A 55645-nucleotide genomic window follows, 5' to 3' on the forward strand; every position below is an offset into this window, starting at 1 on the left:
ATTCCCGACCAAGGGGCCGCGGGTGATCTGCGGGCCGGGCGAGAACGCCGGGGTCATCGACATCGACGACGGCGACGCCTGCATCTTCAAGATGGAGAGCCACAACCACCCCTCCTACATCGAGCCCTACCAGGGCGCGGCCACGGGCGTCGGCGGCATCATGCGCGACGTCTTCACCATGGGCGCGCGGCCGGTGGCCCTGCTCAACGCCCTGCGCTTCGGCGACCCGTCGCACGAGAAGACGAAGCGGCTGGTCAAGGGCGTGGTCTCGGGCATCGGCGGCTACGGCAACTGCGTCGGCGTGCCGACGGTCGGCGGCGAGACCAATTTCCACGCCGGCTACAACGGCAACATCCTGGTCAACGCCATGTGCGTAGGCGTGGCCAAGGCCGACAGCATCTTCTATTCGGCCGCGCCTTCGGCGGGCCTGTCGGTGGTCTATTTCGGCTCCAAGACCGGCCGCGACGGCATCCATGGCGCCACGATGGCCTCGGCCGAGTTCGACGAGGACTCCGATGAGAAGCGCCCGACCGTGCAGGTCGGCGACCCGTTCGCCGAAAAACTGCTGATCGAGGCCACGCTGGAGCTGATGGCCTCGGGCGCGGTCGCCGCCATCCAGGACATGGGTGCGGCGGGCCTGACCTCCTCATCGGTCGAAATGGCCGGCAAGGGCGAGGTCGGCATCGAGCTGAACATGGACGCCGTGCCCCAGCGCGAGGAGGGCATGACGGCCTATGAGATGATGCTGTCGGAAAGCCAGGAGCGGATGCTGGCGGTGCTGAAGCCGGGCCGCGAGGAAGACGGCTACCGCATCTTCAGGAAATGGGGCCTCGACGCCGCCGTCATCGGCATGACCACCGACACCGGGCGACTGGTGCTGAAGCATCACGGCGAGACGGTGTGCGACGTGCCGCTGGCCCCGCTGTTCGACGACGCGCCCCTGTACGACCGGCCGTGGGTCCAGCCGGCGCTGCAACCGCGCCTCGATCCGAAGGCGGTGCCCGCGCCGGACAGCTGGGTCGACGCGGTGATCAAGGTCCTCACCTGCCCCGACATGGCGTCCAAGCGCTGGATCTGGGAGCAGTACGACCGCCACGTGATGGCCGACACCCTGCAGGACTCGGCCACGGCGGCCGACGCCGGCGTCGTACGGGTTCACGGCACCGACAAGGGTCTGGCCATGACCTCGGACTGCACTCCGCGCTATGTGCAGGCCGACCCCTATGAGGGGGGCAAGCAGGCTGTCGCCGAGGCGTGGCGCAACCTGACGGCCGTAGGCTCGCGGCCGATCGCCATTACCGACAACCTCAACTTCGGCAACCCGCAGCGGCCCGAGATCATGGGCCAGATCGTCCGCGCCATCGACGGCATGGCCGAGGCCTGCCGCGTGCTGGATTTCCCGGTCGTGAGCGGCAACGTCAGCCTCTACAACGAGACCAATGGCGCGGCCATTCCGCCGACCCCGACGGTCGGCGCGGTCGGACTGCTGACCAACTACGACGTGGTCACCGGCTTCGGCGGCATGAATGAGGGCGACGTGCTGGTGCTGATCGGCGACACGGTCGGCGAGCTGGGCTCGTCGATCTATCTGCGCGAGGTGCTGGGCCGCGAGGACGGCGCGCCGCCGCCGGTCGACCTGATGCTGGAACGCAAGACCGGCGACTTCGTGCGCGGCCAGATCGAGGCGGGCGCCCTGACCGTGGTGCACGACCTGTCGGACGGCGGCCTGATCGGGGCGGCGGCGGACCTGGCGCTGGCCTCGGACGTCGGCGTCGAGCTGGACGCGAGCTCGGCGACCCACGCCCACATCCTGCTCTTCGGCGAAGACCAGGCCCGGTACCTGGTGGCCGTACCGGAAGCGACGGGCATCATCGCGGCGGCGCAGGCGGCGGGCATCCACGCCAGCGTCGTGGGCCGGGCCAAGGGGCGCGATTTCGCTTCGGGCGGGCCGGACGGAGACCTGTTCCGCCTGCCGCTCGAGCATCTCCGCGAGATGCACGAGAACTGGCTGCCGAGCTGGATCGAAGGCGTTCACGGGTGAAGCGGCTCGCCATCGCCGTCGCCCTTCTGACTATCGGGGCCTGCTCCGAGGGCGGCGACCCGGTGCAGATGGCGCTGCGGGACGCTACGGCCGCGAGGCAGGCCGCAGCCGTCAAGGAGGGGACGACCAGCGCTCCGGCGGCGCGCGCCGTTACGGCGCAGGCTGCGGGGAAGACGGCGGACGCGACCTATGTGGCTGGCATGATCGAGCACCACCGGACCGCCGTGACCATGGCCGTGGACGCGCTGGCCCGTTCGAGAGACCCGGAAATCCGTCGGATGGCGCAGGCCGAGATCGATTCCCGGACCCGTCAGATCGCGGAGCTCCAGGCGTGGAAGCCCGCCGACCAGCCAGCCGCACCCGCCGGGTGACGAGCGTCACATTTCCGGGCTAGGTCGAGGCGTCCAGAGCAGGAGCGCCGCATGAGTCCCTTCGAAACCCTGTCCCGTCGGGGGCTGTTGCTGGGGCTGGGCGCGGGCGGCGCGATCGTCGGCTCGGGGCGTCAGGCCCTCGCCGACCCGGTGTTCGCGGAATATCCGTTCCAGCTGGGCATTGCCGCGGGCGACCCCACGCCGGACGGCTTCGTCATCTGGACCCGGCTGGCGCCCCGCCCGCTCGAGATCGGTCACGGCATGCCGTCGGCCCCCGTGCCGGTGACGTGGGAGGTGGCGACCGATCGCGGCTTCTCGACCGTCGTGCGGAAGGGCGAGGCGGTCGCCCGGCCGGAGATGGGGCACGCCGTCCATGTCGAGATCACAGGGCTGGAGCCGGGCCGACCCTGGTTCTACCGCTTCGCCGCCGGGGCCGAACGCACCGCCGTCGGCCGCGCGAAGACCGCGCCGGCGCCGGGCGCGCGGGTGACGCAGGCGCGGTTCGGCGTGGTGGGCTGCCAGGCCTATGAGCAGGGCTTCTACACCGCGCACCGCAAGGCCTCGGAGGAGGATCTGGACTTCGTCTACTGCTACGGCGACTACATCTACGAGGGGCGCGGCAGCCGGACCTATACGGGCTCGGGCGGGACGATGGAGAATCCGCGCCAGCATTTCGGCGGCGAGATCTATTCGCTGGACGACTACCGGCGCCGGTACGCGCAGTACAAGATGGATACGGACCTGCAGGCCAGCCACGCGGCGGCGGCATGGTTCGTGACCTGGGACGATCACGAGATCGCCAACAACTGGGTCTCGGATTTCGACGACGGCGTGCCGCCGGAGGTGTTCCTGCTCAGGCGGCAGGCGGCGGCCCAGGCCTTCTACGAGCACATGCCGCTACGCCGGTCTGCGTTTCCGCGCGGGGCGGAGATGCAGCTGTACCGCCATGCGACGTGGGGCGACCTGCTGGATCTGAACTTCCTCGACACGCGGTCGTTCCGGTCGAACCAGCCGTGCGACGACGCCTGGGCCACGACCTGCGCGGGCGTGTCGGACCCCGCCGCGCAGATCCTCGGCGAGGCGCAGGAGGCGTGGCTGTACCGCAATCTCGACCAGTCCCGCGCCCACTGGAAGGTGCTGGCGCAGCAGATCATGGTCATGGACCTGGAGCGCAGGGAGGGGCCGGAGCCGGGTTTCAACCTCGACACCTGGGCCGGCTATCGCGTCCCGCGCCAGCGGCTGCTGAGCCGGCTGCGGGACCGGCGCATCGGCAATACGATCGTCCTGACCGGGGACGAGCACCAGAATTACGCCGGCGAGCTGTACCTCGACAGCCGCAACCCGGAGGGCGCGCCCCTGGCGACGGAGTTCGTCACCACCTCGATCAGTTCGTCCGGCGACGGACAGGACCAGCGGGCCGACGGGCGGCGCTATCTCGCCGACAATCCGTTCCTGAAGTTCAACAACGCCCAGCGCGGCTATGTCGTCTGCGACGTCACGCCGGAGCGCTGGCAGACGGAATTCAAGGTGCTCGACAAGGTGTCGGAGCGGGGCGGGACGCTGACGACGCGGGCGAAGCTGGCGGTGGCGAGCGGGGATGCACGGGTCGTGGCCGGTTAGACCCGCGTCGCCTACTCCGCCGGAAGATAGTCGTCCGGCTCGACCAGACGGAAGCCGGGGGTCACCTGGACCATCTCGCGCAGCCAGGAGGCGTGACCCGCGCCGTAGACCACCACGATGCGGTCTCCGGGTTCGGCGACCTGCATCAAACGGGCGAAGATCTCGGCATTGCGCGTGAACCAGCGGCCGTTCAGCACGGCGCCCGGCTGGGCGTCGCCCGCGCCGAACTGCATCAGCGCGTAGTGGAAAGCCTTGTCTTCCGCGGCGGGTGCGGGACCGTTCATGAAGGCGAGAACCGACCCGACGTCCCGGGTCCGTTGCCGCTGCTCGAGATGGGCTACTTTGGCGGCGATGATCGCGTGCATGGCCGTCAGGTCCCCAGCGCGGCCGTTGGCCTGGGCCCAGGTGTGGACGGCCTCGAACGGGAAATAGGTCGGCTCGCCGTCCCCCTCCTGCTCATCGATCGCATAGACGCGGGTCAGTCCCATCCGATGGGCGAGGCGGTAGCCGATCTGGCACCGTTCGTCGGGATTGGTCAGCAGATCGGCGGGGGTGAAGGCCGGGTAGCGGTGGTCCAGCATGGTCGCCGGGTCGGCAGCGACCCGCTCGACGGCGATGGCGGTGGGTCGGAAACGGGCCAGTCCTTCGACGACGGCCTCGAGCTGGGCCTGTTTCCCGGGCGTGAGGACGGAGTCGATGCGGGGGTTGTGCAGATCCTGGCCCGGGTTGCCGAAATGGTAGGTCCCCAGGATCATCACCTCGATCGGCTCGGGCTCCGGCGCCTGGGCCAGGGCGGCGGTCGGCAGGGCGAGGACTGCAAGGGCGGCGAGGATCTTCAGCATTGACGGGGCTCCGCGAGGGTGTTCGCGGAGAGAGGCGGCGGCGGGCGTCGGCGGATGCAGACGCGGCCATTAACTCTTCGACAGGATCAGACCGCCGGAATCGTCTGGCTCAGCCGTCCTCCGACCCGGATCGGCTCGACCCGCGTCGCCAGCCCGGTCTTGTCGTCCGTCTCGACATAGACGCCGCAGACCGTGGCGGGGCCGTGGGCGGGCGTGTAGCGGCCGCCGGAGAGGCGGGTGGTGAAGCGCCGCAGGGGCTCTTCCTTCTCGTTGCCGATAACCGAGTCGTAGTCGGCGCAGGCGCCGGCGTCGGTCTGGTAGGCGGTGCCGCCGGTCAGGATCTGGCAGTCGGCGGTGGGGACGTGGGTGTGGGTGCCGACCACGAGGCTGGCCCTGCCGTCGCAGAAATGGCCCATGGCCATCTTCTCGGAGGTGGCCTCGCAATGGATGTCGACGATGATCGCGTCGGCGGCCATGCCCAGCGGACAGGCGGCCAGTTCCTTCTCGACCGCGCCGAACGGGTCGTCGACGGCGTCCATATGGATGCGGCCGAGCACGTTCATGACCAGCACGGTCTTGCCGGAATGGGTCTCGAACAGATTGGCCCCGGCGCCGGGCGCGTCCATCAGGCGCGGATAGTTGAGCGGGCGGATCAGGCGCGGCTCGCGCACGATATAGGTCAGGGCCTCGCGCTGGTCCCAGCTGTGGTTGCCCAGGGTCAGGCAGTCGGCCCCGGCCATGAACAGCTCGCGGGCGGTGTTCTCGGTGATGCCGAAGCCGCCGGCGGCGTTCTCGGCGTTGACCACGACGAAGTCGAGCTTCAGGTCGCGCTTCAGCGCGGGCAGGTGGTCGCTGAGCCCGTCGCGGCCGGACTTGCCCACCACGTCGCCGAAAAACGCCAGTCTCATACGCTCTGCCTCATGCGGCGCCTCTATAGCCCCTCTCGGTCAGAACGCCATGCAGGCGGATGTCGTGCAGCTCGACCGGCAGATTTTCCACCTCCTGACCCGCATAGGCAAAGCCGACGCGGACGGCGTCGGGCAGGGCCGCGAAGGTCCGGTCATAGTAACCGCCCCCCTGCCCCAGCCGCCCGCCGGCGGCGTCGAAGGCCAGCAAGGGCGTTATGATCAGGTCGGGCGTGACGGTCGCGGCCAGCGGGAAGGGGGCCGGGACGCCGGCCTCATCGAGCTCGAGCGGCTCGCCGGGCGACCAGCGGCGGAAGATCATCGGAGCGTGCCGCTCGATCACCACCGGCAGGCAGAGTTGGCGGCCCTGGCGGCTGAGGGCCAGGGACAGGGCGTCGGCGTCGATCTCCGACCCGATGGCCCGATAGACGGCGACCACATCGCCCGGTGGAAGATCTCCGGCGTGCTCCGCCGCGCGCAGCGACGCTTCGGGATCGAGACCGGCCAGCCGCTTGCGCGTCGCCCGCATGGCCGCCCGGAGTTCGTGCTTGTCGATCATTGAGGAGAGGTAGCGCATCGGCCGCCCCCTCCACCATCCTTCGGATGGTCCCCCTCCCCCTGCGCGGGAGGATTGCGCTCAAGCAGCGAGGCTCCGCGAGCCGAGCGATAGCGCACAAGGGGAGAAAGGGTGGCGGCGCCGCAAGAACCGTGAAGGACGTTTAAATCCTCTCGACCTGGGTAGCCAGGTGGGCGCCGTGTGCCCAGGCCCACGGGCCTGATCAGGGACAGCTCCCTTCGAGTGAATTAAGGTCGCGAGGAAATGTTGCCTTCGACGAGGGCCGCAGCAGGACCCGCCGTCGGGCAAGATAGTCGCTCACGCCTGTTCGCGCCAGTGGCCCGGCGCGGTCGGGCGCCGACGATCTCGTGAAGGGCGCCGTCGAGGTCGGGATGGCGGAAGCGGAACCCGGTCGCCAGCGCCTTCGCCGGCAGGATCCGCTGGCCGCCCAGCAGCAGTTCCTCCGCGAACGCCCCGAAAGCCAGACGCAGCGGGGCGGCGGGGGCGGCCAGCAGGGCCGGCCGGTTCAGCGCCTGGCCCAGGGCGCGAGACAGGTCCGCGTTGGTCACCGGATTCGGCGCCACGGCATTCAAGGGCCCGCTGAGTCGGGGCTCGGCCACCGCGTGCAGGATCAGACGCACGCAGTCGTCCAGCGCAATCCACGACATCCACTGCCGTCCCGATCCCATCGGACCGCCGAGGCCGAACTCGAACGGCGTCAGCAGGCGGGACAGCATGCCGCCCCCCGAACCCAGCACCAGACCGATGCGTACGGTGACCACGCGCACGCCCAACACCTCCGTTCGGCGGGCGGCCTGCTCCCAGGCATGGCAGAGGCGATGGCTGAAACAGGGATTGGAGGGGCCGGCTTCGTCGAGCGGCTCGTCGCCATGCAGGCCGTACCAGCCGATCGCCGAGCCGCTGACCAGCACCTGCGGGCGCGTCTCCAGCCGGGCGATCAGGCGGCGGATGTCGCGGGTGATCCGGAGGCGCGATCGCAGGATCCGGCGACGCTTGCCCATGGTCCACAGGCCGTCGCTGATCGGCTCCCCCGCCAGGTTGATCACGGCGTCGATACGCCAATCGTCGGCGATCTGGGCGAGGCTCGTGACGATCGTGATCGGAGCCGGGAGATCGGCCGTCTTCGGGTTTCGGACGAGGGCGACCACCTCATGTCCCGCGCCGGTCAGCGCGGCGACCAGGCGCCGGCCGATGAACCCGGTCGCGCCGGTGATGAGAACACGACGGCGGCCCGGCAACTCCCGGCCGATGGGCGCGGCCTCGGGTGCGACCAACCGGTCGGAGCGTCCCGCGGCGGCCAGATCACGCAGGCCGAAGACGAATACGCCGGCCGCGGCGGCGGCGGCCATCCAGCTCCACAGACCGTGCGAGACGGCGACGAGCCCGGCCGGCTCGCCCGACCAGCTCAGCAGCAGCGGCGCGAGCAGGGTCAGGATGGCGCCGTAGTTGAGGGCCAGCAGGGTGTGGGTGATCCGCTCCGACGCCGGCAGCCGGCGCGTCCGGTCTTCCTCGACGAAGTCGGCCAGGGTGATGACCACCTCGATGGCCAGCAAGACGAGTATGGCGGCGGCCAGCCATCCCCTCGGCTCGGACCAGCCGATCAGCAGGAAGAGCGCGGCGTACATCAGGTTACGGCCCCCATGGAGGCGCAGTTCCCGTTTCTGGGAGGGCTTCCACGCCAGCCGCTCGGTCAGCTCATGGTGGAACAGGGTGTCGAAGGCGCCCATGGCGATCTGAAGCGCCACCAGGGTCCAGAGCAGGTCCGTCATCTCAAGCCTCTTTCCCGGGGGCGTCCCGGAAGATCGCGTCCTGGCCGATCAGGCGACCGAACAGGGGATGATCCAGGGCGAGGGTGAAGGCGAACCGGCCCTCGCCGAGATCGTTGTGGACGATGGTCAGGGCCCCGGGCTCAAGCCAGCGCGGCAGGCGGAGGCGCACGCCGGCCAAGGTGACGAAATAGAAGGCGCTGCGGAACACCAGGGCCCCGCCCTCGGCCGCCACGGTCAGCGCCATGCCGACGCCGCCGCCCACGTGCTCCTCCAGACCGGTGGGACCGGCAAAGCGTTTGGCGCTGTGGATGACCTGCGGAAAACCATTCTTGCGGACGTAGATGCGGGTCCACACCTGACCCCGCCCGACCGCGTCCTCGGTGACGGTGACGACGCTCGCGCCCGGTTCGAAGACCAGCGGCAGCGGCGCGCCGATCAGGCGGGCGGCCTGAGCGAGAAGGCGGCCGGCGCGACGGCCTTCGATCGCGACCACTTCGCCGCGGTAAGCGACGGTGGCTCCGCCCTCCATCCGTTTGGTGAAGCGGCGCTGCGCGGCTACGGGCAGGGCGTTCCAGTCGGCCGCCGGAAGCAGGGCCCGGAAGCGGAGATCGAGCAGTTCGCCGTCGGCCGAAGGGGTCAGCGCCTGTTTCCTGATCGCGACCGCGGCCCCCATGATCCCCTCCCCCGACTATTTGCCGCCGGGAATGAGCGCCGCGATGCGGGCGCCCAGTTTCAGCAGCGCCATCAGCTTGGGCCGGGCCACCGTGGTGATCTGGCCGTACCAGCGGTCGATCGTCTCGGTGAACTCCAGCATTTCCTTCAGCCGTTTCAACGCCACGGGGTGGACCGTCGGATCGGCCTCGGCGTCAGCGACGCAAGCCCTGAGGGTTTCGAGGGCCGGGTCGATCTCCTTGGCCTTGCGGCCGGCGGCGATCCGGGAGGCGACCTCCCAGACGTCGGTCTCGGCCTCAAAATGATCGCGGCGGTCGCCCCGGATCGGCACCCGCCGGATCAGGTTCCAGTTCTGGAGCTCCTTCAGCGAGGTCGAGACGTTGGACCGAGCCATCTCCAGCGCCACGGCGATCTCCTCGGCCGTCATCGGCTTTTCCGCCGTCAGCAGGAGAGCCTGGATCTGGGCCACCGACCGGTTCACGCCCCAGAAACCGCCCATCTCGCCCCAGTGAAGGACGAAGCGCTCGATGGCCGCTGGCAGTTTCGTAATTTCTGTCATGACAGAAATATCAGATCAAAACGTCAGGGAGTCAAGGGTCGTTCGCAGGTCTGCGGGACGTCAGAGCCCCTGCGCGATCTTTTCAAGCCGGGCGGCGACGGCGTTGAGGGCTTCGGCGACGCCGTCTGTCGTGGCGGCGGCGGGCTCCGCGGCGGGGTTGGCCAGCCGGGCCTCGTGCAGTTCATCGGCGAGCAGCAGGCCGGCCATCAGGAACAGGCGGATGTCGCCGACGTGGCCGACCTCGCCCGCGACCTGTCGGACATGGCCGTCGAACTGTTTGGCGAGGATGCGGACGCGCTCCTCCTGGCCGTCCGCGCAACCGACGGCATAGGGGCGGCCGTTGATCTCGACGGTCACCGTCGCCATCAGCGGGCCTCCTGTTCGGCCAGGCTGTCGCGGATGGCGTCGGCGGCGCGGGCCAGGACCTCGGCGGCGTCGCGGCCGGCGGACTCGAGGTCGTGGATGCGGGCGCGGTCGGTCTCGCTGGACGGCTGGGGCGCGAACAGGTCGTCGTCCGGGGCGCGGCGGGAGGCGACGGCGCGGCTCTTCAGGTCGAGCAGGCGGCGTTCGAGCAGCGCCAGCGCGCGGTCGACACGGTCCTTGGCGGCCGATGCAGCGTCCATACAGGTCACATCCTCCAGAATCCGTATAGAACCCGCTCGCGCGTCGGGGTAAAGCGGCGCGCCTCCCTTTTTCCGCCTTCCGACGAAAGGTCCTCCCGTGACCGACGCCAAAACCGTATCCGAAAAAGCCTCGCCGAAGCAGATGGCGGACGCCATCCGCGTCCTGGCCATGGACGGGGTCGAGAAGGCGAAGAGCGGCCACCCCGGCATGCCGATGGGCATGGCCGACGTGGCGACGGTGCTGTTCTCGCAATATCTGAAGTTCGATGCGAGCCAGCCTGACTGGGCCGATCGGGACCGGTTCATCCTGTCGGCGGGCCACGGCTCGATGCTGATCTACGCCCTGCTGCACCTGACCGGATACAAGGCGGCGACGAAGGAAGAGCTCTCGAACTTCCGCCAGTGGGGTTCGAAGACCGCCGGTCACCCCGAGTTCGGCCATATGCCGGGCGTCGAGACGACCACCGGGCCGCTGGGACAGGGTCTGGCCAACTCGGTCGGCTTTGCCATGGCCGAGCGGCATCTGGCGGCGAAGTACGGATCCGGCCTGGTCGATCACCGGACCTGGGTCATCGCCGGCGACGGCTGTCTGATGGAGGGCGTGTCGCAGGAGGCCATCACCCTGGCCGGCCGCTATCGGCTGAACAAGCTGACGGTGCTGTGGGACGACAACGAGATCACCATCGACGGCAAGGTGTCGCTGTCGGACGCGACCGACCAGAAGGGGCGTTTCAAGGCGGCGGGCTGGGCCGTCAAGGCCATCGACGGTCATGACATGGGACAGATCAAGGCGGCGCTGAAGTGGGCGACGCGGCAGGACAAGCCTACCCTGATCGCCTGCAAGACCAAGATCGGCCGCGGCGCGGCGACCATGGAAGGCAGCCACAAGACCCACGGCGCGGCGCTGGGCGCGGCCGAGGTCGCGGCGACCAGGCTGGGCCTGTCGTGGCAGCACGAGCCGTTCGAACTGCCCGAAGCCGTCGACCGGGCCTGGAAGAAGGTCGGCAAGCGCGGCGCCAGGGACCGCAAGGCCTGGGAGGCCCGTCTGGCGGCCTCGTCGCAGGCGGCCGATTTCACCCGCGCCATGAAGGGCGACCTGCCCGAGGGCGCGTTCGCCGGGCTGGACGCGAAGATCGCGGAACTGGTGGAGACCAAGCCGGCCCAGGCCACGCGCCAATCCTCCGGCGCCGCCCTGGACGAGCTGTTCGCCGCCGTGCCGGAACTGATCGGCGGCTCGGCCGACCTGACGGGCTCGAACAACACCTTCGTCAAGGACACGCCAATCCTCGACGCGCCGACCTATGAGGGGCGCTACGTCAACTGGGGCATCCGCGAGCACGGCATGGCCGCAGCGATGAACGGGATGGCGCTGCATGGCGGGGTCATCCCGTATGGCGGCACCTTCATGGTGTTCTCGGACTACAGCCGGCCGTCGATCCGGCTGGCGGCCCTGATGGGCATCCGGGTCATCCACGTGCTGACCCACGATTCGATCGGGCTCGGCGAGGACGGGCCGACGCACCAGCCCGTCGAGCATCTGGCGGCGCTGCGGGCCATCCCGAACCTGCTGGTGTTCCGTCCGGCCGACACGGTCGAGGCCATGGAGTGCTGGCGGCTGGCGCTGGAGCACAGGGACGCGCCGTCGGCGCTGGCCCTGTCGCGGCAGAAGACGGCGGCGGTGCGCACGGTGGCGGCCGGCGAGAATCTGTCGGCGCGCGGCGCATACGAACTGAGGGCGGCGAACGGCGAGGCGAAGGCGACCCTGTTCGCCACGGGCACGGAGGTGCCGCTGGCGCTCAAGGCGGCGGAGACCCTGGAGGCGGAAGGCACGCCGACCCGCGTAGTCTCGGTCCCGTGTTTCGAGCTGTTCTTCCGACAGGACGCGGCCTACCAGGCCTCGGTGCTGGGCCGGGGCACGGTGCGGGTCGCGGTCGAGGCCGCCATCCAGCAGGGCTGGGAGCGGTTCATCGGCGAGGACGGCGCCTTCGTCGGCATGACCGGCTTCGGCGCCAGCGCCCCGGCCGAAGTGCTGTACGAGAAGTTCGGGATCACGGCCGAGGCGGTCGTGGCGGCGGTGAAGGCGCGGCTTTGATGTGGAGGCACCTGACCGTCATTTCCCTGTTGGTGATGACGGTCGGTTGCAAACCTGAGACTGAAACAGCGGCGTCTGCGGAGGTCGCTCCGGTGCGCGAGACCGCCGACGCGCCCTCGCCCCGCGCCCCGGTTCCGGGCGCGGATGGCCTGACGGTTCTCCCGGCCGTGGCCAAGGGCATCGCCGCACTGCCCCGACTGGCGGGGGACACCGCGGCGACAAGGGTGATCAACGCCGATCTCGAGCGCATGGACGCGGCGGTGCGCCAGGCTGTTCGCGAATGCCTCACGGATGGGGGCGAGTACGCCGACTGGTATCGCAGCGTCGATGCCCCGATGACCGGTCCTCGTTTCCTCAGCCTGACGGTGCTCGACGAGCTATATTGCGGCGGGCCGCATCCGGACAACGTCCGCATGGCGGTGACCTACGACAATCGATCGGGCAAGCGGGTCAACTGGGCGGATCTGATGCCGGCGCCCTTCGTCCAGCCGCTTGAGCCCATGACCGACGTGTTCGGAACGGAGTTCAGCGTCTCCAAGTCCCCCGCCCTGCTCGCCTGGGTCCGTGAGCGAGTGTCGGCCGTGTCCGCTGAGGACCCCGAATGGTGGGCGGATTGCGAAGACCAATACCGGTATCACGACATCGGCGGCGTTCGGTTCATGCTCCACATCGACGCCGAGCACGAGGCGCTGGCCGTCGAAACGGTCGGCCTGCCCCGGGTGGTGATGGCCTGCGGCACGATGGAGTACATGTCCGTCGCCGAGCTCGAGCGGATCGGGGCCGCGCCCGAACTGATCGAAGCGATACGAACCGCGCACCGAGCCGGCGCCTGGCGGAACAACCTCGGCGGAAAGCGCTGATCAGTGCGCCTCGCCGCTGTCTCCCTGCTGGTGCGCGACTATGACGAGGCGATCGCCTTCTACGTCGGCAAGCTGGGCTTCGCGCTGAGCGAGAACACGGACATGGGCGGCGGCAAACGCTGGGTGACGGTGACGCCGAAAGGCGGTCAAACGTCGCTGCTGCTGGCACGCGCCACGAGCGACGAACAGCGTACCGCCGTCGGTAAGCAGGCTGGCGATCGGGTCTGGCTGTTCCTTGAGACCGACGATTTCGGCCGGGACTACACCGCCTTCACCGCGGCTGGCGTCCGGTTCCGCGAGGCGCCCCGGCACGAGCCGTACGGTATGGTGGCGGTGTTCGAGGATCTGTACGGCAACGCCTGGGACCTGATCGAACCCGCCCGGACCGGAGACTGACCCATGCGTATCGGAACGCCGCTATCCGCGAACGCCACCCGCGTCATGCTGCTGGGCGCGGGAGAGCTCGGCAAGGAGGTGGCCATCGAGCTGCAGAGGCTCGGCGTCGAGGTGATAGCGGTCGACCGCTATCCCAACGCGCCGGCCATGCAGGTGGCGCACCGGAGCCACGTCATCCCGATGACCGACCCTCAGGTGCTGGCCGGGGTCATCGCCGCCGAGCATCCGCACATCATCGTGCCGGAAATCGAGGCCATCGCCACGGATGTGCTGGCCGAGATCGAGGCGGCGGGGCACGCGGTGGTCATTCCGACGGCGCGGGCGACGCAGCTGACCATGAACCGCGAAGGCATCCGGCGGCTGGCGGCGGAGGAACTGGGCCTGCCGACCTCGCCCTACGCCTTCGCCGCCAGCGCGGCGGAACTGGCGGAGGCGGCGCAGCGGATCGGCCTGCCGGTCTTCATCAAGCCGGTGATGTCGTCCTCGGGCAAGGGCCAGTCGATGATCGAGGCGATCGAGGACGCCCCGAACGCCTGGGCCTACGCCCAGTCCGGCGGGCGGGTCGAGACGGCGACGGTGATCGTCGAGGGGCGGATCGACTTCGATTTCGAGATCACCCTGCTGACGGTGCGATCGATGCGTGACGGAACGGTGCGGACCGACTTCTGCGCGCCGATCGGACATCGGCAGGTCAAGGGCGACTATGTCGAGAGCTGGCAACCCCAGGCGATGACGCCAGCGGCGCTGGCGGCGGCCCATGAGATCGCCGGAAAAGTCACCGATGCGCTGGGCGGGCTGGGCGTGTTCGGGGTCGAGCTGTTCGTGAAGGGCGACCAGGTGTGGTTCTCGGAGGTGTCGCCGCGACCGCACGACACCGGGCTGGTGACGCTGGCGACCCAGACGATGAGCGAGTTCGCCCTGCATGCCCGGGCCATCCTGGGCCTGCCGGTCGACGTCAGCCAGCGCGACATCGGCGCCAGCGCCGTGATCTACGGCCGCATGGAGGCGACCGGGATCGCCTTCGAGGGCGTGGCGGAGGCGCTGGCGGTTCCGACGGCGGACCTGCGGCTGTTCGGCAAGCCGGAGTCGTTCGAGCGACGGCGCATGGGAGTGGCGACGGCGCGGGGCGACACGGTCGAGCAGGCGCGGGAGCGCGCCCGGGAGGCCGCCTCGAAGGTCAGGCCGGTCGCGGGCTAGAGCGGGGCGGCGTCCGCGGCCCGGACCTGCTGGGCGGCCGACCCGGCGAGCGCGGCGATGGCGAGGTCGAGCGCGGGGTCGTGGCCGGCCGCATCCTCTTCCGCAGAGGGCGCGGGCAGATCGGGGGTGACGCCGCGCTTTTCCAGCCGGACGCCGCCAGCGGTGACGAAATCCGAGCGGCTCAGGCTGAGGCGGCCGCCGTCCGGCAGGCGGGTGTCCTGCGAGATCAGCACGGCGCCGGCGGTCGGCTCGCCGACGACCACCGCCCGGCCGGCCTCCTGAAGAGCGGCGGGGGTCAGTTCGGCGGCGCTGCGGCTGCCGCCGTCGACCAGGACAGCGACGTCGTTGACCGCCGGGGTCTCGCGGTCGCCGCAGCCGCCGGCGGTCTTGAGCACGATGGCGCGTCCCGAGCGGGTGGTCCGGGTGGCCCAGACGCGGTCGCGCGGCAGGAAGCAGCTCAACACGGCGTCAGCCTCAAGAAGCTGGCCGCCGGGATTGCCGCGCAGGTCGAGGACGATATCGGTTTCGGGCGGCAGATCGGCGAGTTGCTGGCCCATCCAGTCGCCGAGACCAGACTCGAAGGCGTCGACGCGCAGAACCGCCACGCCTGGCCGTGACCGGTCCGCGACGAAGACCGGAGGCGGCTCCATAACCCGGGGAGTCAGCGTCATTGTCCGCTGGACGCCGTCCAGACCGATAAGGACCAGGTTCACGGCTGCGCCTTCGACGACGTCAAGTTCGGGGAACCAGACCCCGGCGGCGGTGGTGTCCAGATGCCAGCCGGAGGCGACGCCCGCTTCCTCGGCGGGCGAGCCCTCGCGAACCCTTTCGATCGTATAGAAGCCCGGCCTGCCGGGATCGGGGCGCAGGGTGACGCCGACCAGCGCGCGCGGTTGCCGTCTCGTATCGAGCCTGCGCGCCACGGCCGGCGCCGAAACCCCGGCGTGGTCGTCATCCAGCAGGTCCAGCATCTGACCCAGCACTCGGTACAGCGCGCGGTCGTCGGGCGCCGCCAGGGCCTGGGGCCGGTAGGTGCGCCGCGCTCCATTCCAGTCGACGCCGTGCAGACGGGGGTCGTAATACTGATCGCGGACCTCGGTCCAGACGCGGTCGAACACGCGCTGGTTCATCCGCGCCCGCTCGCGGGCAGGCTGGGCCGAAGCAGTCGCGGCGGCCGTGGTCCCGGCGCCGTCGCGGGGGTCACGCGCCAGCGCCGGCGCCGCGACCAGCACAAGGCTCATCGCGGCTGACCCGGCCAGGCGGAGGAGGAGGCGGCGGAGGTTCATCGACACCACGATAGAGCGGCGGACCTCCGTTCTTCAAATCACGAAAGCGCCGGGTTCGATCAATCCTCGCCGCCCTCACGCGTCTCAACGCGGTGGGTGAAGACCTGGACATCGTGGCCCCGTCCGCGCTCGCCCTCCTCGATAAAACCGGAGCGGTCGGCGTCCATGCGGATGAAGGCCTCGCGCAGCGGACCGGTGAACTCCGCCTCGCTGATCTTGCCGTCGCCGTCCTTGTCCATCTGCGCATGATGGCCGGGACCGCCCATGTCATGGATCTCGACGCGGGGCCCGCCGCCGGGTCCATGATGGCGGGGCCCGTGAATCATGAGCGGCATGCCGTGTCCGCCCGGCCCATGGACGACGATCTCGCGTTCCCCGTGTGCGCCGGATCCCGCCGCGCCGCCGGGGTGCAAACGGCGCACGCCCGGCGCTCCATCCGGTCCAGCCCGAAGAAACATCACATCGCCCTCTCCCGAGGGGCCATGACCGGCCGACAGCTCTTCGGTCGACAACCGGCCGTCGCCATTCTTGTCCATCTTGCCGAAATGGTCGTTCATCGGCGCGGCGAACTCCTCGCGTGAAACCTGGCCGTCACCGTCCCTGTCCAGCGATCCCGGGCCATCGGGGCCCATGATCATCATCCGGGTACGGATTTCCGGCGGGGCGGGTGGGGCCGGCGGGTCCTGCAGGAGCAGGGCGGAAAGCGCGATGAGGGTCAGCATGAGCGGTGGCTCCCGTTGAATACGCCTCTGTTCGACCACGGCGGCCTTGCGCCAGTGTTTCACGGTCCGGCTGAATTATTTCAGCCCTGAAATGACGGCGCGACCGCGGTTCGTCACAATGCGCCCATGCAAGACGAAGCCGCCCAGCGCATCCTTGTCGTCGACGACGACCCCGGCATCCGCGAGGTGTTGACCGAATACCTGCGCCAGCACGGCTACATGGCCGAGGGCGCGGCGACAGCGGCCGAGATGGACCGCGCCATCGCGGCCCGCGCGCCCGACCTGATCGTGCTGGACCTCATGATGCCGGGCGAGGATGGGTTGTCGGTATGCCGGCGCATGTCCGGCAAGGGCCCGCCCATCGTCATGCTGTCGGCCATGGGCGAGGACACCGACCGGATCATAGGGCTCGAACTGGGCGCCGATGACTATCTGGCCAAGCCGTGCAACCCGCGGGAGTTGCTGGCGCGGGTGAGGGCGGTGCTGCGCCGGCCGCGCGAGGCCGCGGAGTCAGACGGGCCGTGCCTGACGTTCGCCGGGTGGCGGCTGGACCTGATGCGGCGGGAGCTGACGCGGCCGGACGGGCGGACGGTGACCCTGTCGGCCGGCGAGTTCGCCCTGCTCCGCGCCTTCGCCGAGCGTCCGGGCCGGATCATGACCCGCGACCAGTTGCTGGAGCGGGCGCGTGGCGCGGACAGCGACGTCTTCGACCGCGCCATGGACGTGCAGATCAGCCGGCTACGGAAGAAGCTGGACGACGGCTCCGGTCTGGAGATGATCCAGACCCTGCGCGGCGAGGGTTATATGTTCGACGTCCGGGTCGAGCGTCACAACGGCGCCGGCCGGAGCGGATTGTGAGACGACCCTCCTCCCTGCCCGTCCTGGTCCAGGTAGCTGCGCTGGCGGCGCTGGCCGTGGTCATGTCGCAGGCCGTGGCCTTCGCGGTGGTGGTGCTGGCGCCCGAACCCCGGCCGACGGGGTTCAGCATCGAGGCGGCGGCGAACGCGCTGAAGGGCGAACCGGCCGAAACCTCCGATGGCCGCGCCCTGAAGCGGCGGATCACAGACCAGCCGGTCTCGCCCGCCGGCATCGACCGGATCGACCCGATGGCGCTGGCCATCTCGTCGGGGCTGGCCCAGCGGCTGGGGGTCGAACCCGGCATGGTTCGGGTGGCCGTAGACCGGGGACGGGGCCGCCACCCCCGCCCGCCCCCGCACGGGGACGCGAGTCGGATGAATTTCCTGTTCGTGCAGCCCGACGGCAAGGGCTCGCCCGCCGGGGCCCCAGGCAAGGCGCCTCGTCCCTGGGTCGCGGGGCTGACGCGCGAACAGGCTGAAGCGGCGGCGCAGTTGCACATGCGGCACCTGGCGCCGCGCGGGGACGACGGGGCGATCGTAATCAACTCGACGACGCGCGAGTTCACGGTGCTGGCGCACCGCCTGACCTTCGCGCCGTTCTCGGCGTCAGTGCGACAGCCAGACGGCCGGTGGGCCACGGTGGAGCCGCCGCGCGGCCTGCTGTCGCCGTGGCAACAGCGGATGCTGCTGGCTCTGGGCATTTCGATGCTGCTGCTGGCGCCGCTGGTCTGGTGGCTGGCCCGGCGGCTGACCCGTCCCATCCGGGTGTTCGCCGAGGCCGCCGAGCGGCTGGGCGCCGATCCTGACGCCGAACCGCTGGCCCCGTCCGGCCCCAGCGAGGTGCGCACCGCCATCCACGCCTTCAACGACATGCAGGCCTCGCTGCGCAACCACATGCGCCAGCGCACCCAGACCATCGCCGCCATCGCGCACGACCTGCGCACGCCGCTGACCCGGTTGCGCTTCAGGGCCGAGCAGGCGCCGGCGGCGGTGCGCGACAGGATGGCGTCCGACATCGAGGAGATGGACGCCCTGATCGCCCAGGCCATGGCCTTCGTGCGCGGCGAGACCACGCCGGAGCGGCGCGAGCGGCTGGATCTCGACGCGCTCGCCGCGGACTGCGCCAACGGCTTCGCGGAGACTGGAGCTGCGGTGAGCTTCGAACGGGCCGGAGCCCTGCCGGTCGAAGGCGATGCGGCGGGTTTGCGCCGGGCGCTTGCGAACCTGATCTCGAACGCCGTCAAATACGGCGGCGGTGCGCGGGTGAAGGCCTTCGTCGAGGCCAACCGCGCCGTGATCGAGGTCGAGGATGACGGACCGGGCCTTGAAGACGGCGAACTGGAGGCGGTGTTCGAACCCTTCCACCGCGGCGAGCGGTCGCGCAGCCGCGAGACCGGCGGGGCGGGTCTCGGCCTGACCGTCGCCCGGCAGGCGGCACGGGCCCACGGCGGCGACGTCGTTCTGATCCGGCGGCTCGAAGGAGGGCTGACCGCCCGTCTCGACCTGCCGCTGGCTTCCACTGTTTCGGAGACACGCTGATGCGCACCCTGATATTCGCCGCGATGTTGACCGGAGCCGCAATCGGCCCCGCCTTCGCGCAGAGCCCGGCGGCATCGGCCACCCAGGCGACAGCTGAAGCCAGGGCGCCGGCGCCGCGCGAGACGGTGGCCGCCATCGCCGGGCGTATCCGCGAGCTCTATTTCGATCCGGCGCGGGCGGAGGAGATCGCCGCCGCCCTCGAGGCCGAAAGCGCGGCCGGCGCCTTCGACGCCCTGACTGATCCCCGCGACCTCGCCGCCGCCCTGAGCACGCGGCTGCGCCCGATCGACGCCCACTTCAACGTCGTCCACGACCCCCGGATGCCGGAGGCGCCCCCTCCGGCCGCGGCGCCGCAGGCCGGCCCCGGAGGACCAGCCGCCGTTCGCCGACCCCGCGGGCCCAACCCGGCCGAGGCGCGCAGCCACTACGGCTTCCGCAAGGTCGAGATCCTGCCCGGCAACGTCGGCTACATTGAGCTGCGCGGCTTCTCGAACATCGATTTCGACGACCCCGCCGATCCGGCGCGCAGGGCGGCCGACGCGGCTCTGACTTTCGTGGCGGGGACAGACGCGGTGATCTTCGACCTGCGCGACAACGGCGGCGGAGCGCCTTCGATGGTCGGCTATCTGACCAGCGCCTTCACCCCTCCGGATGCGCCGATCTACAACATCTTCCACAGCCGTGAGGGGACCGAAAGCGAGGCCCCGGCCGTGTTCCACCCGACGCCCCGGCTGGAGGTCCCCGTCTATGTCCTGATCAGCGGCCGCACGGGCTCCGCGGGCGAGGCCTTCCCCTACACGCTGCAGGGCGCGAAACGGGCGACGATCGTGGGCGAGGCCAGCGGCGGGGCGGCCAACCCGGGCGGCATGGTTCCGGTGGGCGGCGGGTTCGCCGTGTTCATCTCCCAGGGATCGCCGAAGAACCCGAACACCGGCGGCAACTGGGAAGGCACGGGCGTCATCCCGGACGTCGCCGTCCGCTGGGACGAGGCCCTGACGCGAGCGCACGCTCTGGCCCTGGAAGGTATCGTGGCGGCCGATGCGGGCCGCACCGACGCCGCCTGGGCGCTGGAGGCGTTGACCTCGACCGCCGCCGCCGGCGATCTTTCGCCCTACGCCGGGACCTATGGGGAGCAGGCGGTGACGGTCGCGGGCGACCGGCTCCACGTGATCCGGGGCCGCCGCCCGCCCGTCGTGCTGGCGCGTCTGGACGACGACCTGTTCACCGTCGTCGGCGATCCGACGCGGCGGACGCGGTTCACGCGCGACGAGGCCGGCCGGGTCGTCGCCATGGAGACGTTCGGCGTGGGCGGCCCCGGTGGGCGGGCCCGCCGCTCGGACTAGCGTTACAGTTCATCATGGCTTGTGACGGCCCCGGGGTTGAAACCCCGCGCCGCCGGTTCCATTGAAGCGCCAACGCAACCCGCTTCTTTCGGAGACCGCCCCATGACCGTCCGCGTCGCCATCAACGGTTTCGGCCGCATCGGCCGTCTCGTCCTGCGCTCGATCGTCGAGCATGGCCGCAAGGACATCGAGGTGGTGGCGATCAACGATCTCGGCCCGGTCGAGACCAATGCCCACCTGCTGCGCTACGACAGCGTGCACGGCCGGTTCCCCGGCACGGTGACCTCGGGCGAGGACTGGATCGATGTCGGCCTCGGCAAGATCAAGGTGACGGCCGAGCGCGATCCGTCGAAGCTGCCGCACAAGGACCTGAACGTCGACATCGCCTTCGAGTGCACCGGCCTGTTCACCTCGAAGGACAAGGCCTCGGCGCACCTGACCGCGGGCGCCAAGCGGGTGCTGGTCTCGGCCCCGGCCGACGGCGCCGACAAGACCATCGTCTACAAGGTCAACCACGAGACCCTGACCGCCGAGGACATCGTGGTCTCGAACGGCTCGTGCACCACCAACGCCCTGGCCCCGGTGGCCAAGGTGCTGAACGACCTGTTCGGCATCGAGCGCGGCTACATGACCACGATCCACAGCTACACCGGCGACCAGCCGACCCTGGATACGATGCACAAGGACCTGTACCGCGCCCGCGCCGCCGGCCTGAGCATGATCCCGACCTCGACCGGCGCGGCCAAGGCGCTGGGGCTGGTGCTGCCGGAGCTGAAGGGCAAGCTGGACGGCTCGTCGATCCGGGTGCCGACGCCGAACGTCTCGGTCGTCGACCTGAAGGTCGTGGCCGGCCGCGAGGTCACCGTGGACGAGATCAACGCCGCGCTGCAGGCCGCCGCTGACGGGCCGATGAAGGGGGTGCTGTTCACCACCGCCGATCCGCTGGTGTCGAGCGACCTGAACCACGTGGCGGCGTCCTCGACCGCCGCCCTGCCCCAGACCCAGGTGGTCGACGGCAAGCTGGCCCGGGTGCTGAGCTGGTACGACAACGAATGGGGCTTCGCGACGCGGATGGCGGATACGGCGCTGGTGATGGCGAAGCTGATCTGAGCCAGAAAGAATCGCCCGATATGGCTTGGTACAGATGTGTGATCGAGGGCGAGAACTTTCCTGGAAGTCTGATCCAGAGTGGCGGACTCGTCGGCTTCTTCGCTACACGGTTCGTCGAAGCATCTTCTTCCGAAGCTGCTGAACGGTGCGCGCTCGACGAATTACGCCTTGACCCCGCTTTTGCGCTTGGGGATCAGCCGAGACCAAAGAACGCCCGTGTCTATTTCACCGACGTCATCGAGGTTGATGGTCCGACGACACCGAATGCTGGTGCGACTTGGTTCCTGATGGACTCGCAAGACGAGCAGGACGCCGATCAATGACCTTCCGCACCCTCGACGACGCTCCCTCCCTCGCCGGCAAGACCGCGCTGGTCCGCGTGGACTTCAACGTGCCGATGGAAGGTGGGAAGGTGACGGAGGACACCCGGCTGCGCGTGGCCATTCCGACCATCGAGAAGCTGCGCGACGCGGGCGCCAGGGTGGCGCTGCTGGCGCATTTCGACCGGCCGAAGGGGCAGCGCGTGCCCTCGATGAGCCTGCGGCCGGTGGTGGATGATCTGGAGATGCTGCTGGGCGCGCCGGTGCGGTTCGCCGAGGACTGCGTGGGGGACGAGGCGAAGGCGGTGCTGGCCGATCTCGACGCGGGCGGGGTGGTGCTGCTGGAGAACGTCCGCTTCCACCCCGGCGAGGAGAAGAACGATCCGGCCTTCGCGAAACAGCTGGCGGAGCTGGGCGATCTCTACGTCAATGACGCCTTCTCGGCCGCGCACCGGGCCCACGCCTCGACCGAGGGGCTGGCGCGGCTGCTGCCGGCCTACGCCGGCGAGTCGATGCGGCGTGAACTCGATGCGCTGGACGCGGCGCTGGGCAATCCGCAGAAGCCGGTGCTGGGCATCGTCGGCGGGGCCAAGGTGTCGACCAAGCTGGACCTGCTGAAGAATCTGGTCGGCAAGCTGGACCGGCTGGCCATCGGCGGCGGCATGGCCAACACCTTCCTGTTCGCGCAGGGCGTCGATATCGGCGGCTCGCTGGCCGAGAAGGACATGGCCGACACGGCCCGCGAAATCCTGGCCGAGGCCAAGGCCAGGGGTTGCGAGATTCTGCTGCCGCTGGACCTTGTGATCGCCACCGAGGTGAAGCCCGGTGCGGCGGCCCGGACGGTCGCGGCCGGCGAAGCCCTGTCCGCCGACGACAAGATCCTGGACGCCGGACCGGCCTCGGTCGCCCGCCTGACCGAAGCGGTCGACGCCTCGAAAACCCTGATCTGGAACGGACCGCTCGGGGTGTTCGAGGTTCCGCCGTTCGACGCAGCCACGGTCGCGGTCGCGCGCCACGTCGCCGCCCGGACGAAGGCCGGAGCGCTGACCGCCGTCGGCGGCGGCGGCGACACGGTCGCGGCCCTTCATCACGCGGGCGTGGCGGACGACATGACCTTCGTCTCGACCGCCGGCGGAGCCTTTCTGGAGTGGATGGAAGGCAAGCCGCTGCCCGGGGTCGAGGCCCTGAGCGTCTGACGTGTCCCGTTAAGGCTCCATTGCGAGGTCCCCCCTAGAATACGGCCGCGAACAGGAGCACCGGCCATGAAGGGCGTCGTCTTCAATCTCCTCGAGGAAACCGTGACCCGGGCGTTTGGTCCGGACACCTGGGACGCACTGCTCGACGCCTCGGACGTCACGGGCGCCTACACGTCGCTCGGCAACTACCCGGACAGCGAAATGGAGGCGCTGGTCGCCGCCGCCGGCCAGGCCCTGTCGCTGGACCGCGACGCGGTGCTGCGATGGTTCGGCGTCCAGGCCATACCCGTGCTGGCCGAGTTGTACCCCGCCTTCTTCGGCGGCGCGCCCGACGCCCGGGCTTTCATCGAGGGGGTCAACACCATCATCCACGCCGAGGTGCGCAAGCTGTATCCGGGCGCCGAATGCCCGCACTTCCGCATGCACGACGAGGCGGGCGACCTGGTGATGCACTACGTTTCCAGCCGCAACATGTGCGCCCTGGCCCAGGGCTTCGTGGAAGGAACCGCGGCCTGGTACGGCGGCTCGGTCGATTTCCAGCATGTCGCCTGCACCGCCCGCGGCGACGCCCGCTGCATCTTCAAGGTCGCCTGGCCGATCAGCACCGCCGAGGCCGCGTGACGTCCAGCCCTCCCTCGACCAGTCCCGCCGAACAGGTCGCGCGCCTGGAGCGCCGGCTTGAGCGCGAACGCGCCGCCCGCCTCGCCGCCGAGGCCATCGCCGAACAGGGCATGCGGGACCTCTACCGGCAGCAGCAGCGCATCGCCCTGGTCGAGACCATCGCGACGGCCGCCAACCTCAGCGACAACCCGGAATCCGCCTTTCGCCTGGCGCTTGAAGCCATCTGCGACTTCACCGGCTGGACCACAGGCCAAGCCTATATGTTCGCCGACGATTCCGGCGAGGGCGAACTGGTCTGGTCCGGAATCTGGAAGGGCGGCGAGCACGACGGGCTGGCCGCATTCAGGGAGCTTTCGGCGACCCTGACCTTCCCGCGCGGCGTAGGTCTTCCGGGCCGGGTCTGGGAATCGGGGCGGGCTTGCTGGATCGAGGATCTCCAGGGCGAGCCGAACTTCCCCCGGGGCCCCGTCGCCCTGGCTTGCGGGCTCCGCGCGGCCTTCGCCTTCCCCGCCCTGATGGGAGAAGAAGTCGGCGCCGTCCTGGAGTTTTTCCTGCAGCGCCCGGCTGCGCCGGACGAGGAACTGCTTCACACCCTCGACCAGATCGGGGCCCAGCTGGGCCGCGTGGTCGAGCGATATCGCAACGCCCGCCGCAGCGCCGCGGACCATGCGGCGCTCGAGGCCCTCTACGCCGAGGCCGAAACCCAGCGCGTAGCGGCGGAACAGGCCAGCCGGGCCAAGTCGGCCTTCCTGGCCGTCACCAGCCATGAGATTCGCACCCCGCTCAACGCCGTGCTGGGCCTCGCCGAGGCGCTACGCCGCGAGCCGCTCACGGCCGCCCAGCACGAGTTGAACGACGGGGTGCTGGCGTCCGGCGCCATGCTGCTGCGCCTGCTCAACGCCGTGCTCGACATGTCGCGCATCGAGGCGGACCAGGCGACGGCGCAGTTCGAGACCTTCGACCTTGAGGCCAAGCTGCGCAGCATCATCTCGATCTGGAAGCCCCGGGCCGGCGAGATCGGCGTCGCTCTCGACCTCCACCTGGATGGCGTCGGCGATGGCGTGACGATCCGTTCCGACGTGGGCCGCATCGAGCAGACCCTGGTCAACCTGATCTCGAACGCCGTCAAATTCAGCCCGCCTGGCGGGCGCGTGACCGTCCGGGCGCACCTGGCTGCGGATCACCTGCGCCTCGAGGTCCTCGACGACGGCCCCGGTGTCGCCGAGCCGGACCGGGAAGGCATCTTCGCCCCGTTCGAGCAAACCGCCGCCGGGCGCGAGGCGGGCGGAGCCGGCCTGGGCCTGGCCATCAGCGCGGGCAATCTGCGCCTGCTCGGCGGCAATATCGGCGTCGATCGCGACGACGAGGGCCGCAACCGGTTCTGGCTGGAATGCCCGGTCGAGGTTTCCGCGCTCCGCGTCGCCCCCGAGGCCCTGCCGCCCGCCGTCGGCGGCGAGACGACCGGCCTGCGCGTGCTGGCCGCCGAAGACAATCCGGCCAACCGGCGGGTGCTCCAGGTGTTGCTCGCTCCGGCCCAGGTCGAACTCAGCTTCGCGGAGAACGGCGTCGAGGCGGTCGAGGCCGTCGCCTTGCGGCCCTTCGACGTGGTGCTGATGGATGTGAACATGCCGCGCATGGACGGGGTCGAGGCGTTGCGCCAGATCCGCGCCAGCGGGGTTCCCGCCGCCACGACCCCGATCTACATGCTGACCGCCAACGCCTTCGCCGAAGACGTCGATCGCTACCTGGCGGCGGGCGCGGACGGAGTCCTGACCAAGCCGATTCAGCTGCCCGAGCTTTTCGCGGTCCTCAGCAGGTGTGGCGATCGCGCCGCGGCCCTGGCCAGCGACGCCGCCTGAGGCCGGTCCGCCTGTAACACTGCGTGACTTCCGGCTCCGGCGGAGCTAGATCACCGCGAAACCAAGGCTCAGGAGGGACTCATGGATTTGGCGGCGCTCAACGCAGTGGCCCAGGCGATGGTTACGCCCGGCAAGGGCATTCTGGCGGCCGACGAGTCCACGGGAACGATCAAGAAGCGCTTCGACGCCATTGGTGTCGAGAACACCGAAGAGAATCGCCGCGATTATCGCGAGTGCCTGTTCCGCGCCGAGCAGACCATGCGCGAGCATATCTCGGGCGTGATCCTGTTCGAGGAGACGCTCTACCAGGACGCCAGGGACGGCACGCCGCTGGTCGAGATCATCAAGGCGGCCGGCTCGATTCCCGGCATCAAGGTCGACAAGGGCGCGACCAAGATGGCCGGTTTCCCCGGCGAGACCGTGACCAAGGGTCTGGACGGCCTGTCCAAGCGACTGCGCGCCCACTACGAGCGCGGCGCCCGGTTCGCCAAATGGCGCGCGGTGATCGACATCGCCGACGGCATCCCGACCTGGGGCTGCGTCAAGGCCAATGCCCACGCCCTGGCCCGCTACGCCCGCATCTGCCAGCAGGAGCAGATCGTGCCGATCGTCGAGCCCGAGGTGCTGATGGACGGCTCGCATGACATCGCCCGCTGCGACGAAGTCACGCGTCAGGTGCTGCAGACGGTGTTCCAGGAGCTGTACGAACAGCGCGTGGCGCTGGAAGGCATGATCCTGAAGCCGAACATGGTCATCTCGGGCAAGGGCAGCGTGCGCCAGGCCAAGGTGCATGAGGTCGCCGAGCGCACCATCGCGGCGCTGAAGGCGACGGTGCCGTCGGCCGTGCCGGGGATCGCCTATCTGTCCGGCGGTCAGACCGACGAGCAGGCCACCGCCCACCTCGACGCCATGAACCGCATCGGCGGCTTCCCGTGGAGGATGACCTTCTCGTACGGGCGCGCGCTGCAGGCGTCGCCGCAGCGGGTCTGGTCGGGCAAGGCCGAGAACGCGGTCGCCTGCCAGGCGGCCTTCCACCACCGGGCCCGGATGAACGGCCTGGCGTCGCTGGGCCAGTGGGAAAAGAAGCTGGAGAAGAAGGCGGCGTAACGCCCGACAGCCGGCGTGCGCGCCGGCTGGCCGCTCACCAGCTGCCGTACTGATCGCGGAAGCGCCAGCGGACGTCGCGAACATCGCGTTCGGCGTCGTCGATCTCGTCCTGGGCCCGGCGCCACTCGCGTTCGGTGTCGGCGCGTTCGCGACGGATTTCCTGGATGCGATTGCGGACCTGCTCGCGCTGCTCGTCGGTCAGGCCGTCGGCGCGGGCCTCGGCCTGTTTGGCGGTGATCTTGTCGTCGAGCTCCTCGAGCCGGGCGCCGAGGCTGTCGACCCGGCCGCGGGCGTTGGCCAGGGCCGCCTCGACCTCATGGACAATCTGCCCGTCGCGGTAGGCCGGAATGAAGTCCGCTTCCAGTTCGGACGGACAGACTCCGGCGTAGCCCGAACCGGTGCGCCCGACCTCAAAGCCCTTCCAGGGCGTACAGTAATGCACCAGACCCTGCCGGCGACCGGCCGCGTAGGCCGTCGCGTCGGGCGAGACGCCGTGTTTGGCGCAGGCCTCGGCGTGTTCATCCAGCCGGCTCATCGTCAGGCCGGACTGACCGTCGGCATAGCCCTGACCCGACCAGTCTCCGGCCATGCACTGCTCGGCGCTCATGGTCGCGCAACTCCCGAGGGCCAGAGCCGCGCCCCCGGCGGCGGCCGCGATGATCAGAAATCTCATTGCCCAATCCCCTCAGACACCCCCGTTCACCATGACCGAAATCCGGACAACAGCCAAGCTTGCGACTTGCCCGTGCGCGCGTGGCGCGTGCTAGATCGATGACCGCCTGGTCCTGGCGGCGGAGCGCGCGGTGTCCGACGAACCCCTGATCGAAGACGACGACGCCACAGTGCTGGAGGCCCGGCTCGAGACCGGCGGGGCGCGGCTGGACAAGGCGCTCGCCGACATCTTTCCCACCCTGTCTCGGGCCCGCCTGCAGGCGTTGCTGACGGAAGGGGTGGTCAGCCGCGACGGCCAGGCCGTCTCCAGCGGGTCGGCCAAGGCGCTGCCGGGACAGTACAGGGTCATAGTCCCGCCCGTCGTTTCCGCAACGCCCGCCCCGGAGGCGATCCCGCTGACGGTGCTGTTCGAGGACGCCGATCTGATCGTGGTCGACAAGGCCGCCGGCATCGCCGCGCACCCGGCGCCGGGATGCGAGACCGGCACCCTGGTCAACGCCCTGCTGGCCCACTGCGGGGCTTCGCTGTCGGGGATCGGCGGCGTCGCGCGGCCGGGGATCGTGCACCGGCTGGACAAGGATACCTCCGGGGTGATGGTCGCCGCCAAGTCCGACCGGGCCCACGCCGGGCTCTCGGCCCTGTTCGCGGCCCACGACATCGAACGCACCTACATCGCGCTGACCCGGGGAGCGCCCAGCCCCGCGAAAGGCCGGATCGAGACGCTGATTGGCCGATCCTCCTCCGACCGGAAGAAGATGGCGGTGCTCAGGAGCGGCGGCCGCACCGCGGTCACCGACTATGTCGTCCAGAAGGTTTTCGGGGTTCCGGCCAGGGCGGGCGGCGCGCCGATGGCCGCGCGGGTCGCCTGCACACTGCACACCGGCCGGACCCATCAGATCCGGGTGCACCTGGCGTCAAAGGGCGCCCCGATCCTCGGCGATGCGACCTATGGCTCGGGGAGCCCGGCGGCGACGGTCCGCGCCGCCATCGCGGAGGCCGGCCTGGCGCGCCAGGCGCTGCACGCGGCGGTGCTGGGGTTCGTCCATCCGGTCACTGGTGGGGCGCTGCGCTTCGAGACCGCGCCGCCGCGAGATATGGGCGATCTTGAACGCGCGCTGGAGGCGCTATGAGACGCGTCGCCCTGCTGACCGTGGTCCTCGTGCTCGCCGGATGCCGGCAGGCCGTGCGGGCGGTGGTCTGGAGCGGCGAGCCTGGCTCCCTCGAGCCCAACGCCGCAGGTCTGGTGTCCCTGCCTTGCGACGGCTCCACGCCGCTTGCGCCGACCAAGGCATACTATTGCCGCGAAGATCGCCATTTCGTGCGGCCCGGCGTGCGTGATCGGCTCATCGACGCCGGCCGGAAGGTGGCGGAGCGGTACCCCGGCGAGGTCGTGCGCTTCATGGACGCTTCGGGGGCGGACGGGATCAAGCCCTTTCCCCCGCATTTCAGTCACGGGGATGGCCGCCAGATCGATCTCGGCCTCTACTATACGGACCGCGCCGGCCAGCCGACGGCTTCGTTTCCGGACACATCGCGCCATGGCGGACTGTGGCCTGCGGAACCGCCCCGTCCGGGCGAGCAGATCGCCTGTCCGGGCGGGCGGAACGGTATAGCGTTCAAGCCCGACCCGCCTGCCGACCGACCGTGGCGCCTCGATGAACGTCGAACCGGGGCGCTGGTCCGGATCCTCATCGCAGACCCCGCCGTTCGGCGGGTGTCGATCGAACCCCACCTTGAGCGACGTCTCGGCCTTTGGGGCCACCCCAAACTGCGCTTCGCGGGTTGTCACGCCGCCCGGCATGATGACCATATCCATGTCGATTTCTATTGAGCGGAGCTTGCCGAATGGATCCCGAGATCCGCAACGACGAAGAGGCCCACCGCTACGAACTCCCCGTCGGTGGCGAGGTGGCGGTGGTGACCTACAATCTCTCGGGCCAGAACCTGATGATCACCGAAACCCTCGTCCCCGAGGCGTTGGAGGGCCAGGGCATCGCCAGTCGACTGGCCCGGCATGTCATCGCCGACGCGCGGGAGCGGAACCTGCTGATCCTGCCGGTCTGTCCCTTCTTCTCCGGCTATCTGCAGAAGCATCCGGAGCATGCCGATGTGGTCCATCCGACCTATCGCATCGTCCTTGGTCTGTAGGGCGCCGTGATGAATCGTTTCCTCTTTTGTATGCTGGCCGTTCTCTGCGTGGCCGCCTGCGCCGGTAGCCCTTCCGTCCAGGAGCGGCCCTTGCGCGTCCTCTATCTGTCCCAGTCGGTCGGGTGGGTGCATGAGACCGTGCGCCGACCGCCGGACGGGCTGTCGTCATCGGAGATCGCGCTACAGGACATGGCGCGCGACAGCGGCGCCTTCACGGTCGAGCTGACCCAGGACGCCCGTGAACTGACCGCTGACCGCCTGAACGACATCGACATCCTCGTCTTCAGCACGACCGGAGCCCTGCCCATCGACCGGGAGACCTGGGCGGCGATCGTCGCCTGGATCGAAAGCGGCCGGGGCGGATTCGTCGGCATCCACAGCGCCGGAGATACGGCGCTCGATTTCGAGGGCGGAGAGGAGGCCTACACCGCCTTCCTCGGCGGCCGTTTTGACGGCCATCCATGGAACCAGGGGACGCCGATCCGCCTGTCGAATCTGGAGCCGTCGCACCCGCTCGCCGCCATGTGGCCGAACGGAACGGACTACGCGGAGGAGATCTACCAATACGTCGGCTTCGATCCGGAGCGGGTCCGCGTGCTACAGGCGCTCGACATGTCCGCGGGTCCGCTGCGCCGCCCCTACCCCGTGCCCGTGACCTGGGTCCGTCAGGTCGGCCGAGGCCGCCTGTTCTACACCAACCTCGGCCATACCCCGTCGACGTGGGCCGATCCCCGCTTCCGCGACCAGATTGTCCGCGGGATCCGCTGGACTGGTCATCGGCTGGACGCGCCCGCCTCGCCGAACCAGGCGATCCAGGACGCCGCCGCCATCACCGCCTTCCTTTCGGCCGAAGGGCTCGACGCACCGGCAAGCGGCAGCATTCCGGCCGGCGTCCCGGACGACATCCGCGGCCTGCAGGCGCTGCATCCGGAAAAGCACGAAGGCGACGCCTCCGCCTGGGACGCCGCGCGGGCGCGGATCCGGGGCGCCCTGACCAAGTAAGTCTTGATTAAGGACTGACTCTCCGCTATACACTCACTCATTCGGTGCAGTGGCGCCGGGGCAACGGTCACGCTTTAGTGTGACGATCCGCCTCTGACAAAAGCGGAAACCCGACCCTATCTCATCGGTTGAGGGGCGAGGCGTCGGCGCACATCGGGTGGCCGTCTCCGCAGAGCCCGCTCGTTTTGACGGTCGGAGGGACCATATGGCTGTAGCTAGATCGCTCGCGGTGATGTCGCCTGAACAGGGGCTCTCGCGATACCTGACTGAAATCCGCAAATTTCCGATGCTGGCGAAGGACGAGGAGTTCATGCTCGCCAAGCGCTGGACCGAGCATCAGGACCCCGAGGCCGCGCACCGCCTCGTGACTTCGCACCTGCGCCTCGTGGCCAAGATCGCCATGGGCTATCGCGGCTACGGCCTGCCGATCGGCGAGGTGATCTCCGAGGGCAACGTCGGCCTGATGCAGGCTGTCAAGAAATTCGACCCGGACAAGGGCTTCCGCCTGGCGACCTACGCCATGTGGTGGATTCGCGCCTCGATCCAGGAGTACATCCTGCGCAGCTGGTCGCTCGTGAAGATGGGCACCACGGCGGCGCAGAAGAAGCTGTTCTTCAACCTGCGCAAGGCCAAGAGCCAGATCTCGGCCTTCGAGGAAGGCGACCTGCGCCCCGAGCACCTGTCGGCCATCGCCACCAAGCTGGGCGTGTCGGAAGAAGAGGTCACCAACATGAACCGCCGCCTCGGCGGCGACGCCTCGCTGAACGCGCCCCTTCGCGCGGACGGCGAGAGCGAATGGCAGGATTGGCTGGCCGACGACACAGCCGTCTCGCAGGAGACGCAGCTGGCCGAGGACGAGGAAAAGTCCATCCGCAGGGGCCTGCTGGAAGAGGCGATGCACGAGCTGACGGACCGCGAGAAGCACATCCTGACCGAGCGCCGCCTGAAGGACGATCCGGTCACCCTTGAAGAGCTGGCGGGCCAGTATGGCGTGTCGCGGGAGCGCGTACGCCAGATTGAGGTCCGGGCCTTCGAAAAGCTGCAGAAGGCCATGCGCGCGGCCGCCGAGGAGCGGAACCTGGTCGACGCCTGATCCGGGATATGGTCGAGGCCGGCGAGGCCGGCCTCAGCCGGCCTTCTTCATCGGCTCCGGCGGCGTCATGGCCAGAAGTGAGCCGATCGGAGCGGCCAGTATCACCTTGGTGGGCGGACCCGAAGCGAGGGTGACCTCCAGCGCGCCGACGGCCACCGCCAGCCGGGAGTCCGACGCCTTCATGGCCAGCGACTTCAGCATCGCGGCCTGCTCCCGAATGGCCCGTACGGCCTGCATGGGATCGTTGTCGAATTGGTCGAGGGCGGCCGCCAGGATACGCATCGCCTGATCTCTCGCGGCGGCCACGGCCGCCGCGCCGCTGGCGGGCTTGTCGGCCCTGCGCTTCCCGTCGCCCGCGAACTCGCCGGAGTTGAACCGTCTCCGGTCCGGGCCGACGTAGCCGACCGCCTCGACCCAGTCGCGAGGCTTTAGAGCGACGTTCTCGACGCGCTTGAGCAGATCCGCGCTCGTGAAGGGCTTGCGAAGAAACTCGTGCACCCCGCTGTCGCGGGCGCCGATGATCGTACTGGCGGTGGCGTCGGCGGTGACCATGATGATCGGCGCGCGACGGCAGGCGAAACTGGATCGCCGCAGGGCCCGGGCCAGCGACTCGCCGTTGAGATTGTCGCCATTACGTTCGGTGAAGATGATGCCGGGCTCCAGCGTCCCCGCCGCCTGCAGGGCCCGCGGCTCGCTCGGCTCGACCACGACCTGGCCTCCGCCCATGCCCTTGAGAATCTCGGTGAGCAGACGCGCGGCATGAGGGTTCGGATCGACGACCAGAACCCGCCTCAACACCGGCGCCAGCTTGGCCAGCATGCGAGGATCGACAGCAAACAAGGACGCAGCCTCCAGACGAGGCCGTCATGCTTAGCCGTAGCGGGTTAAGACCCGTTGAATGCTGGACCGCGCGCCGGTCAGCCCTGGAACGGGTCGTGCATCAAGATGGTGTCGTCGCGTTCCGGACTGGTCGACAACAGGGCCACCGGCGCGCCGATCAATTCCTCTATCCGGCGCACGTATTTCACGGCGTTGGCGTTGAGGTCGCGGAAGCTCCGCGCCGAGGCCGTGCTTTCGCTCCAGCCTTCAAGCTCTTCGAATATCGGCTCGGCGGCGGCCTGCGCCTTCAGGCTGGACGGGAGGTAATCCAGCACCTCGGCGCCGATGCGGTAGCCGGTGCAGATCTTCAGCGTCTTCAAACCGTCGAGGACGTCCAGCTTGGTCAGGGCGATACCGTCGATGCCGTTGATGGCCACCGACTGGCGGACCAGAACCGCGTCGAACCAGCCGCAACGTCGGGCGCGGCCGGTGTTCACCCCGACCTCGCGGCCGACTGTCGCCAGGTGCCGGCCGACCTCGTCGTTCAGTTCGCAGGCGAAGGGCCCTTCCCCGACCCGGGTCGTGTAGGCCTTCACAATGCCGAGCACATAGCCGACGCCGCGGGGACCGATCCCCGATCCCGCCGCGGCCTGGCCGGCCACGGTGTTGGAGCTGGTCACATAGGGATAGGTGCCGTGGTCCACGTCCAGGAACGCGCCCTGGGCGCCCTCGAACAGCACGCGCTTGCCCGCGCGCCGGGCCTGGTCGAGCAGCCGCCAGGCCGGCTGAACATAGGGGAGTATCTTCGGCGCGATCTCCAGCAGCTGCCGCAGCAGCGCCTCCGGATCGATCGGCTCAAGGCCCAGGCCGGCCCGGAGCGGATCGTGGTGGGCGCGCAAACGGTCGATCTTGACCTTGAGATCGTCCGCGCTGGCCAGGTCGCAGACCCGGATCGCCCGCCGCCCGACCTTGTCCTCATAGGCCGGACCGATGCCCCGTCCCGTCGTGCCGATGCGGGCGCCGGGCGCGCTCGCCGCCGCCTCGCGCGCCACGTCGAGCGCGGGGTGGATCGGCAGGATCAAACAGGCGTTGTCGGCGACGATCAGCACGTCGGGGCTGATGGCGATCCCTTGCGCCACGATCTTCTCGATCTCGCCGACCAGGTGCCACGGATCGACGACCACGCCATTGCCGATGATCGAGGGCTTGCCCTGGACGACGCCGCTGGGGAGCAGGGCCAGCTTGTAGACCTTGCCGTCGACGACCAGCGTGTGACCGGCGTTGTGGCCGCCCTGGAACCGCACCACCACATCGGCGCGGTTCGACAGCCAGTCGACGATCTTGCCCTTGCCCTCGTCACCCCACTGGGCGCCGACCACCGCGACGTTCGCCAAGACGTTTCTCCGCTACCGGGATTTTCCGAATGCGGGCGCAGCCTATAGCGGGGGAATCGGGCGATGTCGTCCCGAGGGACGGATTAATCCGCGAGCGCCGTCTCGAAAGCCCAGTCGAGCCACGGCGTCAGCGCCTCGACGTCCGCCGTGTCGACGGTGCAGCCGCACCAGATGCGCAGGCCGGCGGGGGCGTTTCGGTGGCTTTCGACATCGAAGGCGGCGCCTTCGGCCTCGACCAGCGTCTTCATCCGTTTCACCAGCGCCTGGCGGGCAACCTCCGTCATCGCGGCTACCCGGGGATCAGTGATCTTCAGGCAGACTGACGTCGTGGAGCGGGTCGCAGGATCTTCCGCCAGATGATCGATCCATCCGGTCCGCTGGACCCAGGCGTCGAGCGCCGCCGCATTGGCTTCGGTTCGGGCGATCAGCGCCGGCAGGCCGCCGACCGAGAGGCCCCATTCCACGCCGTCGATCCAGTCCTCGATCGTCCAGACCGAGAAAGTGTTGATCATCGAGCCGGTCGCGAGTGTCTGGTCGAAGCCCTCGCCGTTTCTCAGCCGCAGAATCTTGGGGATCGGTCGTGGCGGCGCGTAGTCGTTGAGCCGTTCGATCGCCCTTGGCGACAGCGCCGCTACGCCGAGGCCGGCCTCGCCGCCCAGCGCTTTCTGGAAACTGAAGGTCACCACATCCAGCCGATCCCAAGGCAGGGGCATGGCGAAAGCGGCTGAGGTGGCGTCGCAGATGACGAGCCCCTCGCGGTCCGCCGCGATCCAGTCGCCGTGCGGCGCCTTCACCCCCGAGGTGGTGCCATTCCAGGGGAAGACGAGGTCCTTCGCCGGGTCGACCCTCGACACGTCCGGAAACGCGCCCCACGGCGCGGTGAGGATTTCCGGATCCAGCCTCAGATGGTCCCGCAGGTCGGTCGCCCAGACTTGCCCGAAATTCTCGAACGCCATCACCTGGACCGGTCGGGGCCCCAGCATCGACCACATGGCGGCCTCGACCGCGCCGGTGTCCGATCCCGGCACATACACCAGCCGCCAATCGGCCGGGACCCGCAGAAGGTCCCTCGTCAGCTGCAGGCCGTACGCGAACCGCTCGACGACCTCCGGCGCCCGGATGCCGCGGCCCAGCAGATCATGCGGCAGGGCTTGGCTGGACCAGCCCGGCCGCTTCGCCGTCGGTCCGGACGAGAACCACGGCCGGGCCGGTTTCGAATTCGGCTTTCCGGGCATCAGTCGCGCCATGGGCGGTACGCTCCCCTGTCACGCATATCCTGCGCCAGTTTCGTAAGACCTTCGTCCGGGCTGTCCGGCAGCAGGATCATCAGCTTGGCCAGCAGGTCGCCGCGCTTGCCACCGACGAAGGCCCCCCTTCCCTTCAGCCGCAGCACCTTGCCCGAGTTCGACCCCGGAGGGATGGTCATGTTTACTGTGCCCTCCGGCGTCCGCACTGGCACCTTGCCGCCCAGCACGGCGTCCGGCAGAGACACCGGCAGATCCATATTCAGGTCCGCGCCGTCGCGCTGAAAGATCGGATGGTGCGCGATTTTCAGCGTGATCAGCGCGTCGCCTGCTTCGCTGCGGCCCGACGCGCCGGGCGCGCCCTGCCCGCGCAGCCGGATGACCTGATCGTCCGCGGCGCCCTTCGGAATGGTGACGTCCAGGGTGCGACCGTCGGAGAACTGAATTCGCCGGGTCGCGCCCGAGATCGAGTCCTCGAGGCTGATTTCCAGCGTGGCCTTGACGTCCTGCCCGCGCGCGGAAAAGCCGCCGCGCGCGCCGCCAGGCCGGGCTCCGCCGCCGAACATGCCGCCGAACAGTTCATCCAGATCGATGTTCTCGAAACCGCCGCGCTGGGCCCCGCCCTGGCCGAACGGATGTCCGCCCGGGCCGCCCCTCGCGCCACTGCCGCCGAAGCCCCGGAATTGTTCGCGTCCGTCTGCGTCGATTTCGCCCCGGTCGAACTTCGCCCGCTTCTCGGCGTCGCCAAGAAGGTCGAACGCGGCCGTGACCCGCTTGAAGCGCTCATCGGCCTCCCGGTTGCCCGGATTTTTGTCTGGATGCAGTTCCTTGGCGAGCTTGCGGAACGCCTTCTTGATCTCGTCCGCGGTCGCGCCCCTCGAAACGCCCAGTTCCTTGTAGGGATCGCCCGCCACGTTCGAGTTCGCTCCTGCCACATCAAGTCCGATCAGTCAGTTAGGGCATTCGCATCACAGCGCAAAGCCACCCGCTCCAAATCTCTGCATCCGGTGGCGGATCAGGCCAGTTTGACCCGCGCCTCAACGCCCCAGCCGTAACCTTCACCCCAGAGCGCCACCGCCACTTCGGCGTCGTTCAGCCCTTGAGGAAAATCCGCCGCCGCGTCGGTTCCCGGATAGATCGCGGACATCTCCGCGACCTCAAATGTCCGCACGTGAGTGCCAGCGTCGCGCACACTGACCCGGAACCGCAGGGGCGCGAAATTGGCCGGCTCACCGTCCCATTGATCCCCGTCTATCCGCGATCGCGGCAGCCATGCGAGATCGAAACCGCCGTCGCCGCGCACGGAGCGCCGCAGGTGAGCCGGACTCCATGGCCGGTCATGCAGACGGGTGGGCGAGAAAACGACTTCACTGACGCCCGCGCCGCCGGCGGGATTTCCCGCGGGCGTAGCCCGCCAGATCAGCGGCAGCCCCCGTTCGGCGGACGGCGACTCCATTCGCTCGAGCCCGCCCCCCAGGAACACGACAAGCGCGCCGGTTTCTGCCCCTGCCTTCGTCGCCTCGTCGGACCCTTGTTGGCCGCGTAGAAGGCCCGACAGGCGCCACACCTCGTGCCCGATCAGTTCGGCCCTCCGGAACTGCACGATCTCCCAGCCCGCGCCCGTCTCGACCGCGATGGCGTTCCCGCCCGCCAGCACGGCGGCGATCGACCGGCTTTCCGGCGCTCGCCCCTCGATCCGGACATTTACAACATTGGCCTCGTCCCAGCGATGCCGCACGCCGGACGTCAACGGCTCGACAAGAACACCGACCGTGACGGGCTCTTCCACATCGCCCCGGGCCGTCAGGCCCGTGACGTCGGGACCGGCAAACACGCGTATCGACCGCCATGGCTCGCCGGCGAGCACCGCGACGGGTCGCCCGTCGTTCTCCGCTCCAATCAGTGGCGGCAGGTCGATCATCCGAAAGAACGGAGCACCCGTCGCGGCCGCCGGCTCTCCCGCCGATGGAGCGCTGTCATCCTCCGCGACGAGGACGGTCGACACCGGTTCGAGCGTCGCCGACGGTTGCTCATCCATGTCCAGCCGCACCATCCGCCAATCGCGGTCATCGCCCTCGACCGAGACGATATCTCCCGGTTCCAGCGCCAGGCGTTCCAACGGCCCCAGGGAGACGGTCAGGCGCTCCTCCCGTCCGGTTTCCAGCGCTCGCGCCGCCGCCGCCTGCGCCAGCGCGCGCGAGCATACCGCCGGCAGATCCATGTCGATCCCGCCGCCGTCGCCGTCGGCCCGGACCACGGCCGAGCCGGTCTGATACTCGCCGGCGCCGTCGATGAACCGCACCCGGGCCGCGCCAGGCCGAGCCTCGAGCGTCCGCTCGGCCTGCACGCTTCCGCCCTCGCCGGGCAGCGCCAGAGCCTCCGGCGTCAAGGTCAACGCGACGGGTTCCTCACCGATGATCGCGACCTTGCCGTCACGCTCCGCCGCGAGCATTCCGAGCCCCGCCAGCAGAGGCTCGAGCGCATCGCGCGTGCGCATCGGCCGGTCGATGACATAGCCCTGCACCTCGCCAGGCGGCCGTCCGATCTCGAACTCGCTATCGAGCAGGCCGCCCCGCTTGAGAACCTCGGCGATCAGATCGCGCGTTTCGCCGCCCAGCCGACCGTTCAGCCAATGCCCCGTCCGCCACGCCGGCGCATCGGCCCAGATGTCCATCCGCGCCGGAAAAGCCGGCCACGGCCGGGCGTCCCAGCACCAGGCGGCCGCGGCCTCCAGCATCCGTCCGCCGTAAATCGCAGACACAGGGTTGTTCGCGGGATCGTCGAAATGAGCCAGTACGGCCTCCAGCGCCCGCCGTTGCATCCGGTCGTCCCGGGCTCCTGTGGAGAACGGCGGCAATCCGCCCTCGACGCTCTTGGGATCCTGGAACAGGTTCGGCGCATTACCGCCCCGATCAACCGCGGGGCAGCCGAACTCGGTCAGCCGGATCGGTTTCATGCCCGGGACCCAGGCCGTGGGCGTCGGGGCCCGCACGCCTCCCGGACGGTCATGGTGCGCGTTCGACCACCAACCTTTCAGGTCCTTGGGCCGGAACACCCAATCCTCGCCATACCCCACGTCGATGATCGGCGTGCGCGCCTGTGCGGCGCGATCCGCCGCCGAGGCATAGAACCAGTCGAAGCCTTCGCCGCCGGCCATCTGCATGGCGAGATTTTCGACGTCGTCGGGCCCGGCGAAGGTCGCTCCGTCGAGACCGCCAGCCCCAACCCGCCAGTCGCCGAGCGGCGGATACCAGTCGATGCCGACGTAATCGATGTTCGGATCAGCCCACAGCGGATCGAGATGGAAGACCACGTCCGCGCCGTCGCGCCACCCGAAATACTCGGACCAGTCCGCGGCGTATGAGAGCTCTGCGTCCGGTCCGACGATGGCCCTGCATTCGGCCGCCAACGAGCGGTATTCCGCCACAGCCGGAGATACGCCCGCAGCGTCGCGTGTCCACGTCAGCCCCCGCATCTCGGACCCGATCAGGAGCCCATCCGCACCCGTCTCCGCCGCCAGCGCCGCATAGTGGAGAGCCAGACGCCTGAGACCCCAGCCCGCCGCCTCGCCGAAAACCGCCGCCACGTCGGCGACTGACGCAGGGCCGTTCTCGCCCCGGATACGGCCCCGCCACGGATAGGCCGCCTGCTCCACGCCGCCATAGGGATCAGGGAGGCTGTTGCCGGGTGGCACGTCCATGAACACGAACGGATACAGCGTCACCTGAAGGCCCCGCGCCTTCAGCTCGGCCACCGCCTGCCGCACGCTCTGATCCGAGGGCGTTCCGCCATAGGCCGGGCCGCCGCCGCTCTGCGAGATCAGGTGCGCATCGGCCCGCGTCAGGCCCGCGACGGACCAGGCCATCGGCTCGGTCGGCTTGTCTCTGCGCTCCACGCCGGGCCGGACCGCGCAGGATCCCGCCCGGAGGTCATCGCCGAACCAGCCGATCACCAGGCTGACGCGCTTCAGGTTGGGGGCCTGGGCCTGAAGCTGGTCCAGCGATACGGCGAGATCGGTCCGCCCCTCGCCCGTATGCAGGTTCTCGGGTCTGGTTCGCGTCAGTCCCTCGCGCCGCATCACGGCTTCGGTCGCCAGCACGAACTCGCCCGCGCCGGGGATCAGGCAGACGCCCTCCAGCCGTTCTTCCAGCCGTGGTCCCGGCCCGCGTGGCCGCCGGAACACCTCGAAAGCCAGCTGAGGCGGCCGGTTGCCATATGGTCCCAGCGGCAAATCCTCGAACACTACATACGCCGTGCCGCGATACGCCGGGGCATTGGCCTCCACGGCCTCGATTAACGAATCCGGCGTCTGGGTGTCCGTGCCCCGATGCAGCCGCATCGTCACACCGGTCATGTCCATCGGCCGGCCGTCGGCCCAGACCCGGCCGATCCCGTCGACCGGTCCCTCACACAGCGCCACCGCGAAGCTCAGGGAGTAGGCGTACTCGACCGTACGCGGTCCGCCCTTGCCTGCCGACGACGTGTTTCGGCCCTCCAGAAACCGGGCCGCCCAGATTATCTGTCCGGTCACGCGGGCGCGCCCGAATGCGCACGCCATGGGTGCGCCTTCCGCCGCCCCCTGCAGAGCCAGCGAGTTCAGTCTCGGCCCCTTCTGGCGCGCGGGTTCCAGTCCGGCGACCAGCGCCCTGTCGGCCATGCCGCCGATGGTCGCTCCAAGAACGCGGCCGATGCCGCCGCCGATCGCCCCGCCGATCCCGCCCAGCACAACCTGCGCCATCAGCCGATCTCCCGATCAGTCCCGCGGGAGGGCCAGGCGAACGCCGCCACCAGCCGTCGCCGCCACCATGTCCCCATCCAGCTCTCGACCACCGCCCGACCCCAGTAGGCGTGAATCATGCGCGGCTCGGCGGCGCCAACCAGCGCACCCTCGCTCATGATCGCGCAGTGCTTGGCCGGACAGCCCGGCGCCATCCGGAACAGCAGCACATCACCGGCGCGCGCCCTTTCGACCGGGACCTCTTTCAACCAGCGGCGCGCGCCGTGCAGCAGTGTCTCCTCGCCTCCGGTCTCGGCCCAATCCGGACCGTACGGCGGCGGCGATCCCGGTTCCGCTCCGAACAACTCCCGCCAGACGCCGCGCACCAGCCCAAGACAATCCGCGCCTTGGCCTCGCAAACTGGCCTGGTGTCGGTAGGGCGTGCCCAGCCAGGTCCGGGCGATCGCCACAGCCCGCGCCCTCATCGCCGGCTCCGGCCGTCGTTGCGCCCGCCCTCCACCGGAGCGGCGGTCAGGAAATCGTCTCCCGGAATGTCGGGAAAGCCCTGAAAGTTCGGGCCATTGCCGAACATGCCGACACACGTGGCCCAGCGTTTGTCGCACTGCCCGCCTGGAAACTCCGCAAGATCGACCTTGCATCGCGCGTCGCCGAGTTGAGCGTCGCAGTCTCGGCCATAGGCCCGCCCGACAACCCGCTCCAGCGCCGCCAGCGGCCCTTCCAGATCGGCGGTGAATCCTTCCCCCTGACGTCGGATTCGCGAGAGCCTCGCGATCCACAGCCGAACCTTAATATCAGGCCTTCGCCAGTCGACGCGCCACAGCGTGATCTCGGCTCGATCGTAGAGGCCGGCCAGGACGTCGACCTCCCTGATGCCGTCATCGTCCAGGACGCCCGCTGCGACCGCCGATCCGGACGCGAGTCCCACCGCGCTTTCGGCCGCACCGGCGGTCCACCCGCTGGCGGCCCGGCAGAGGACGCCGTCCACCTCCAGATCACGGTCATGATCGGTGAAGCCCGCCACCACGCCATCGACCCGCTTCAGCAGCCAGGCGTGGCACAGTGTCGCCGCCCCGCTCTCGATGCGGATCGCCAGTTCGTCCGGTATCTGGCGCACGGTCAGATTCTCACTTCGATCAAGGGCGCGGCCGCCATCCTGCCCGCTGCGAAGCTCTCCAGCGTCACGTCGATCCTGTCGGCGTCGAAGCGGACCGGGACGTCGAATTCGAATCCGGCTGTGACGACGGCGCCGGCGGCCGGCGGTGAGGCCAGGGTGACCGCCCCCGTCGTCAGATCGAGCTCGAAAGCCTCCGGATTCAGCTCATCGGCGCCCACCGCGATCCTTACCGTCCCCCCGACCGGCTTGTGGATTCGACGATCAACGGCCGTCTCGCCGTCGCCGTATCGCTTGATCAGTTCGTAAGTGGTCCGAACGCCGTCGCCGACGCCCAGCCGCTGATCGAGCGGCGTGATCGCTGCGCTCGGGGCACAGGATCTGAAGTCGGCGAAGTCCCGGAACCGGAAACCGTACAGCCGCCCCCGCCGCGCCTCGAAGAAGGCCGTCAAGGTCGCCATGTCGTCCAGCGACTTGAGGTTCGCGCCGATCAGATAGCGCCGCCGTCCTTGCGCCCAGGGCGTCGAACGCCGCTCGAACCCCGACCCCAGGGTCACGATCTCGGTGCGCCGCTCGACGCCACCCGTCGACCCGAAAGCCAGGCGGGCGGGCAGCCTCACTTCGTGAAACGCCATCACCATCTCCGAAAATGTCATGCCGGGCCGGCCGAGGAGGCCCGCCCCGGCCCGTGAAGCCCTAAAGCCGACGCGCGCCCAGCGAGACGGCTCGAGCCAGGGCCTGGGCGATCTGGGCCTCCGACCTCAGAAGGGTCTCCGCCCCGCCGTCGACCCGCACATTGACCGTCACGTTCGCGCCCCCCGACGGTTCGATCACCCCGGCGCTTCCGGGCCGGAAGAGCTCCGGTCCCCGTTCCCCGACCAGATAGGCGCCGCCGGCCATCACCGGACCGCCTTCCGCCCGCGCGCCGGAGAACGCCGACCCCGCCGCCTGCGCGATCGCGCTCGACAGTCCTCCCACGCCGCCCCCGCCCGCCGCCGCATTGATCGCGGCAAGCACGGCGCGCGCCAGTTCGGCCAGGGAGATTTCGCCGTCGGCGGCGGCCCGCGCCAGCGAGCGGGCGAGCCCGGTTCCCGCGCGCTCAAACGCGCTTTCGATCGAGGCCGCCGCTCTCTCGGCCGGTTCCCTGAGGCCGTCCAGCGCCGCGGCCGCCTCGGCCGCCCGCCGCGGCACCGAGTCGATGCTTCCCGTTCCGGGCTCGTCAGTCATCGGGCCACGTCTCCGCCATTCGCTCGAATTCGCTCCGCCGCATCGGCGGGTTCGTCTCCGGTGCTTCCATCAGCATCCGCCATTCCTTCAGCGACAGTCGCCAGAAGGCCTCAGGATCCACGCCCAGGCCGGCCGCCGCGCGCAGCATCAGGCCCCACGGGGTTCTCAAGCGACCGCCGCGAAGGCCTTGGCCACCGCCTCCGCCGCCTGCCGCGGGTCCACCGGCGCTTCGGCCAGTTCCCCTGCAAAGGCGCTCTCCCCTCCGCCTCTGAGCAGCGCCGCGAGGACCGCCGTCAGGTCCCGCGCCGACAGCCCCCGCATCCGCTCCGCCAGGCCTGAGAGCCCGTCGCAACCCAGCGCCGTCTCCATCTCCGCCAGCGCGCCCAGGGTCAGGCACAGGCACCGATCGGCTCCCGCCAACCCCGCGACGACCTCGCCTCTCGCTCCGTTGGCCCCCATCATGCTGCGCCGAACGTCACTTCACCCGCGCTGGCCAGGCTGATCGCGAACGTCGCTTCGCCCTCGTGCTCGCCGGCGTATTCCAGCGCCGCCACGAGGAAGGGTCCCTCCAGCGTGCCGAAGTCCGGCACGATCAGCCGCCAGGTTCGCGCCGCCTGATCGAAGAAGGCCTCGCGGATCAGTGCGTCCGACGCCGCGTCGCGAAAAATCCCCTGCCCGGCGACGGCCGCCGATTTCACGCCGGCGCCGCCCAGCAGTTCTCTCCACCGCCCAGCGCTGTCGCCGTCGGTGGCGTCCACCGTGCGCGCGTTCAGCGACAGCGTCCGCGCCCTGAGGCCGGCGACGGTCGTGAACACGCCCGGCGCGCCCTCGATCTTCAACAGAATGTCCTTGCCGCGTTGCGCCGCCATCTTCAGTCCTCCTCGGTCACGGCGCGTACGCGCAGCACCGCAAATGTCCTCAGCCCGTCCGGAGCCGGATAGACGTCTGCGAACGTCAGCCTCACGCTGACGGTCCGCACGCCATCCGCCGCCAGGGCCGCATCCGTGAGTCCCAGCCGCAGGGCGGCCAGGATCGCCTTTGCCTCTTCGGTTCCGCGAAACCGAGATACGGTGGTCAGGGTCAGCGCGTGCTCGATCCCGCCCCCATCCGCCCCGAGGGGGCGGCTCTCCGATCGTCCGATCAGCAGATATGGAAGCGCCGGCCTGTCCGGCGGCGCATCCCATATTCGGGGCGGCTCGCCCAGCAGGGCGCGCACGCCCGCATCCTCGCCCAGATGGGCGATCAGAGCCTTTTGCAAGGCCAGTTCGTGGCTCATGACGCCCGCTCCAGGTGCAGGATGGCCTGTCCGCCGACGGTCTCGGACGACCGGATCCGCCAGTCGGCGCCGCCGAACCTCAGCACCCGCTCGGGACTCAAGCGCGCGTCGGCCCGGGTTTCAGCCGTCATGATTTCCATGACGCGCAGACCTCCGGCCTCGCCCTTCTCGCGCCGGCGCCGCGGACCCAGCTTCAGCCAGGCCGATCCCACGGGTTCCCATGTCATCGCCCGGCCGCCGTATGGCGTCTGGCTCTCCAGCCCTTCGAACAGACCCGCCAGCACCCTCACAGCCGCACCACGCGATAGGGCGCGGTCCAGGCCTCGACCGGCTGGATCGGCATCTCGCGGTCGCCCCGCTCATAGGCGCGAAGGGCCAGCATCAGGATCGCCAGCCGCAACGGAGCGGGGGACGTAGAGGTCAAGGCCAGACCCACGTCTCCCTCGATCCTCGTCTGCGCCGCATCGATCAGGGTCTGTATCAGCCCATCCTCGGCGTCGTGCTCGACGCGCAGGAACAGCTTCGCTTCCGCCAGCAAGACGGGTGCGGTCATTGGAAACCTCGCTTTGCTCGTAGTGGCGAGAGGCCGGGGACGAGGGGCGACTGATCGCCAACCCCGTCCCCTCCGTCGCCGGATACCGGACGCGTCAGGAGCGCGCGTCGCCCCTCGCCCCTCGCGACTAGCTCGCGCTGAACTTCATCACCTTGATGGCGTCGAAGTTCTGAACCCCGCCGCCGACGCGCTTGGTGGTGTAGAACAGCACATAGGGCTTGGCGGAGTACGGATCCCGCAGCACCCGGACACCGGCGCGGTCGACGATCAGATAGCCGCGCTGGAAGTCGCCGAAGGCGATGGCCGCCGCGTCGGCCCCGATGTCCGGCATGGTCTCGATCTCGGTCACCGCATAGCCCAGCAGGCTGGCGGTCTCGCCCGGCCGCTGCGCCGGCTGCCAGATGTAGCCGCCGTCGCTGTCCTTGAACTTCCGCACCGCCGACACCGTCTTGCGGTTCATCACGAAACGGCCATTCGGCCGGTATCGGGCCTTCGGTGCATAGACCAGATCGATCAGCCTGTCGGTCGGGCTGGACGGTGAGAACGCCCCCGGCGCGCCCGAGGCGACATAGCCGATCTTGCCCCACTCATGGCTCGCCTCGGCCACGATGTCGTAGCTCAGGAACCCCTTGGGCTTGTTGATCCCGTCGCCGGTTACGAAGGCCGTCGTCTCCTGGGCCGCGAAAGCGTCCTCGACTTCGGAGGCGAGCCATTCGTCCAGGTCGATCAGCGCATCATCCAGCAGGCTCTGCGTCGCTGCGGGACTGGCGTACAGGTCGGCCGACGGGAACTCCAGCAACGCCAGCGTCGCCGGATCCGTCTCCGGGCGCGCCGCCGTCTCGGCGACCCAGCCCGCGGCCAGGCCGGCCGTGGACACGGGCTTCCTGAACACCCCGGCGCCGACGGTGCGAACGCTGGCGATCTCGCGCATCGGCGACCCCGCCATCAGGCGCCGCTCGATGGCCCGCTCGGTCTGCTCCGGCGCCACATAGCCGGCCGAGTTCGACGCTGTGGACAGTCCCGCCTTCAGCTCCAGCCCGAACGACTGGCCCGTCTTGAGATAGCCGTCGAATGCGGCCTTCTCCTCCCCATGAAAGGGAGAGGAGGAACGCGAATCGGTCGAGGGGCTGGCCGCCAGCTCCGGCCTCCGCCCCTCGCTGACCACCCGATCCAGCCGCGCTTGCGCACTGCTCACCGCCTGGTCGATCCGCGCGACCTTTTCCTCCAGCAGCGTATCGGCGCAGGCCTTGCGCTCGATCTCGTCCAGCCGGGCGTCGTTCGCCCCTTTGAACGCCTCGAACGCCGCCATCATCTCGTGCATGGCGGCGCGCGCCTCGGGGGTGCCCGAGGCCGTCTTGGTCTCTTTCATGGTGTCTCCGGTTTTCAGGAACCGCGGGATGCGGTTAGGGTCGGGGCGTGAGCCGCCCCCTTGAAACAATGTCTTTGTCCCGTGGCGGCGCCGGGTGAGCGCCCGCTTCACCAAACTCGAGCGCGAGGTCATGGCCGCGATGGCCCACGACCTGCGCCGCGTGGCGCCCGATCTGGCCGGTCAGTTCGAGGAAAGCCTGCCCGGTACGCGCCGCAACACCGGCTCAGGCCTGTTCACCGCGATCATCGTCAACTCCCGACGTCCGCTGTCGGTCGAGCGCGCCACCGGTCGCTTCGGCACGGTTCACGCCATGGTCGGCGCTCTGCCCGATCCGATCGCCTTCCAGGTCGAACTCCTGAACGGCCGCCTGGTCGCCCTCCACGGCGACGCCTACGGTCTGGACACCCGGGCTGTCGACTTCGCCCGCGTTCCGTACGACCAGGTTTTCACCGTCAACGATCGGGGCGACTCCATCGCCTTCGAGCCCGCCGCCCTGATGCCGCCCGGTCCTCTGACGGATCTGCAGCGCCATGCCGAGCCGGCCCAACCCGCTCCGCCGCGCACCCTTGTCAATGTCGGTCCGCTCCAGCGGCTTCAGGACACGGAGCCCGTCCCCGCCCCTTCCCTGATCGAGACGCTTCTCGCCCCGGCCCCGGCCGGCGCCGCGCCCCTGGACAAGGACGAGAAAATCTCCCTGATCATCGGCCTCTGGGTGGCCATCGCCGCCGCCGGCTTCATCGCCGTGGTCGTCTTCGACATCCCGATCGTCTTCGCGGGCGTCCTCGGCATCTTCGCCGGGCGGGCGCTCCAGACCCCGAAAGGGCTCGCGTTGGTCAAGCGCGGGATGGAGGCATACCGGCGCGCCCGGGCGGAGCGATCGGCCTGAACCGCGCGCCCGGCAGCATCGGAAACGTCACCAGCGACACCTCCCACAACTCCACTTCGACCAGCACCCTCAATCGCCCCTCGCGCCGCGCCCGCCGACTGCGGAAGCCGATCGACAGTCCGTCCAGCGCGCCGGCCCTGGACAGGGCCTGCGCGAACCGCGCCTCGGCTGACCAATCCATGACCCGCCCGCGCACCCACAGGCCGCGGTCGTCCTCGATGATCTCATCCCAGACGCCGATCACCGACCGGCTCTCGTGCTGATGCAGCATCCGGACGCCTCGCGCACCGGCGGCGGCGACGCTCCCATTGAAGGCGCCTTTCGAGACGACGTCGCCGTTCAGGTCGGCCACGCCCCACAGGGACGCATAGCCTTCGATCGCGAGCCCCTCGTCCCGAACGGAACCGGGCCGCGATCCTGCGGGCATTGTTGCGCCGGGGACCCCGCTCACGCGCCGCGCTCCAACCGCGTCTCCATCCGCTCGACCGCCGCGCGGGTGGCCTTGCTCTGCTCTTCCAGCCGCGCCAGCCGCTCCGCCACCTGACGGTGCTCGCCGACCCGGTCTTCCAGGGTGGCGATCCGCGCCGCCGCGCCGCCGGCCCATACCAGGGCCCCGGCGGTCTGCACCGCCAGCGCCGCGATCACCGCTATCGGAACCTTCCGCATATCCATCACACACCTACTCCAGCCATGCGTCGCCGTTCCTCGTCCGTGAGGAAGCTGGCCGCCTCCAGTCGCGCCCACAGGGCGTCCCGCTCCGGCTGCAGCGCCGGCAGGCCGTCCAGATCCGCCTCGATCCTCGCACCCGCGAACCGGCCGCCCAGCCACCCGGTGAGCGCCGCCGCCGTCTTCCTCACCAGCGGCGCCACCGTGCCGCGCCAGAAGGCGGCGTTGGCCTCGCGATAGTTTGAGTAGGTCGCGTCCCCGGGAATCCCCAACAGCTGCGGCGCGACGCCGAAGGCCAGGGCGATCTCGCGCGCCGCCGCGTGCTTCCCGGCGATGAAATCCATGTCGGCCGGCGTCCAGCTCATCGGCTTCCAGTCCAGCCCGCCTTCGAGGATCATCGGCCGGCCCGCGTTCATCGTCCCTGCGTGGCTCTCGTTGATCTGTGATCTCAGGGTCTCGAACTGTTCCGCCGTCAGCCGCTCGCCATCCCTGGCGCCATAGACCAGCGCGCCGCTGGGTCGCGCAGCATTGTCCAGCAGCGCCTTGTTCCAGGCGCTTGAGGCATTGTGCACGTCGATCGCCGACGCCGCCGCCTCCAGCGGCGAAAAGCCGTAGTGGTCGTCGGTCGGATGGAACAGCTTCAGCTGCATCACCGGCATCCAGCCGTCGGCGTGACGGCCGATCCGCAGCGCGCGGCCATCGACGGTATACTCATAGGCTTCGGGCCAGCCGGCGCGGCCCGGGACCACCTTCATCCGGTCAGGCCGCAGCGTCCAGAGCTCGGCGGGCGTGTCGTCACCAACGGCCTCCGCGTATGCATTACCCGCAGTCTGCAGGCCGCCGTACAGCGCTTCCAGCCATTCCGTCCCGGACTGCTCCGGGTTCGGCTGGGCCAGCAACAAGGCGAGTGGATGGTCGTCGCGCCTGACGCCGTCGATGAACACCGCCAGGGGAGTCGACGCCGCCGCTTCGACGACCATGCGGATGCATCGATAGGCCACCGCGTTGCGGCCGAACCCCTCCGTCGCCAGGTTCGCATAATCCCTGGGCGTCCATCGCGGACGCCCGGCGCTGGTCAGGGCGATCAGGGGGCCGGCCCGGCTATCCTTGATTTCGGGCGCGACAAGGCTTCGCCGCCCCCCGAAGGGTCGCCGCCAATTCAGCATGGTGATCTCCGAGGTAGCCGACGATCGCGCCGGTCAGGTCATGTCGCCGGCGCATCCGCCGCGCCCGCTCTTCCGGGGACGCTCACCTGATTTGCCGACGTATCAACATCATACGCCCCCAGCGTTATCAGGATGGAAGAATGGCTCGAGAAAAGGTCATGCTACTGATTCAGCGAGCTTTTAAATCGCGAACCCGACTATAGATTCCCGAAAGGTCAGCACAGCGTCACGCACTCAGGCGGCGGCTGCGTCGTCCTGGCCCGCCGCCCGCTGCTCAAGCCGGGCTGCTATGACCCGCAGGAGTTCGCTTACCTGGATCGGTTTTCCGACATGGTCGTCCATGCCTGCCTGCCGGCATCGCTCGACCTGGTCGGGCTGCACATTGGCGGTCAGGGCCACGATCGGGATCCGACCTGCGGCGCCGTCGAAACCGCGGATCGCCCGGGTCGCGTCCAGCCCGTCCATCACCGGCATGTGCACGTCCATCAGGATCAGGTCATAGCCGCCGCCACGGGCCGCCTCGACAGCCTGGGCGCCGTCGACGACCGTCTCAAGCGCCACCCCCATGCTGCTCAGGATCGCAGTGACGAGCTCGCGGTTGGCGGCGGCGTCGTCGGCCATGAGAATGCGCAGTCCCTGCGGTGAAGGTCCCTCGGTCCCGCGGCCGACGCTGTCCGTCGCTTCCGCGGGGGGCAGCGGAACTTCAAACCAGAAGGTCGAACCCTCGCCGGGCCGGCTCTCTGCGCCGATCTCCCCGCCCATCATCTCGATCAGCCGCCGCGAGATCGACAGCCCCAGGCCGGTGCCCCCGTACAGTCGCGTCGTCGAGGTATCGGCCTGGCTGAAACGCTCGAACAGGGTGTCGATCTTTTCGGCGGACACGCCGATCCCCGTGTCGCTGACCGCCAGCCTCAGCCGCCCGTCCGACCAACCCATTTCCAGGCGCACGCCACCCTTGGCCGTGAATTTGGCGGCGTTTGACAGGAAGTTCAGCGTCACCTGTCGCAGCCGGCCCTCGTCGCCGGTCAGGGCGGGAGGCGCCGACGGGTCCACGACGACGGTCAGCGACAGTCCCCGGGCCTCGCACTGGCCCTCGACCATGGCCGCCGCGGCGCGCGCCATCGCCGCGGGATCGAAGGCCCGCGACTCCAGCGACACCGCGTCCGCCTCCAGCTTGGAGTAGTCCAGTATGTCGTTGATGACCCCCAGCAGGGCCACGCTCGCGGTCGCGATGTGATCGACGTAGCGCCGCTCATCCGACGGCAGGGCTTCGCTCTGCTGCAACAGGCCCGAGAAACCGATCACGCTGGTCAGCGGCGTCCGCAGCTCATGGCTCATATTGGCCAGGAATTCCGACTTGACCCGTGCTCCGGCCTCGGCCCGGTCGCGTGCTTCGATCAGATCCTGCTCCAGCCGCTTCGTGTCGGTGACGTCGCGCATCAAATCCTGGAGCTCGACGACCTGCCCTTCAGCATTGCGGACGACGGTGGTCCGCGCCTCGAACCAGCGGATTTCGCCGTCGCGATTGTACCCCCGATAGGTCACGCTCAAATTCGACGGTTCCGGTCCCGAGTTGGCGTACGCACGAAAACTATCCTCGAGGATGGGCACGTCGTCGGGATGGATCAGGTCGGTCACCATCTTTCCCACCACGGTCGCGGGGGCGTGGCCGGTGACGGTTTCGATCGATGGCGACACATAGGTCACCACGCCATCGACGCCGTAGGTGATGATGATGTCCGTCGCCCGGTCGGCCAGCAGCCGGTAGCGCGCCTCGCTGGTCGCGATCGCCTCATGCGAACGCACCTCCTCGGTGACGTCCTGGATCACGCCGAACAGGGCCTGGACTCGGCCCTTCGGACCTATTTCGCACAGCGCCTTGGCATGGGCGATCCGTTCGGCGCCGTCCGGCCGCCGGATTCGGAGCTGGCATTCATAGCCTTCGCCCGTGGCCAGGGCGTGCTCGATCATCGCTTGCAGCACCCCCCGGTCGTCCGGATGGTAGGCGGCGACGACCGACTCGACGGTCGGCTCGAACGTCGGATCCTCGCCATGGATCGCATAGACGACGTCCGACCACGTCACGACGTCGCTCTCCACCACCCATCGCCAGTGGCCGACGCCGGCGACCGTTTCGGCCATCTTCAGCGTCTCGACCATCTCGGCCTGTTGTTCATGCGCGCGCACGTCGTCGGTGATGTCCTGGAACACCCCGAATACGGCGGTGACGGCCCCCGTCTCGTCGCGGTCGCAACGGGCGATCGAGCGGGTTACCCGCGCTTCCCCGTCGGCGCGCGTCAGGCGGAGCCGGGCCTCATATCCCTCGCCCGTCTCCATCGCCCGCGCCATGAAGGTCTGGATCATCCGCGCGTCCTCGGGATGATAATTGGCCATCGCGCTGTACTGCGTCGGATCGACCGAGCCAGGCTCCAGGCCGTGAATCCGGAACACCTCGTCGGACCAGGACACCATCCCGGTTGTCGCCTCCACATGGAAATGCCCGACCCCGGCCATGGTCTCGGCCAGTTGCAGCGTCCCCATCTTTTCCGCGCTGACCCGGGCTTCCGCGTCCCGGTCGATCAGATCGCCGGCCATCTCGGCCAGTCGCTTCAGGTTCGCGGTTTCCTTCGCCGTCAACGGTCCACGCGGACGCGTGTCGCAGACGCAGATCGAACCCACCGCCCCCCCGTCCCGGTCGCTGACCCTGGCTCCGGCATAGAAGCGCAATCCCGCCGGTCCGACGACGAGCGGATGTTCGCGGACACGCTCGTCGGTCAGACCATCCTCGATCACCAGCACCATCCCTGGTTCGCCGGCGACCATCAGTCGTGTAACGCTGCCGTCAGCCGGGATGGACTCCATGTCCAGGCCCACGGCCGCCCGAAAAGCGGTCTCTTCCTCGCGCAGGATGGTCAGCAGGCCGATCGGCGTGTCGAACAGGGCGCAGGCGAGCTGGACGAGCCTCTGTCCCGGGCTCTCCATCGGTCCTGTCCTGTCGTGGTCCGCGGGCGGCACGAAAATTACCTCACCATTGAGGCGATGGTATCGTCGGTGTGCGAACTAAGGGTTAGCGCGGCTCTCCGCCGCGTTCGTCCGTCCACTCGGGCGCCTCGAAGTCGAGCGCGTCCTCCGGGTCCTTCAGGGCCAGCTCCGACACGGTCTGCCCCCGCACCGATACGCCGGCTTCATGAACGCTCTCCGGGTCGCCCGACACCAGCGGATGCCAGGCGGCCAGCGCCCGTCCCTCATGGATGCGGCGGTAGGCGCAGGACTTGGGCATCCACTCCAGCGCCTCGATGTTCCACGGCGTCAGCTTGATGCAGTCGGGCACCTGCTCCCGGCGATTGGCGTAGTCGGAACAGGTGCAACGCACCGGGTCGAACAGCCGGCAGTGCACCCGGGTGGGCACGACCTCGCCCGTGTCCTCGTCCTCGAACCGCACCAGACAGCACAGTCCGCAGCCGTCACACAGGCTCTCCCACTCCTCGCGCGTCATCTGCTCGAGACGCTTGGTTTGCCAGAAGGGTCGTTCCATCGGCGGCCTCATACGCCGATTGGAAGTGCGTGTCGTCAGCGCTCTTCCACCGAGGTTCCGGCGACGCTTGGAAGTCCCGGGGGACTGGGCGCCCTGTTGAACGCGATGAACGCGTCCACCGGGTGGCGGACCGCCGCCGCCCGGTCTATAGCCCCCGCCTCATGGCCGCCAAGACCCCCGGAAAACCCCCGCTCGTCGCGCTCAAGGACGTCCGCCTGCAGGACGGGCCGCGCCCCCTGTTCGACGGGGTCGATATCGCCATCGAGCCGCGCACCCGCGCCGCGCTGGTGGGTCGGAACGGCGCCGGCAAGTCCACGCTGATGAAGCTGGTCATGGGCCTGGTCGAGCCGGACGCCGGCGAGCGTTCGGTGCAGGCCGGCGTCCGCTTCGCCTACGTCCCCCAGGAACCTGACATCACGGGCGAGACCCTGCTCGACTACGCCGTTTCCGGCGACGCCCAGCCGTGGACCGCCGAGGCCTGGCTGACCACCTTCGGCCTCGACCCCGCAAAGCCCGCGGTGAACCTGTCGGGCGGAGAGATCCGTCGCGCCGCCCTGGCCAGGGCCTTCGCGGAAGAGCCTGACCTGCTGTTGCTCGACGAGCCGACCAACCACCTCGACATTCTGGCCATCGAACTGCTCGAGAACGAACTGCTCAGCGCCCGTTTCGCCGTACTGGTGGTCAGCCACGACCGCGCCTTCCTGAACCGCGTCACCCAGTCCTGCCATTGGCTGGAAGGTCGCCGCGTCCGCACCCTCAACAAGGGTTTCGCCGCCTTCGACGAATGGGCCGACAAGGTCATGGAGGAGGAGGCCGAGTCCCTGCGCCGCCTGAACAAGGCCATCGAGCGCGAGACCTACACCTTCTATCGCTCCATCACCGCCCAGCGCACCCGCAACGAGGGCCGCGCCCGCGCCCTGAACGCCATGCGCGCCGACCGCTCCGAACGGGTCCGCGACCTGCCGCGCGAGCTCAACCTCGGCGTCGATTCCGGTGTGGCTTCCGGCAAGCTGGTCGCCGACCTGAAGGGCGTGACCAAATCCTTCGGCGACCGCGCCGTCATCAAACCCTTCACCACCCGTGTCATCCGCGGCGACCGCCTCGCCATCGTCGGTCCCAACGGCGCGGGCAAGACCACCCTCGTGAAGATCCTGCTGGGCGAGCTCAAGCCGGACAGCGGCACGGTCCGCCTCGGCGCCAATCTCGACCCCGTCTACCTCGATCAGTCGCGCGAGGGCCTGCGCAGCGACATGACCCTGTGGGACGCCCTGACCCCCGGCGGCGGCGACTCCATCCTCGTGCGCGGCGTGTCGAAGCACGTCGCCGCCTACGCCAAGGATTTCCTGTTCCAGGAAGGCCAGCTGCGCCAGCCGATCTCGACCCTGTCCGGCGGCGAGCGCAATCGCCTGCTTCTGGCCCGCGCGCTGGCCAAGCCGGCCAACATGCTGGTCCTCGACGAGCCGACCAACGACCTCGACATGGACACGCTCGACAAGCTCGAGGAGTTGCTCGAGTCCTACGACGGCACCCTGATCCTGGTCAGCCACGACCGCGATTTCGTCGACCGCCTGGCCACCTCGACCATCGCCATGAACGGCCGCGGCGACATCGTCGAGACGCCCGGCGGCTGGACCGATTTCATCCGCCAGAACCCCGGCTTCCTCCGCCCCGGCGCCAATCCACGTCCGCAGGACAAGGAGGCCGCCCGCCGCGCGGAGGCCGCGCCGGCTCCGGCGACCGTTGCGGCCGCCGCGCCGAAAAAGCCGGCGAAGATGACCTTCAAGGACACCCATCGGCTCAAGGAGCTGGAGGGCCTGCTCGCCACCCTCCCCGCCGACATCGCCCGCCACGAGGCGACTCTCGCCGACCCCGGCCTCTACGCCCGCGACCGCAAGGCCTTCGACCGCGCCACCGCCAACGCCGACCGCGCCCGCGCGCTTCTGGCCGCCGCCGAGGAGGAATGGCTGGAGCTGGAGGCGAAGCGGGAAGCGTTGGGCGGTTGATCGACCGCTTTCTGTGGAAAACGCAAACCGCTGATCCGCTTCCGCGAATTCGGTCCGCCCACAGATATGCACAGGGTTATGCACCGGGGCCGGGGCGGTTCCGCACAGCCGGCCGAATTCGGGCGCTTGCCGTCTAACGGATTTGGCGCGAACGTCAACAGGCCGAGGGACACGGCGGCGCGGAAATCCGGGGAGACCCGGGGCTCAAAGCGGACCGGCCCGGCTCTCTGATCGAACGCACCGGGGGGTTTCGACCTTAACGGACGGGAGACAGGATCAAGGCCCAAAGGATCCTTCGAAGGCTTCGGCCCCAGAAGACCCGGAGGGAACCGGATCGGGATCGATGGACGGCGCGGGGCTCGACCTCGTGGAACGCCGGAGACCAGGAGCGCGACAGGATACAGCCGACCATCGCCGGGGTTCGCCTCGCTGATGCTGAAGCCAGGGTCCTGAACCTCAATGGCCAAGTCCAACCCGGACTTGGCGAGGGGACGAGGAAAACCGGTTCGCCGGGGATCTTCGTCCCCTCGCTCAATTCCGGTGGCCGCTTTCGCGGGTGCGCCCCCCGGAGCGTCGCGCCCGGATCGCCCATCCCCTTCCCTTCCCAACGCCCCGGCCGTAAACCAAGGCCATGAAGCTGCGCGGGAATCGCCCCACATCGCCTGACCGCCGCGCCCTGATCGCCGGCGCCGGCGCACTGGCGGCGACAACCGCTCTCGCTGCCTGCGGACGCTCGGAGGCTCCGGTCGACGACGACGGCCGGGTCCGGCTCCGCTTCGCCACCGACTGGCGCGCCCAGGCCGAGCACGGCGGCTTCTACCAGGCCCTGGCCTCCGGAGCCTACGGGAAGCGCGGCCTCAACGTGCAGATCATCCAGGGCGGCCCGTCCGTTAATGTGCCGCAACTGCTGGCCTCCGGCGCCGTCGAGCTCGGCATGGGCTCGAACAGCTTCATCCCCATGAACCTCGTCGCCGAGGGCGCGCCGGTGAAGGCCGTCGCCGCATTCTTCCAGAAGGACCCACAGGTCCTGATCGCCCACCCCGACCCGTCGCTGAACTCCATCGCCGACCTGCGCGGCCGTCCCATCCTGCTGGCCGACGCCTCGATCAACGCCTTCTGGGTCTGGCTGAAAGCCCGATACGGCTTCACCGACGACCAGGTCCGCAAATACACCTTCAACCTGGCGCCCTTCCTGGCCGACGAACGCGCGGTGCAGCAGGGCTATCTGACCAGCGAGCCCTACACCATCGAGAAGGAGGCCGGCTTCACGCCCAGGGTCTTCCTGCTCGCCGACGAGGGCTACCCCTCCTACGCCACCATGGTGCTGGCCCCGAACGCCTTCGCCCGCGACAACGCCCGCGCCCTGCGCAGCTTCATCGCCGCCTCGGCCGAGGGCTGGCGCGACTACATCCAGGGCGACGGCAAGGCCGCCGACGCCCTCATCCGCCGGGATAATCCCGACATGACCCAGGATGTCCTCGACCAGGCCCGGGCGAAGCTCAAGGCGCACGGCATCGTCGATGGCGGCGACGCGGCGCTCTACGGCCTGGGCGCGATGACGCCCGAACGCTGGCAGGCCTTCTTCGAGGTGACCTCCCAGGCGGGCGTCTATCCAACCGGCCTCGACTGGCGACAGGCCTTCACGACCCAGTATCTGCCCGGCCGTGGCTGACGCCGAAGAGGCGTTCGCGGCGGCGCTGCGGGACGTCATCGTCCGCTACCCGGGCCGGCCGGCGCTGGGACCGGTCGACCTGGGCGTCGCGCCCGGAGAAATCCTGGCCGTGGTCGGCGCGTCAGGGGCGGGAAAATCCACCCTTCTGCGCCTCCTCGCCGGGCTCGAGACGCCCTCGGACGGGACGGTGATCCGCGGCGCCGGCCGCGGGCGCATCGGCTTCGTGTTCCAGACCGCCACCCTGATGCCTTGGGCTGACGTCCTGGCCAACGTCGCCCTGCCGCTCGAACTGGCTGGCGCGCCCCGCGAGGTGGCCCGCCGCCGTGCGTCAACGGGCCTGGCGGCCGTCGGTCTGGGCGACCGGCTGTCGACCCGTCCGCGGCAGTTGTCCGGCGGGATGGCCATGCGGGCCTCGCTCGCCCGGGCCCTGGTCACCGAACCGGACCTGCTGCTGCTCGACGAACCGTTCGCCGCCCTCGACAGCGTCACCCGCCGACGCCTCATTGAGGACCTGCACCGGCTCTGGGCCGGCCGGAAGCCCCGCCCCGCGATCGTCTTCGTCACCCATGACGTCGAAGAGGCCGTCT

At 69.5% G+C, this 55645-nt stretch carries 56 protein-coding genes, 1 other RNA gene and 1 pseudogene (1 of these 58 cut by a window edge); 25 read left to right on the forward strand and 33 right to left on the reverse strand.

From position 1 onward, the window contains the following. From purL to VEB62_RS00790, 3 genes are all read left to right on the forward strand, one after another. A partial coding sequence (gene purL / locus VEB62_RS00780; protein ID WP_324794513.1) for a phosphoribosylformylglycinamidine synthase subunit PurL occupies window positions 1–2041 on the forward strand: 2041 nt, incomplete at its 5' end. Continuing rightward, window positions 2038–2412: a DUF305 domain-containing protein gene (locus tag VEB62_RS00785; protein WP_324794514.1), complete on the forward strand. Its 375-nt coding sequence runs from the start codon at window positions 2038–2040 to the stop codon at window positions 2410–2412. The genes purL and VEB62_RS00785, both read left to right, overlap by 4 nt. 51 nt (window positions 2413–2463) lie before the next feature. After that, on the forward strand, window positions 2464–4032 hold the full coding sequence (locus VEB62_RS00790; RefSeq protein WP_324794515.1) for an alkaline phosphatase D family protein: 1569 nt from the start codon (window positions 2464–2466) through the stop codon (window positions 4030–4032). Between the two features lie 11 nt (window positions 4033–4043). Here the strand turns inward: VEB62_RS00790 and VEB62_RS00795 are convergent, their stop codons facing one another. The 9 genes and pseudogenes from VEB62_RS00795 to VEB62_RS00835 form a co-directional block, all read right to left on the reverse strand. Then, a complete protein-coding gene (locus tag VEB62_RS00795; RefSeq protein WP_324794517.1) occupies window positions 4044–4874 on the reverse strand; it encodes a DUF5694 domain-containing protein in 831 nt (276 codons plus the stop codon). An 86-nt stretch (window positions 4875–4960) separates the two neighbouring features. Continuing rightward, a complete protein-coding gene (locus VEB62_RS00800) occupies window positions 4961–5782 on the reverse strand; it encodes a TIGR00282 family metallophosphoesterase (protein WP_324794518.1) in 822 nt (273 codons plus the stop codon). 10 nt (window positions 5783–5792) lie between these two features. Beyond that, a complete protein-coding gene (locus VEB62_RS00805) occupies window positions 5793–6356 on the reverse strand; it encodes a 5-formyltetrahydrofolate cyclo-ligase (protein ID WP_324794520.1) in 564 nt (187 codons plus the stop codon). 113 nt (window positions 6357–6469) lie between these two features. Further along, window positions 6470–6630, reverse strand: a non-coding RNA gene (gene ssrS, locus VEB62_RS00810) — 6S RNA. Between the two features lie 127 nt (window positions 6631–6757). Beyond that, window positions 6758–8125, reverse strand: a pseudogene (locus VEB62_RS16675) (TIGR01777 family oxidoreductase); the annotation flags it as partial. Window position 8126: 1 nt separating this feature from the next. Then, window positions 8127–8798 (reverse strand): DUF4166 domain-containing protein, encoded by a 672-nt coding sequence (locus VEB62_RS00820; RefSeq protein WP_324794523.1) that lies wholly within the window; start codon window positions 8796–8798, stop codon window positions 8127–8129. 15 nt (window positions 8799–8813) lie between these two features. Next, window positions 8814–9356 (reverse strand): GbsR/MarR family transcriptional regulator, encoded by a 543-nt coding sequence (locus VEB62_RS00825; protein WP_324794524.1) that lies wholly within the window; start codon window positions 9354–9356, stop codon window positions 8814–8816. Between the two features lie 60 nt (window positions 9357–9416). Next, a complete protein-coding gene (locus tag VEB62_RS00830) occupies window positions 9417–9722 on the reverse strand; it encodes a cell division protein ZapA (RefSeq protein WP_324794526.1) in 306 nt (101 codons plus the stop codon). Beyond that, a complete protein-coding gene (locus tag VEB62_RS00835) occupies window positions 9722–9979 on the reverse strand; it encodes a hypothetical protein (protein WP_324794527.1) in 258 nt (85 codons plus the stop codon). Before VEB62_RS00835 ends, VEB62_RS00830 begins: the two co-directional genes overlap by 1 nt. Window positions 9980–10121: 142 nt before the next feature. Between VEB62_RS00835 and tkt the strand changes: the two genes are divergently transcribed. The 4 genes from tkt (at window position 10122) to purT (ending at window position 14524) form a co-directional block, all read left to right on the forward strand. After that, complete coding sequence (gene tkt / locus VEB62_RS00840) at window positions 10122–12071, forward strand: transketolase (protein ID WP_324794759.1); 1950 nt, start codon at window positions 10122–10124, stop codon at window positions 12069–12071. A gap of 92 nt (window positions 12072–12163) precedes the next feature. Then, window positions 12164–12931, forward strand: a complete 768-nt coding sequence (locus VEB62_RS00845; RefSeq protein WP_324794529.1) for a hypothetical protein — start codon at window positions 12164–12166, stop codon at window positions 12929–12931. Window positions 12932–12934: 3 nt separating this feature from the next. Next, entirely contained in the window at window positions 12935–13327 is a 393-nt protein-coding gene (locus tag VEB62_RS00850; protein WP_324794531.1) for a VOC family protein, read from the forward strand. A gap of 3 nt (window positions 13328–13330) precedes the next feature. Next, window positions 13331–14524, forward strand: coding sequence for a formate-dependent phosphoribosylglycinamide formyltransferase (gene purT, locus VEB62_RS00855; RefSeq protein ID WP_324794532.1), 1194 nt, complete (start codon window positions 13331–13333; stop codon window positions 14522–14524). Here purT and VEB62_RS00860 read toward each other — a convergent pair. Next, window positions 14521–15765 carry a S41 family peptidase gene (locus tag VEB62_RS00860; protein ID WP_324794534.1) on the reverse strand — a complete coding sequence of 415 codons (1245 nt, stop codon included), beginning with the start codon at window positions 15763–15765 and terminating at the stop codon, window positions 14521–14523. The genes purT and VEB62_RS00860 overlap by 4 nt on opposite strands. Window positions 15766–15869: 104 nt before the next feature. Next, window positions 15870–16532: an EF-hand domain-containing protein gene (locus tag VEB62_RS00865; RefSeq protein ID WP_324794536.1), complete on the reverse strand. Its 663-nt coding sequence runs from the start codon at window positions 16530–16532 to the stop codon at window positions 15870–15872. Window positions 16533–16658: 126 nt separating this feature from the next. Between VEB62_RS00865 and VEB62_RS00870 the strand changes: the two genes are divergently transcribed. From VEB62_RS00870 to VEB62_RS00910, 9 genes are all read left to right on the forward strand, one after another. Beyond that, window positions 16659–17390: a response regulator gene (locus VEB62_RS00870; RefSeq protein WP_324794537.1), complete on the forward strand. Its 732-nt coding sequence runs from the start codon at window positions 16659–16661 to the stop codon at window positions 17388–17390. After that, window positions 17387–18928: an ATP-binding protein gene (locus VEB62_RS00875; RefSeq protein ID WP_324794539.1), complete on the forward strand. Its 1542-nt coding sequence runs from the start codon at window positions 17387–17389 to the stop codon at window positions 18926–18928. Before VEB62_RS00870 ends, VEB62_RS00875 begins: the two co-directional genes overlap by 4 nt. Next, entirely contained in the window at window positions 18928–20271 is a 1344-nt protein-coding gene (locus tag VEB62_RS00880) for a S41 family peptidase (RefSeq protein ID WP_324794541.1), read from the forward strand. Before VEB62_RS00875 ends, VEB62_RS00880 begins: the two co-directional genes overlap by 1 nt. 102 nt (window positions 20272–20373) lie before the next feature. Next, window positions 20374–21381 carry a type I glyceraldehyde-3-phosphate dehydrogenase gene (gene gap, locus VEB62_RS00885; RefSeq protein WP_324794542.1) on the forward strand — a complete coding sequence of 336 codons (1008 nt, stop codon included), beginning with the start codon at window positions 20374–20376 and terminating at the stop codon, window positions 21379–21381. Then, entirely contained in the window at window positions 21324–21704 is a 381-nt protein-coding gene (locus VEB62_RS00890) for a hypothetical protein (RefSeq protein WP_324794543.1), read from the forward strand. Before gap ends, VEB62_RS00890 begins: the two co-directional genes overlap by 58 nt. Further along, window positions 21701–22897: a phosphoglycerate kinase gene (locus VEB62_RS00895; protein ID WP_324794544.1), complete on the forward strand. Its 1197-nt coding sequence runs from the start codon at window positions 21701–21703 to the stop codon at window positions 22895–22897. The genes VEB62_RS00890 and VEB62_RS00895 overlap by 4 nt, the downstream gene beginning before the upstream one ends. A 66-nt stretch (window positions 22898–22963) precedes the next feature. Next, entirely contained in the window at window positions 22964–23518 is a 555-nt protein-coding gene (locus tag VEB62_RS00900; protein ID WP_324794545.1) for a heme NO-binding domain-containing protein, read from the forward strand. Continuing rightward, a complete protein-coding gene (locus VEB62_RS00905; RefSeq protein WP_324794547.1) occupies window positions 23515–25377 on the forward strand; it encodes a response regulator in 1863 nt (620 codons plus the stop codon). The genes VEB62_RS00900 and VEB62_RS00905 overlap by 4 nt, the downstream gene beginning before the upstream one ends. Window positions 25378–25458: 81 nt before the next feature. Continuing rightward, window positions 25459–26484 carry a class I fructose-bisphosphate aldolase gene (locus VEB62_RS00910; RefSeq protein WP_324794549.1) on the forward strand — a complete coding sequence of 342 codons (1026 nt, stop codon included), beginning with the start codon at window positions 25459–25461 and terminating at the stop codon, window positions 26482–26484. A gap of 34 nt (window positions 26485–26518) precedes the next feature. Here VEB62_RS00910 and VEB62_RS00915 read toward each other — a convergent pair whose 3' ends face one another. Next, window positions 26519–27157 carry a DUF2799 domain-containing protein gene (locus VEB62_RS00915; protein ID WP_324794551.1) on the reverse strand — a complete coding sequence of 213 codons (639 nt, stop codon included), beginning with the start codon at window positions 27155–27157 and terminating at the stop codon, window positions 26519–26521. A 130-nt stretch (window positions 27158–27287) separates the two neighbouring features. Here VEB62_RS00915 and VEB62_RS00920 point away from each other — a divergent pair, with 130 nt between their 5' ends. The 5 genes from VEB62_RS00920 (at window position 27288) to rpoH (ending at window position 31399) form a co-directional block, all read left to right on the forward strand. Then, window positions 27288–28286, forward strand: coding sequence for an RluA family pseudouridine synthase (locus VEB62_RS00920; RefSeq protein ID WP_324794553.1), 999 nt, complete (start codon window positions 27288–27290; stop codon window positions 28284–28286). Continuing rightward, window positions 28283–28987: a hypothetical protein gene (locus VEB62_RS00925; RefSeq protein WP_324794555.1), complete on the forward strand. Its 705-nt coding sequence runs from the start codon at window positions 28283–28285 to the stop codon at window positions 28985–28987. The genes VEB62_RS00920 and VEB62_RS00925 overlap by 4 nt, the downstream gene beginning before the upstream one ends. A gap of 14 nt (window positions 28988–29001) precedes the next feature. Further along, window positions 29002–29304 carry a GNAT family N-acetyltransferase gene (locus VEB62_RS00930; protein WP_324794556.1) on the forward strand — a complete coding sequence of 101 codons (303 nt, stop codon included), beginning with the start codon at window positions 29002–29004 and terminating at the stop codon, window positions 29302–29304. 90 nt (window positions 29305–29394) lie between these two features. Beyond that, on the forward strand, window positions 29395–30306 hold the full coding sequence (locus VEB62_RS00935) for a ThuA domain-containing protein (RefSeq protein ID WP_324794558.1): 912 nt from the start codon (window positions 29395–29397) through the stop codon (window positions 30304–30306). Between the two features lie 205 nt (window positions 30307–30511). After that, window positions 30512–31399 (forward strand): RNA polymerase sigma factor RpoH, encoded by an 888-nt coding sequence (gene rpoH, locus VEB62_RS00940; protein ID WP_259547855.1) that lies wholly within the window; start codon window positions 30512–30514, stop codon window positions 31397–31399. Window positions 31400–31432: 33 nt separating this feature from the next. Here rpoH and VEB62_RS00945 read toward each other — a convergent pair whose 3' ends face one another. From VEB62_RS00945 to VEB62_RS01020, 16 genes are all read right to left on the reverse strand, one after another. Then, window positions 31433–32218: a response regulator gene (locus tag VEB62_RS00945; protein WP_324794561.1), complete on the reverse strand. Its 786-nt coding sequence runs from the start codon at window positions 32216–32218 to the stop codon at window positions 31433–31435. Window positions 32219–32316: 98 nt separating this feature from the next. Further along, window positions 32317–33612 carry an adenylosuccinate synthase gene (locus VEB62_RS00950; RefSeq protein WP_324794563.1) on the reverse strand — a complete coding sequence of 432 codons (1296 nt, stop codon included), beginning with the start codon at window positions 33610–33612 and terminating at the stop codon, window positions 32317–32319. 83 nt (window positions 33613–33695) lie between these two features. Further along, on the reverse strand, window positions 33696–34847 hold the full coding sequence (locus VEB62_RS00955) for a phosphoserine transaminase (RefSeq protein ID WP_324794565.1): 1152 nt from the start codon (window positions 34845–34847) through the stop codon (window positions 33696–33698). Further along, the gene (locus VEB62_RS00960; protein WP_324794567.1) at window positions 34847–35770 is read right to left on the reverse strand and encodes a DnaJ C-terminal domain-containing protein; all 924 of its coding nucleotides are present in this window, start codon (window positions 35768–35770) and stop codon (window positions 34847–34849) included. Before VEB62_RS00960 ends, VEB62_RS00955 begins: the two co-directional genes overlap by 1 nt. A 101-nt stretch (window positions 35771–35871) precedes the next feature. Continuing rightward, on the reverse strand, window positions 35872–39594 hold the full coding sequence (locus tag VEB62_RS00965; protein ID WP_324794569.1) for a baseplate multidomain protein megatron: 3723 nt from the start codon (window positions 39592–39594) through the stop codon (window positions 35872–35874). Further along, complete coding sequence (locus tag VEB62_RS00970) at window positions 39594–40058, reverse strand: NlpC/P60 family protein (RefSeq protein ID WP_324794571.1); 465 nt, start codon at window positions 40056–40058, stop codon at window positions 39594–39596. Before VEB62_RS00970 ends, VEB62_RS00965 begins: the two co-directional genes overlap by 1 nt. Beyond that, the gene (locus tag VEB62_RS00975; protein ID WP_324794572.1) at window positions 40055–40708 is read right to left on the reverse strand and encodes a phage/gene transfer agent baseplate hub protein; all 654 of its coding nucleotides are present in this window, start codon (window positions 40706–40708) and stop codon (window positions 40055–40057) included. The genes VEB62_RS00970 and VEB62_RS00975 overlap by 4 nt, the downstream gene beginning before the upstream one ends. A gap of 2 nt (window positions 40709–40710) precedes the next feature. Then, window positions 40711–41340 carry a phage distal tail protein, Rcc01695 family gene (locus VEB62_RS00980; protein ID WP_324794573.1) on the reverse strand — a complete coding sequence of 210 codons (630 nt, stop codon included), beginning with the start codon at window positions 41338–41340 and terminating at the stop codon, window positions 40711–40713. A gap of 61 nt (window positions 41341–41401) precedes the next feature. Then, window positions 41402–41932 (reverse strand): phage tail tape measure protein, encoded by a 531-nt coding sequence (locus tag VEB62_RS00985; RefSeq protein ID WP_324794575.1) that lies wholly within the window; start codon window positions 41930–41932, stop codon window positions 41402–41404. Next, window positions 41925–42080 carry a phage tail assembly chaperone gene (locus VEB62_RS00990; RefSeq protein ID WP_324794577.1) on the reverse strand — a complete coding sequence of 52 codons (156 nt, stop codon included), beginning with the start codon at window positions 42078–42080 and terminating at the stop codon, window positions 41925–41927. Before VEB62_RS00990 ends, VEB62_RS00985 begins: the two co-directional genes overlap by 8 nt. A gap of 17 nt (window positions 42081–42097) precedes the next feature. Next, on the reverse strand, window positions 42098–42394 hold the full coding sequence (locus tag VEB62_RS00995) for a GTA-gp10 family protein (protein ID WP_324794579.1): 297 nt from the start codon (window positions 42392–42394) through the stop codon (window positions 42098–42100). Further along, window positions 42391–42801: a phage major tail protein, TP901-1 family gene (locus tag VEB62_RS01000; RefSeq protein ID WP_324794580.1), complete on the reverse strand. Its 411-nt coding sequence runs from the start codon at window positions 42799–42801 to the stop codon at window positions 42391–42393. The genes VEB62_RS00995 and VEB62_RS01000 overlap by 4 nt, the downstream gene beginning before the upstream one ends. A gap of 2 nt (window positions 42802–42803) precedes the next feature. Continuing rightward, complete coding sequence (gene gp17 / locus VEB62_RS01005) at window positions 42804–43208, reverse strand: DUF3168 domain-containing protein (RefSeq protein WP_324794582.1); 405 nt, start codon at window positions 43206–43208, stop codon at window positions 42804–42806. Then, window positions 43205–43498, reverse strand: coding sequence for a head-tail adaptor protein (locus tag VEB62_RS01010; protein WP_324794584.1), 294 nt, complete (start codon window positions 43496–43498; stop codon window positions 43205–43207). The genes gp17 and VEB62_RS01010 overlap by 4 nt, the downstream gene beginning before the upstream one ends. After that, window positions 43495–43761, reverse strand: coding sequence for a head-tail connector protein (locus tag VEB62_RS01015; protein WP_324794586.1), 267 nt, complete (start codon window positions 43759–43761; stop codon window positions 43495–43497). Before VEB62_RS01015 ends, VEB62_RS01010 begins: the two co-directional genes overlap by 4 nt. A 127-nt stretch (window positions 43762–43888) precedes the next feature. Beyond that, window positions 43889–45130, reverse strand: coding sequence for a phage major capsid protein (locus VEB62_RS01020; RefSeq protein ID WP_324794588.1), 1242 nt, complete (start codon window positions 45128–45130; stop codon window positions 43889–43891). Between the two features lie 94 nt (window positions 45131–45224). Between VEB62_RS01020 and VEB62_RS01025 the strand changes: the two genes are divergently transcribed. Continuing rightward, window positions 45225–46016: a hypothetical protein gene (locus VEB62_RS01025; RefSeq protein WP_324794590.1), complete on the forward strand. Its 792-nt coding sequence runs from the start codon at window positions 45225–45227 to the stop codon at window positions 46014–46016. On the opposite strand, the gene VEB62_RS01030 is transcribed toward VEB62_RS01025, so the two are convergent. The 5 genes from VEB62_RS01030 to VEB62_RS01050 form a co-directional block, all read right to left on the reverse strand. Next, on the reverse strand, window positions 45964–46443 hold the full coding sequence (locus VEB62_RS01030; protein WP_324794592.1) for an HK97 family phage prohead protease: 480 nt from the start codon (window positions 46441–46443) through the stop codon (window positions 45964–45966). The genes VEB62_RS01025 and VEB62_RS01030 overlap by 53 nt on opposite strands. Window positions 46444–46463: 20 nt before the next feature. After that, window positions 46464–46688, reverse strand: coding sequence for a hypothetical protein (locus VEB62_RS01035; RefSeq protein WP_324794594.1), 225 nt, complete (start codon window positions 46686–46688; stop codon window positions 46464–46466). Further along, window positions 46688–47848 (reverse strand): phage portal protein, encoded by a 1161-nt coding sequence (locus VEB62_RS01040; protein WP_324794596.1) that lies wholly within the window; start codon window positions 47846–47848, stop codon window positions 46688–46690. The genes VEB62_RS01035 and VEB62_RS01040 overlap by 1 nt, the downstream gene beginning before the upstream one ends. Window positions 47849–48082: 234 nt before the next feature. Further along, on the reverse strand, window positions 48083–50830 hold the full coding sequence (locus VEB62_RS01045) for a PAS domain-containing protein (protein WP_324794598.1): 2748 nt from the start codon (window positions 50828–50830) through the stop codon (window positions 48083–48085). Between the two features lie 85 nt (window positions 50831–50915). Further along, complete coding sequence (locus VEB62_RS01050; protein WP_324794599.1) at window positions 50916–51383, reverse strand: YcgN family cysteine cluster protein; 468 nt, start codon at window positions 51381–51383, stop codon at window positions 50916–50918. A 161-nt stretch (window positions 51384–51544) separates the two neighbouring features. Here VEB62_RS01050 and VEB62_RS01055 point away from each other — a divergent pair, with 161 nt between their 5' ends. The 3 genes from VEB62_RS01055 to VEB62_RS01065 all read left to right on the forward strand — a co-directional run. After that, a complete protein-coding gene (locus VEB62_RS01055) occupies window positions 51545–53386 on the forward strand; it encodes an ABC-F family ATP-binding cassette domain-containing protein (protein WP_324794601.1) in 1842 nt (613 codons plus the stop codon). Between the two features lie 631 nt (window positions 53387–54017). After that, the gene (locus VEB62_RS01060; RefSeq protein WP_324794603.1) at window positions 54018–55058 is read left to right on the forward strand and encodes an ABC transporter substrate-binding protein; all 1041 of its coding nucleotides are present in this window, start codon (window positions 54018–54020) and stop codon (window positions 55056–55058) included. Then, window positions 55051–55645, forward strand: partial view of an ABC transporter ATP-binding protein gene (locus VEB62_RS01065; RefSeq protein WP_324794605.1) — the 5' portion only. 194 nt of this gene lie beyond the right edge of the window; the window shows 595 of its 789 coding nt (coding positions 1–595); its start codon is at window positions 55051–55053; its stop codon lies off the right edge, out of view. The genes VEB62_RS01060 and VEB62_RS01065 overlap by 8 nt, the downstream gene beginning before the upstream one ends.

Origin of the sequence: Brevundimonas sp., from assembly GCF_035626975.1 — a bacterium.
Taxonomy (GTDB): domain Bacteria; phylum Pseudomonadota; class Alphaproteobacteria; order Caulobacterales; family Caulobacteraceae; genus Brevundimonas.

What these genes read in the sequence shown, in the direction of transcription:
- VEB62_RS00790 (WP_324794515.1), top strand. Translation starts at nt 2,464, where the DNA reads ATGAGTCCCTTCGAAACCCTGTCCCGTCGGGGGCTGTTGCTGGGGCTG.
- VEB62_RS00795 (WP_324794517.1), bottom strand. Translation starts at nt 4,874, where the DNA reads ATGCTGAAGATCCTCGCCGCCCTTGCAGTCCTCGCCCTGCCGACCGCC.
- VEB62_RS00800 (WP_324794518.1), bottom strand. Translation starts at nt 5,782, where the DNA reads ATGAGACTGGCGTTTTTCGGCGACGTGGTGGGCAAGTCCGGCCGCGAC.
- VEB62_RS00805 (WP_324794520.1), bottom strand. Translation starts at nt 6,356, where the DNA reads ATGCGCTACCTCTCCTCAATGATCGACAAGCACGAACTCCGGGCGGCC.
- VEB62_RS00820 (WP_324794523.1), bottom strand. Translation starts at nt 8,798, where the DNA reads ATGGGGGCCGCGGTCGCGATCAGGAAACAGGCGCTGACCCCTTCGGCC.
- VEB62_RS00825 (WP_324794524.1), bottom strand. Translation starts at nt 9,356, where the DNA reads ATGACAGAAATTACGAAACTGCCAGCGGCCATCGAGCGCTTCGTCCTT.
- VEB62_RS00830 (WP_324794526.1), bottom strand. Translation starts at nt 9,722, where the DNA reads ATGGCGACGGTGACCGTCGAGATCAACGGCCGCCCCTATGCCGTCGGT.
- VEB62_RS00835 (WP_324794527.1), bottom strand. Translation starts at nt 9,979, where the DNA reads ATGGACGCTGCATCGGCCGCCAAGGACCGTGTCGACCGCGCGCTGGCG.
- tkt (WP_324794759.1), top strand. Translation starts at nt 10,122, where the DNA reads ATGGCGGACGCCATCCGCGTCCTGGCCATGGACGGGGTCGAGAAGGCG.
- purT (WP_324794532.1), top strand. Translation starts at nt 13,331, where the DNA reads ATGCGTATCGGAACGCCGCTATCCGCGAACGCCACCCGCGTCATGCTG.
- VEB62_RS00860 (WP_324794534.1), bottom strand. Translation starts at nt 15,765, where the DNA reads ATGAGCCTTGTGCTGGTCGCGGCGCCGGCGCTGGCGCGTGACCCCCGC.
- VEB62_RS00865 (WP_324794536.1), bottom strand. Translation starts at nt 16,532, where the DNA reads ATGCTGACCCTCATCGCGCTTTCCGCCCTGCTCCTGCAGGACCCGCCG.
- VEB62_RS00870 (WP_324794537.1), top strand. Translation starts at nt 16,659, where the DNA reads ATGCAAGACGAAGCCGCCCAGCGCATCCTTGTCGTCGACGACGACCCC.
- VEB62_RS00880 (WP_324794541.1), top strand. Translation starts at nt 18,928, where the DNA reads ATGCGCACCCTGATATTCGCCGCGATGTTGACCGGAGCCGCAATCGGC.
- gap (WP_324794542.1), top strand. Translation starts at nt 20,374, where the DNA reads ATGACCGTCCGCGTCGCCATCAACGGTTTCGGCCGCATCGGCCGTCTC.
- VEB62_RS00890 (WP_324794543.1), top strand. Translation starts at nt 21,324, where the DNA reads ATGGGGCTTCGCGACGCGGATGGCGGATACGGCGCTGGTGATGGCGAA.
- VEB62_RS00895 (WP_324794544.1), top strand. Translation starts at nt 21,701, where the DNA reads ATGACCTTCCGCACCCTCGACGACGCTCCCTCCCTCGCCGGCAAGACC.
- VEB62_RS00900 (WP_324794545.1), top strand. Translation starts at nt 22,964, where the DNA reads ATGAAGGGCGTCGTCTTCAATCTCCTCGAGGAAACCGTGACCCGGGCG.
- VEB62_RS00910 (WP_324794549.1), top strand. Translation starts at nt 25,459, where the DNA reads ATGGATTTGGCGGCGCTCAACGCAGTGGCCCAGGCGATGGTTACGCCC.
- VEB62_RS00915 (WP_324794551.1), bottom strand. Translation starts at nt 27,157, where the DNA reads ATGAGATTTCTGATCATCGCGGCCGCCGCCGGGGGCGCGGCTCTGGCC.
- VEB62_RS00925 (WP_324794555.1), top strand. Translation starts at nt 28,283, where the DNA reads ATGAGACGCGTCGCCCTGCTGACCGTGGTCCTCGTGCTCGCCGGATGC.
- VEB62_RS00930 (WP_324794556.1), top strand. Translation starts at nt 29,002, where the DNA reads ATGGATCCCGAGATCCGCAACGACGAAGAGGCCCACCGCTACGAACTC.
- rpoH (WP_259547855.1), top strand. Translation starts at nt 30,512, where the DNA reads ATGGCTGTAGCTAGATCGCTCGCGGTGATGTCGCCTGAACAGGGGCTC.
- VEB62_RS00945 (WP_324794561.1), bottom strand. Translation starts at nt 32,218, where the DNA reads ATGCTGGCCAAGCTGGCGCCGGTGTTGAGGCGGGTTCTGGTCGTCGAT.
- VEB62_RS00955 (WP_324794565.1), bottom strand. Translation starts at nt 34,847, where the DNA reads ATGCCCGGAAAGCCGAATTCGAAACCGGCCCGGCCGTGGTTCTCGTCC.
- VEB62_RS00965 (WP_324794569.1), bottom strand. Translation starts at nt 39,594, where the DNA reads ATGGCGCAGGTTGTGCTGGGCGGGATCGGCGGGGCGATCGGCGGCGGC.
- VEB62_RS00970 (WP_324794571.1), bottom strand. Translation starts at nt 40,058, where the DNA reads ATGAGGGCGCGGGCTGTGGCGATCGCCCGGACCTGGCTGGGCACGCCC.
- VEB62_RS00980 (WP_324794573.1), bottom strand. Translation starts at nt 41,340, where the DNA reads ATGGCGTTTCACGAAGTGAGGCTGCCCGCCCGCCTGGCTTTCGGGTCG.
- VEB62_RS00985 (WP_324794575.1), bottom strand. Translation starts at nt 41,932, where the DNA reads ATGACTGACGAGCCCGGAACGGGAAGCATCGACTCGGTGCCGCGGCGG.
- VEB62_RS00990 (WP_324794577.1), bottom strand. Translation starts at nt 42,080, where the DNA reads ATGCTGCGCGCGGCGGCCGGCCTGGGCGTGGATCCTGAGGCCTTCTGG.
- VEB62_RS00995 (WP_324794579.1), bottom strand. Translation starts at nt 42,394, where the DNA reads ATGATGGGGGCCAACGGAGCGAGAGGCGAGGTCGTCGCGGGGTTGGCG.
- VEB62_RS01000 (WP_324794580.1), bottom strand. Translation starts at nt 42,801, where the DNA reads ATGGCGGCGCAACGCGGCAAGGACATTCTGTTGAAGATCGAGGGCGCG.
- gp17 (WP_324794582.1), bottom strand. Translation starts at nt 43,208, where the DNA reads ATGAGCCACGAACTGGCCTTGCAAAAGGCTCTGATCGCCCATCTGGGC.
- VEB62_RS01015 (WP_324794586.1), bottom strand. Translation starts at nt 43,761, where the DNA reads ATGACCGCACCCGTCTTGCTGGCGGAAGCGAAGCTGTTCCTGCGCGTC.
- VEB62_RS01020 (WP_324794588.1), bottom strand. Translation starts at nt 45,130, where the DNA reads ATGAAAGAGACCAAGACGGCCTCGGGCACCCCCGAGGCGCGCGCCGCC.
- VEB62_RS01030 (WP_324794592.1), bottom strand. Translation starts at nt 46,443, where the DNA reads ATGCCCGCAGGATCGCGGCCCGGTTCCGTTCGGGACGAGGGGCTCGCG.
- VEB62_RS01035 (WP_324794594.1), bottom strand. Translation starts at nt 46,688, where the DNA reads ATGGATATGCGGAAGGTTCCGATAGCGGTGATCGCGGCGCTGGCGGTG.
- VEB62_RS01040 (WP_324794596.1), bottom strand. Translation starts at nt 47,848, where the DNA reads ATGCTGAATTGGCGGCGACCCTTCGGGGGGCGGCGAAGCCTTGTCGCG.
- VEB62_RS01045 (WP_324794598.1), bottom strand. Translation starts at nt 50,830, where the DNA reads ATGGAGAGCCCGGGACAGAGGCTCGTCCAGCTCGCCTGCGCCCTGTTC.
- VEB62_RS01050 (WP_324794599.1), bottom strand. Translation starts at nt 51,383, where the DNA reads ATGGAACGACCCTTCTGGCAAACCAAGCGTCTCGAGCAGATGACGCGC.
- VEB62_RS01055 (WP_324794601.1), top strand. Translation starts at nt 51,545, where the DNA reads ATGGCCGCCAAGACCCCCGGAAAACCCCCGCTCGTCGCGCTCAAGGAC.
- VEB62_RS01060 (WP_324794603.1), top strand. Translation starts at nt 54,018, where the DNA reads ATGAAGCTGCGCGGGAATCGCCCCACATCGCCTGACCGCCGCGCCCTG.